General features: G+C 37.9%; 52 protein-coding genes and 1 CRISPR repeat array (2 of these 53 only partly in view). Of the genes, 45 read left to right on the plus strand and 7 right to left on the minus strand.

Going from position 1 to position 57,671, the window contains the following annotated elements; genetic code table 11:
• From cas9 to csn2-St, 4 genes are all read left to right on the plus strand, one after another.
• Positions 1-2,772, plus strand: the 3' portion of a protein-coding gene (cas9, locus tag LKF16_RS12190) for a type II CRISPR RNA-guided endonuclease Cas9 (protein WP_291471090.1). The gene continues 642 nt to the left of window position 1, outside the view; only the last 2,772 of its 3,414 coding nucleotides appear in the window; its start codon lies off the left edge, out of view; the stop codon is at positions 2,770-2,772.
• A 177-nt stretch (positions 2,773-2,949) separates the two neighbouring features.
• Positions 2,950-3,858 (plus strand): type II CRISPR-associated endonuclease Cas1, encoded by a 909-nt coding sequence (gene cas1 / locus LKF16_RS12195; protein WP_291471088.1) that lies wholly within the window; start codon positions 2,950-2,952, stop codon positions 3,856-3,858.
• 11 nt (positions 3,859-3,869) lie between these two features.
• Positions 3,870-4,178, plus strand: coding sequence for a CRISPR-associated endonuclease Cas2 (gene cas2, locus LKF16_RS12200; protein ID WP_291471721.1), 309 nt, complete (start codon positions 3,870-3,872; stop codon positions 4,176-4,178).
• Positions 4,175-5,194 carry a CRISPR-associated protein Csn2-St gene (gene csn2-St / locus LKF16_RS12205; RefSeq protein ID WP_291471086.1) on the plus strand — a complete coding sequence of 340 codons (1,020 nt, stop codon included), beginning with the start codon at positions 4,175-4,177 and terminating at the stop codon, positions 5,192-5,194. Before cas2 ends, csn2-St begins: the two co-directional genes overlap by 4 nt.
• 22 nt (positions 5,195-5,216) lie before the next feature.
• A CRISPR array of direct repeats spans positions 5,217-8,359; the repeat unit is 36 nt; unit sequence GTTTTTGTACCCTTGAAGAATTAGTAATGATAAAAC.
• Between the two features lie 100 nt (positions 8,360-8,459).
• Here csn2-St and LKF16_RS12210 read toward each other — a convergent pair.
• Positions 8,460-10,382 carry an ABC-F family ATP-binding cassette domain-containing protein gene (locus LKF16_RS12210; protein ID WP_291472383.1) on the minus strand — a complete coding sequence of 641 codons (1,923 nt, stop codon included), beginning with the start codon at positions 10,380-10,382 and terminating at the stop codon, positions 8,460-8,462.
• A gap of 137 nt (positions 10,383-10,519) precedes the next feature.
• On the opposite strand from LKF16_RS12210, the gene LKF16_RS12215 reads away from it, so the two are divergent.
• The 7 genes from LKF16_RS12215 to LKF16_RS12245 all read left to right on the plus strand — a co-directional run bounded on the left by LKF16_RS12215 (position 10,520) and on the right by LKF16_RS12245 (position 16,451).
• A complete protein-coding gene (locus tag LKF16_RS12215; RefSeq protein WP_291472381.1) occupies positions 10,520-11,167 on the plus strand; it encodes a redox-sensing transcriptional repressor Rex in 648 nt (215 codons plus the stop codon).
• Positions 11,168-11,200: 33 nt separating this feature from the next.
• The gene (gene manA / locus LKF16_RS12220; RefSeq protein WP_291472379.1) at positions 11,201-12,169 is read left to right on the plus strand and encodes a mannose-6-phosphate isomerase, class I; all 969 of its coding nucleotides are present in this window, start codon (positions 11,201-11,203) and stop codon (positions 12,167-12,169) included.
• 695 nt (positions 12,170-12,864) lie between these two features.
• The gene (locus LKF16_RS12225) at positions 12,865-13,848 is read left to right on the plus strand and encodes a PTS sugar transporter subunit IIB (protein WP_291472377.1); all 984 of its coding nucleotides are present in this window, start codon (positions 12,865-12,867) and stop codon (positions 13,846-13,848) included.
• 99 nt (positions 13,849-13,947) lie between these two features.
• Positions 13,948-14,772 (plus strand): PTS mannose/fructose/sorbose transporter subunit IIC, encoded by an 825-nt coding sequence (locus LKF16_RS12230; RefSeq protein WP_291472376.1) that lies wholly within the window; start codon positions 13,948-13,950, stop codon positions 14,770-14,772.
• Positions 14,773-14,789: 17 nt separating this feature from the next.
• Entirely contained in the window at positions 14,790-15,701 is a 912-nt protein-coding gene (locus LKF16_RS12235; protein ID WP_291472375.1) for a PTS system mannose/fructose/sorbose family transporter subunit IID, read from the plus strand.
• Positions 15,702-15,794: 93 nt separating this feature from the next.
• Positions 15,795-15,980 (plus strand): hypothetical protein, encoded by a 186-nt coding sequence (locus tag LKF16_RS12240; protein WP_291472373.1) that lies wholly within the window; start codon positions 15,795-15,797, stop codon positions 15,978-15,980.
• Positions 15,981-16,064: 84 nt separating this feature from the next.
• On the plus strand, positions 16,065-16,451 hold the full coding sequence (locus LKF16_RS12245; RefSeq protein WP_291472371.1) for a DUF956 family protein: 387 nt from the start codon (positions 16,065-16,067) through the stop codon (positions 16,449-16,451).
• Positions 16,452-16,501: 50 nt separating this feature from the next.
• Here the strand turns inward: LKF16_RS12245 and LKF16_RS12250 are convergent, their stop codons facing one another.
• The gene (locus LKF16_RS12250) at positions 16,502-16,804 is read right to left on the minus strand and encodes a hypothetical protein (RefSeq protein WP_291472369.1); all 303 of its coding nucleotides are present in this window, start codon (positions 16,802-16,804) and stop codon (positions 16,502-16,504) included.
• A gap of 21 nt (positions 16,805-16,825) precedes the next feature.
• A complete protein-coding gene (locus tag LKF16_RS12255; protein ID WP_291472367.1) occupies positions 16,826-17,452 on the minus strand; it encodes a CPBP family intramembrane glutamic endopeptidase in 627 nt (208 codons plus the stop codon).
• Positions 17,453-17,584: 132 nt separating this feature from the next.
• Between LKF16_RS12255 and groES the strand changes: the two genes are divergently transcribed.
• The 28 genes from groES to LKF16_RS12395 all read left to right on the plus strand — a co-directional run bounded on the left by groES (position 17,585) and on the right by LKF16_RS12395 (position 48,710).
• On the plus strand, positions 17,585-17,869 hold the full coding sequence (gene groES, locus LKF16_RS12260) for a co-chaperone GroES (RefSeq protein ID WP_291472365.1): 285 nt from the start codon (positions 17,585-17,587) through the stop codon (positions 17,867-17,869).
• A gap of 52 nt (positions 17,870-17,921) precedes the next feature.
• Entirely contained in the window at positions 17,922-19,550 is a 1,629-nt protein-coding gene (gene groL / locus LKF16_RS12265; RefSeq protein ID WP_291472364.1) for a chaperonin GroEL, read from the plus strand.
• Between the two features lie 146 nt (positions 19,551-19,696).
• Positions 19,697-20,515, plus strand: a complete 819-nt coding sequence (locus LKF16_RS12270) for a MerR family transcriptional regulator (RefSeq protein WP_291472363.1) — start codon at positions 19,697-19,699, stop codon at positions 20,513-20,515.
• A gap of 56 nt (positions 20,516-20,571) precedes the next feature.
• Positions 20,572-21,249, plus strand: coding sequence for a DUF554 domain-containing protein (locus LKF16_RS12275; RefSeq protein ID WP_291472361.1), 678 nt, complete (start codon positions 20,572-20,574; stop codon positions 21,247-21,249).
• Positions 21,250-21,509: 260 nt separating this feature from the next.
• On the plus strand, positions 21,510-22,484 hold the full coding sequence (locus tag LKF16_RS12280) for a ketopantoate reductase family protein (protein WP_291472360.1): 975 nt from the start codon (positions 21,510-21,512) through the stop codon (positions 22,482-22,484).
• A 114-nt stretch (positions 22,485-22,598) separates the two neighbouring features.
• The gene (locus LKF16_RS12285; RefSeq protein WP_291472358.1) at positions 22,599-23,546 is read left to right on the plus strand and encodes a restriction endonuclease; all 948 of its coding nucleotides are present in this window, start codon (positions 22,599-22,601) and stop codon (positions 23,544-23,546) included.
• A gap of 156 nt (positions 23,547-23,702) precedes the next feature.
• Positions 23,703-24,506 (plus strand): TIGR00282 family metallophosphoesterase, encoded by an 804-nt coding sequence (locus tag LKF16_RS12290; RefSeq protein WP_291472357.1) that lies wholly within the window; start codon positions 23,703-23,705, stop codon positions 24,504-24,506.
• 19 nt (positions 24,507-24,525) lie between these two features.
• Complete coding sequence (gene mutS, locus LKF16_RS12295) at positions 24,526-27,150, plus strand: DNA mismatch repair protein MutS (RefSeq protein ID WP_291472356.1); 2,625 nt, start codon at positions 24,526-24,528, stop codon at positions 27,148-27,150.
• Between the two features lie 14 nt (positions 27,151-27,164).
• Positions 27,165-29,096, plus strand: coding sequence for a DNA mismatch repair endonuclease MutL (mutL, locus tag LKF16_RS12300; protein ID WP_291472354.1), 1,932 nt, complete (start codon positions 27,165-27,167; stop codon positions 29,094-29,096).
• A gap of 2 nt (positions 29,097-29,098) precedes the next feature.
• A complete protein-coding gene (gene ruvA / locus LKF16_RS12305; protein ID WP_291472351.1) occupies positions 29,099-29,695 on the plus strand; it encodes a Holliday junction branch migration protein RuvA in 597 nt (198 codons plus the stop codon).
• Between the two features lie 27 nt (positions 29,696-29,722).
• Positions 29,723-30,742: a Holliday junction branch migration DNA helicase RuvB gene (gene ruvB / locus LKF16_RS12310; protein ID WP_291472349.1), complete on the plus strand. Its 1,020-nt coding sequence runs from the start codon at positions 29,723-29,725 to the stop codon at positions 30,740-30,742.
• A complete protein-coding gene (gene queA / locus LKF16_RS12315) occupies positions 30,739-31,773 on the plus strand; it encodes a tRNA preQ1(34) S-adenosylmethionine ribosyltransferase-isomerase QueA (protein WP_291472347.1) in 1,035 nt (344 codons plus the stop codon). The genes ruvB and queA overlap by 4 nt, the downstream gene beginning before the upstream one ends.
• Before the next feature lie 286 nt (positions 31,774-32,059).
• Entirely contained in the window at positions 32,060-33,205 is a 1,146-nt protein-coding gene (gene tgt, locus LKF16_RS12320; protein WP_291472345.1) for a tRNA guanosine(34) transglycosylase Tgt, read from the plus strand.
• A gap of 82 nt (positions 33,206-33,287) precedes the next feature.
• Positions 33,288-33,776, plus strand: a complete 489-nt coding sequence (gene yajC / locus LKF16_RS12325; protein ID WP_291472749.1) for a preprotein translocase subunit YajC — start codon at positions 33,288-33,290, stop codon at positions 33,774-33,776.
• Positions 33,777-33,975: 199 nt separating this feature from the next.
• Positions 33,976-34,476 carry a hypothetical protein gene (locus tag LKF16_RS12330; protein ID WP_291472342.1) on the plus strand — a complete coding sequence of 167 codons (501 nt, stop codon included), beginning with the start codon at positions 33,976-33,978 and terminating at the stop codon, positions 34,474-34,476.
• A gap of 165 nt (positions 34,477-34,641) precedes the next feature.
• A complete protein-coding gene (gene zwf / locus LKF16_RS12335) occupies positions 34,642-36,081 on the plus strand; it encodes a glucose-6-phosphate dehydrogenase (protein ID WP_291472340.1) in 1,440 nt (479 codons plus the stop codon).
• 14 nt (positions 36,082-36,095) lie between these two features.
• Entirely contained in the window at positions 36,096-37,232 is a 1,137-nt protein-coding gene (dinB, locus tag LKF16_RS12340; protein ID WP_291472388.1) for a DNA polymerase IV, read from the plus strand.
• Complete coding sequence (locus LKF16_RS12345) at positions 37,225-38,181, plus strand: DHH family phosphoesterase (RefSeq protein ID WP_291472338.1); 957 nt, start codon at positions 37,225-37,227, stop codon at positions 38,179-38,181. The genes dinB and LKF16_RS12345 overlap by 8 nt, the downstream gene beginning before the upstream one ends.
• Positions 38,182-39,528 (plus strand): DEAD/DEAH box helicase, encoded by a 1,347-nt coding sequence (locus LKF16_RS12350; RefSeq protein WP_291472337.1) that lies wholly within the window; start codon positions 38,182-38,184, stop codon positions 39,526-39,528.
• Positions 39,529-39,777: 249 nt separating this feature from the next.
• The gene (alaS, locus tag LKF16_RS12355; protein WP_291472336.1) at positions 39,778-42,426 is read left to right on the plus strand and encodes an alanine--tRNA ligase; all 2,649 of its coding nucleotides are present in this window, start codon (positions 39,778-39,780) and stop codon (positions 42,424-42,426) included.
• Between the two features lie 63 nt (positions 42,427-42,489).
• Positions 42,490-42,747: an IreB family regulatory phosphoprotein gene (locus LKF16_RS12360; protein ID WP_048703872.1), complete on the plus strand. Its 258-nt coding sequence runs from the start codon at positions 42,490-42,492 to the stop codon at positions 42,745-42,747.
• Positions 42,747-43,181, plus strand: coding sequence for a Holliday junction resolvase RuvX (gene ruvX, locus LKF16_RS12365; RefSeq protein WP_291472333.1), 435 nt, complete (start codon positions 42,747-42,749; stop codon positions 43,179-43,181). The genes LKF16_RS12360 and ruvX overlap by 1 nt, the downstream gene beginning before the upstream one ends.
• Before the next feature lie 9 nt (positions 43,182-43,190).
• Entirely contained in the window at positions 43,191-43,499 is a 309-nt protein-coding gene (locus LKF16_RS12370) for a DUF1292 domain-containing protein (protein WP_291472332.1), read from the plus strand.
• 142 nt (positions 43,500-43,641) lie between these two features.
• Positions 43,642-44,184 (plus strand): CvpA family protein, encoded by a 543-nt coding sequence (locus LKF16_RS12375; protein WP_291472330.1) that lies wholly within the window; start codon positions 43,642-43,644, stop codon positions 44,182-44,184.
• A 109-nt stretch (positions 44,185-44,293) separates the two neighbouring features.
• Entirely contained in the window at positions 44,294-46,648 is a 2,355-nt protein-coding gene (locus LKF16_RS12380; RefSeq protein ID WP_291472328.1) for an endonuclease MutS2, read from the plus strand.
• A 75-nt stretch (positions 46,649-46,723) separates the two neighbouring features.
• Positions 46,724-47,035 carry a thioredoxin gene (gene trxA, locus LKF16_RS12385; protein ID WP_291472326.1) on the plus strand — a complete coding sequence of 104 codons (312 nt, stop codon included), beginning with the start codon at positions 46,724-46,726 and terminating at the stop codon, positions 47,033-47,035.
• A 117-nt stretch (positions 47,036-47,152) separates the two neighbouring features.
• On the plus strand, positions 47,153-47,887 hold the full coding sequence (locus LKF16_RS12390) for a DeoR/GlpR family DNA-binding transcription regulator (RefSeq protein WP_291472386.1): 735 nt from the start codon (positions 47,153-47,155) through the stop codon (positions 47,885-47,887).
• A 13-nt stretch (positions 47,888-47,900) separates the two neighbouring features.
• Complete coding sequence (locus tag LKF16_RS12395; protein WP_291472325.1) at positions 47,901-48,710, plus strand: Cof-type HAD-IIB family hydrolase; 810 nt, start codon at positions 47,901-47,903, stop codon at positions 48,708-48,710.
• A gap of 139 nt (positions 48,711-48,849) precedes the next feature.
• Here the strand turns inward: LKF16_RS12395 and LKF16_RS12400 are convergent, their stop codons facing one another.
• On the minus strand, positions 48,850-49,332 hold the full coding sequence (locus LKF16_RS12400; protein WP_291472324.1) for a DUF2507 domain-containing protein: 483 nt from the start codon (positions 49,330-49,332) through the stop codon (positions 48,850-48,852).
• Positions 49,333-49,449: 117 nt separating this feature from the next.
• Between LKF16_RS12400 and murI the strand changes: the two genes are divergently transcribed.
• From murI to LKF16_RS12420, 4 genes are all read left to right on the plus strand, one after another.
• Positions 49,450-50,256 carry a glutamate racemase gene (gene murI / locus LKF16_RS12405; RefSeq protein ID WP_291472323.1) on the plus strand — a complete coding sequence of 269 codons (807 nt, stop codon included), beginning with the start codon at positions 49,450-49,452 and terminating at the stop codon, positions 50,254-50,256.
• Positions 50,257-50,258: 2 nt separating this feature from the next.
• Entirely contained in the window at positions 50,259-50,858 is a 600-nt protein-coding gene (locus tag LKF16_RS12410) for an XTP/dITP diphosphatase (RefSeq protein ID WP_291472322.1), read from the plus strand.
• Between the two features lie 65 nt (positions 50,859-50,923).
• Positions 50,924-51,331, plus strand: a complete 408-nt coding sequence (locus LKF16_RS12415; RefSeq protein ID WP_291472320.1) for a DUF948 domain-containing protein — start codon at positions 50,924-50,926, stop codon at positions 51,329-51,331.
• A 2-nt stretch (positions 51,332-51,333) separates the two neighbouring features.
• On the plus strand, positions 51,334-51,648 hold the full coding sequence (locus LKF16_RS12420) for a hypothetical protein (RefSeq protein WP_291472318.1): 315 nt from the start codon (positions 51,334-51,336) through the stop codon (positions 51,646-51,648).
• Positions 51,649-52,292: 644 nt separating this feature from the next.
• Here LKF16_RS12420 and LKF16_RS12425 read toward each other — a convergent pair.
• The gene (locus LKF16_RS12425) at positions 52,293-53,393 is read right to left on the minus strand and encodes a M24 family metallopeptidase (RefSeq protein ID WP_291472317.1); all 1,101 of its coding nucleotides are present in this window, start codon (positions 53,391-53,393) and stop codon (positions 52,293-52,295) included.
• A 165-nt stretch (positions 53,394-53,558) separates the two neighbouring features.
• Here LKF16_RS12425 and ccpA point away from each other — a divergent pair, with 165 nt between their 5' ends.
• Both ccpA and LKF16_RS12435 read left to right on the plus strand, forming a co-directional pair.
• Entirely contained in the window at positions 53,559-54,560 is a 1,002-nt protein-coding gene (gene ccpA, locus LKF16_RS12430) for a catabolite control protein A (protein WP_291472316.1), read from the plus strand.
• A 42-nt stretch (positions 54,561-54,602) separates the two neighbouring features.
• A complete protein-coding gene (locus LKF16_RS12435) occupies positions 54,603-55,061 on the plus strand; it encodes a GNAT family N-acetyltransferase (protein ID WP_291472315.1) in 459 nt (152 codons plus the stop codon).
• A gap of 13 nt (positions 55,062-55,074) precedes the next feature.
• Here LKF16_RS12435 and LKF16_RS12440 read toward each other — a convergent pair whose 3' ends face one another.
• Both LKF16_RS12440 and LKF16_RS12445 read right to left on the minus strand, forming a co-directional pair.
• Positions 55,075-55,374: a hypothetical protein gene (locus LKF16_RS12440; RefSeq protein WP_291472314.1), complete on the minus strand. Its 300-nt coding sequence runs from the start codon at positions 55,372-55,374 to the stop codon at positions 55,075-55,077.
• A gap of 83 nt (positions 55,375-55,457) precedes the next feature.
• Positions 55,458-57,671, minus strand: partial view of a transglycosylase domain-containing protein gene (locus tag LKF16_RS12445; protein ID WP_291472312.1) — the 3' portion only. The gene runs 528 nt beyond the window's last position; the window shows 2,214 of its 2,742 coding nt (coding positions 529-2,742); its start codon lies off the right edge, out of view; the stop codon is at positions 55,458-55,460.

The raw sequence follows: 57,671 nt of genomic DNA on the forward strand, positions 1-57,671 counted from the left end.
ACAGATGATTTTGAAGAAAAGTATTTAACGATACTTCAGCGTAAACGTGATTATTTCGTAGGACCAGGTAGTGAGAAATCACGTTCCGATTACGGAATTTACAAGACTAGTGGTAAAACTTTGACTAATTTGTTTGAAGAATTAGTCGGTAAAGACAATTTTTACCCTGACGAATATCGTGCTTCAGGTGCTTCGTACACAGCACAGTTATTTAATGTATTAAATGATCTCAATAACTTACGGATTCTTAGTCATGAAGACCAAAAGTTGACCTCTGAGGACAAGAAAAAAATTATTGATGAATTGAACTCGACTACCGGTAATCCAAGCATGATCAAGTTAATTAAGAAGGTTACAGGATGTTCTGATAGTGACATCAAGGGTTATCGTTTGGATAGTAAAGATAAACCGGATATTCACTCAATGGCTATTTATCGTAAGATCCATCGTGATTTTAAGAAATTGGGAATCGACATTCATGAATGGAAAACAGCAGACAAAACATATCAAGACTTTTTAGACGACATTAGTTTTGGGATGACACTTAATACCGAAAATGGCGAGATCAGAAGAATGCTGAAAGAAGATTGGCAACCGGTTTATCCATTTTTAGACGATGAACTGATCCAAACAATCATCGATAATAAAGCCAGTTTTGATATTAAAACAAACAATAAATGGCATCGTTTTTCAATTAAGTTGATGAAAGAATTAATTCCTGAAATGAAAATCAGACCAATCGAACAGATGACTTTGATTCATGAATTGGGACTGGTTGATAAAAATAAAACAGATTATTCAAGGAATACATATGTTCCTTACAAACAAATTGCAAAAGAAATATATAATCCAGTAGCGTCTAAATCAGTCCGAGAAGCTTTAAAAATAGTAAATGCAGTGCTCAAGAAATATTCAAGAATTGACTATGTCGTTATCGAGATGCCTCGTGAGAAAAATGAGGAAGACGAAAAGAAAAATATCGCCAAGTTCCAAAAAGAAAATAAGCAACGAAAAGATGCTGCCATGAAGGCATTTGTTGAAGCAGTTGGAAGTCAATCAGCAGTTGATGACGCATTAAGAACTAGCAGTAGCTGGAAAGTAAGGCTGGCAATTCAATTATGGTATCAACAAGATCGAGTTGACCTATATAGCGGTCGACGAATCAATGCTACAGATTTGATTTCTAATTTTTCATTGTTTGAGATAGATCACATTATTCCTCAATCGATTTCATTTGATGACAGTATCAATAACAAAACCTTGTGTTATAAAGATATGAATCAAATTAAAGGTCAGAAAACGCCATTTGAATTTATGAACGAGGGCCATGGACAACAATACGATGTCATGAAAGCAATAGTATTAAAGAATTCTAAATTCAGTAAGGCAAAGAAGAGCAACTATCTTTTTGAGGAGAATGTCAGTGATATTGAAACTCGTAAACGATTTATTTCTCGAAACTTAGTGGATACAAGATATTCATCAAGAGTCGTTTTAAACAGTCTTCAAGATTTCTTTAAGGGCAAAGAATTTGGCACCAAGGTCAGTGTTATTCGTGGTAAGTTCACAAATAATATGCGCAAGCATTGGCGTTTGAACAAGACTCGTGATACTTTCCATCATCATGCCATTGATGCTTCAATCATCGCTTCTACACCATTTTTAAGAATGTGGAAAAAGGGTGGGTCTATTTTCCCTCGTCAAGTGAATGAAGCAACCATCGATATTGAAACTGGAGAAATTCTTGACGATAAGAGCTTTAACGAAGAAATGTATCAACTACCATATAGTGGATTTGTTGAACAATTGGACAATGCTGAAAGCAGAGTGAAGTTCTCACATCAGGTTGATAAAAAAGTAAACCGTAAGGTAAGTAACTCAACAATTTATTCAACTAGAATGGCTGCGTTGGCCAAGGATAAAAATGAATCAGAATACGTTTTAGCTAAAATCAAGAATATTTATGACGCAGACGAATATGCTCGTATGAAGAAATTACTTGAAAAGGACAAAACCAAGTTTTTACTTTATCGCATTGATCCAAAAACTTTTGCAATGTTGGAAGAGATACTGGAAATGTATCCAGATACCACGGAGATTGTTGGTAAGGACGGAAAAGTTAAAAAAATCAAGGTTTCTCCATTTGAATTGTATCGAAGAGATCATGGCATGGTTAGAAAGTATTCTAAAAAGGGTAATGGTCCAGTTATTAAGCAGTTGAAGTATTTGGATTCAAAATTGGGTTCACATATCGATATCACTCCAGGATCAGCTTCACCAGAAAAGCACGTAGTTTTACAATCGTTAAAACCTTGGAGAACGGATGTTTACTACAATAATTCAACGAATAGTTACGAAATTATGGGTATAAATTATTCAGATTTAAAGTTTAATCGTGGTGAAGGTTATGGGATTAAGAAAGATCGATATTTCCAATTGATGAAGGATGAAGGTGTATCCAATGAATCAGATTTCTGCTTTACTCTTTATAGAAAGGACAGAATAAAAGTTCTGAACCCAGTTACTGGTGAAGTGGTTGAGATGCTATTCTGGTCTAGAAACAAGGTTTCAAAGGGGTATGCTGAAATTAAACCAATTGATAAAGCTATGAATGAGAATGGAAATTATCCTATATACGGAGATGCAAAAAAACAAGTGATCAAAAGATTAGTCCCAAATGAATGTGTCATTCATAAAATTAATGTCGATATTCTAGGTAATACCTATGAAATTGAAAAAGAATCAGATAATCCTAAAAATGTTCTTGATTAATTAATCGTATATGCTATGATATATAGTTGTAAGGGACGCCTTATATGTTTGAACGTTCATTCGACTGAAGTTTTATCATTACTAATTCTTCAAGGATCTACAAAAATAAGGATTTATTCCGAATTTACCGCCTATTTATAGGCGGTTTTTTTTTACAATCAATTAGGAGGACCAGTCATGGCGTGGAGAATAGTCCATGTTAAAGAAGGAGATTATTTAAGACTTAGATTAGACAACCTTGAGATAACGAAACTTGATAAGAAAGTGTACGTTCCACTATCAGATGTCTCAATGGTAGTTTTAGAAGGAAATCGTACATCGATTACAACAAAATTACTTTCGAGTATGAGTCAACATAACGTTGGTTTAGTTATTTGTGATGATAAGTATTTGCCAGTTGGAATGTATTTACCATATGGTCAATATCATCACAATTCTAAGCGAGTAATTATTCAATCTAATTGGGATAGAGAATTAAAGCAAAGAGCATGGAAAAATATTATTTCTCAAAAAATGGCTAATCAAATTAGTTACGCACGATTTGTCGGAGTGGAGCAGGATCGAATTGAATTGATGGTAGATTTGCTGAACGGTTTGCAAAATGGGGATGTTACAAATCGAGAAGGCCATCTAGCAAAGGTATACTTTGATTCTTTGTATGGAAAAACTTTTACCAGGGATGATGAAAACTTTGAAAATTCAGCGATGAATTTTGGATATGCAATTTTGAGATCATGTGTTGCCAGACTAATTGTTGGAAATGGATTGATAACTATGCTCGGGATCTTTCATCGTAATGAGTTTAATAGTTTTAATCTTGCTGATGACTTAATGGAACCATATCGTCCGTTGATGGATTATTGGATCAACACGAAAGTTAAAAATGAGAAAGACTATCTTAGTTACGAGTCGAGAATTAAAATTATTGAGTTTATGAATCAGAAAATACTGATCAATAATAAGAAAATGACAATCGACAATTCCATGCAAGAACTCATTTCAAGTTTTATATCAGGTATGGAATTAGACGATGTTAATCAGATAACACAAATAACTTTAGATTCGCTAATAGGGGCAGAAAGTTGAAATATCAAAATATGAGAATGATGTGTATGTTTGATCTTCCGGTAGATACTCCTTCGGAAAGAAGACAGTATAGAATTCTGCGCAAGGCTTTGATCAAAAATGGATTCACTATGCTTCAGTATTCCGTCTATTATCGAGCGGTTCAAAACCGCTCTGCAGGTAAACGTTACGAAAATGATATTAAGAGATACTTACCTGAACATGGAGAAGTAAGACTTTTTTCAGTCAGTGAAAAGCAGTTCTCAGACATGAAAGTATTGGTCGGTAGTCGGACAGATCAAGAAATTATAGTCGGTGACAAAGAGGTAGTGGTTATATGATTTTGAAAATTGAATTGGTCGACAATCAATACATAGAGATTGAAGCTGACAAAATGGTGTATTTTACTGGAACTAATCGAAAAATGTTATGGCAAATTTATCGCAGCATATTTTATTATTTCAATAAAACACCGGCATTATCGGCAAATATTTATGGCGAGAACAATATAGAACTATCGGTTGATGAGCTGCCGGTTTCAAAAAAGAATATTTCCTTCTTCTCCATCAATAACCGAGAATCTTTGTACACGCAAATGACTTATAAGAAGGACACTTTATTATTCAAGGCACTGAATCAGGTTAGTGACGATTTTGAGATTAACCGACTTATAGATAATATAAATGATGAACAAATGAGAATCTCTTTATTGATCCAAAAACATCTGCAAAGTTATTCAGATAGTTTAACGATTGATTTAAGAGATGTTAATTATTTAGAGTTGATGAAAAGCCAAATGTTTTTAGGGTATGAAGAGAATTCTAATGAATATCCATTGGAATTTATGGATACTGATGACTTAGTAGATGAATTTTTAAACTTATTGAAGAATCATTTAATGAACGCAACTGTTCCAACTTGGTTAGTTCTATCAAATTTGGATAGTTTTATTCCACGAAAAGCTAAGAGAGAGATCATGCGTGCTGTTAAACAATTTTCACATGATTATGATCTCTTGGTTATCTATTTAGGAGACACATTAAATTCTATTGATTTGGCAGCGGATGATATGGAAAAGGTGGTGATATGTGCTAAGGAATATCATCAATTATTACCATATGATCAGTTGATTAAATCTGTCTCAATGAGATATCCAAATGAATTCAAATATTCACCAGACGATTTTATTAAATCAATGATGAGAGTGGTTCCAAATGCGGGAAGTGATCAAGAACTGTTTTTAAACTCAAAAGATTTGGTATTATTAAAGATAGTAAATGAGCTTTTAAATTATGAGACGTCATATCATTTTCAAGATCAATTACTAACAGATGCAGAAGCCAATTTTTTGAAATAGTGACGATTATTTTTAATTTGAGGTTTTTGTACCCTTGAAGAATTAGTAATGATAAAACAAATGCTGAACAAGTGACTTTTGATAATTTGTTTTTGTACCCTTGAAGAATTAGTAATGATAAAACTACATATTTTTCAACCTGGGGAGTAAGCAAGTTTTTGTACCCTTGAAGAATTAGTAATGATAAAACAAAAATCATTTTAGGTAGAATGCGATCATCGTTTTTGTACCCTTGAAGAATTAGTAATGATAAAACTTGCTGTGGCGATACGATTTTTAACGTTTTGTTTTTGTACCCTTGAAGAATTAGTAATGATAAAACAAATAAAAAGGACATCCATCATTTTTATTTAGTTTTTGTACCCTTGAAGAATTAGTAATGATAAAACTATTGAGATTGATGGTAAGACAACTGGGCTGTTTTTGTACCCTTGAAGAATTAGTAATGATAAAACTTAGCTTCTATGCTGGACGTGGGGGGATCAGTTTTTGTACCCTTGAAGAATTAGTAATGATAAAACGGAAAAGAGACGTGCTGCAATTGCCAAATAGTTTTTGTACCCTTGAAGAATTAGTAATGATAAAACGGAAAAGAGACGTGCTGCAATTGCCAAATAGTTTTTGTACCCTTGAAGAATTAGTAATGATAAAACAAGCACAAAAGAGAGCATCGAAAAAATATAGTTTTTGTACCCTTGAAGAATTAGTAATGATAAAACAAAGGAGTTGGCACACAAGGAAATGCCACCGTTTTTGTACCCTTGAAGAATTAGTAATGATAAAACGCGGAGAAAGTCGACCACGACAACGACCAAGTTTTTGTACCCTTGAAGAATTAGTAATGATAAAACAGAAACTACCCGAGTCGATTCAAACCCGTCGTTTTTGTACCCTTGAAGAATTAGTAATGATAAAACAAGCACCTGCACGCGATATTTTAAATGCGTGTTTTTGTACCCTTGAAGAATTAGTAATGATAAAACCGTTTTTGTCTTTCAATGTGTCGATGTCATGTTTTTGTACCCTTGAAGAATTAGTAATGATAAAACAAGTCGATTCGAAAAAGATTTGCCAAACATGTTTTTGTACCCTTGAAGAATTAGTAATGATAAAACATCTTGTCGCTTGTTGTTCGGAGTGCCACAGTTTTTGTACCCTTGAAGAATTAGTAATGATAAAACTACATATTTTTCAACCTGGGGAGTAAGCAAGTTTTTGTACCCTTGAAGAATTAGTAATGATAAAACAAAAATCATTTTAGGTAGAATGCGATCATCGTTTTTGTACCCTTGAAGAATTAGTAATGATAAAACTTGCTGTGGCGATACGATTTTTAACGTTTTGTTTTTGTACCCTTGAAGAATTAGTAATGATAAAACAAATAAAAAGGACATCCATCATTTTTATTTAGTTTTTGTACCCTTGAAGAATTAGTAATGATAAAACTATTGAGATTGATGGTAAGACAACTGGGCTGTTTTTGTACCCTTGAAGAATTAGTAATGATAAAACTTAGCTTCTATGCTGGACGTGGGGGGATCAGTTTTTGTACCCTTGAAGAATTAGTAATGATAAAACGGAAAAGAGACGTGCTGCAATTGCCAAATAGTTTTTGTACCCTTGAAGAATTAGTAATGATAAAACGGAAAAGAGACGTGCTGCAATTGCCAAATAGTTTTTGTACCCTTGAAGAATTAGTAATGATAAAACTAATCGCCAACGAAGATTAATAAAACGGAAGTTTTTGTACCCTTGAAGAATTAGTAATGATAAAACTGCTACTAAAAATTCTAGTTTTGAATCGTTGTTTTTGTACCCTTGAAGAATTAGTAATGATAAAACGTGATTACAGAATCGCATTTTCAATCGCTTGTTTTTGTACCCTTGAAGAATTAGTAATGATAAAACCCAGGGTTCTTAGTATCTGTTTTTGTAATAGTTTTTGTACCCTTGAAGAATTAGTAATGATAAAACGCAACAAGCCAACGGTTTTAGTTACTGACGGTTTTTGTACCCTTGAAGAATTAGTAATGATAAAACGTTATAGTACCGCAAGTATTGGGGGGGGTACGTTTTTGTACCCTTGAAGAATTAGTAATGATAAAACATCTTGTCGCTTGTTGTTCGGAGTGCCACAGTTTTTGTACCCTTGAAGAATTAGTAATGATAAAACTACATATTTTTCAACCTGGGGAGTAAGCAAGTTTTTGTACCCTTGAAGAATTAGTAATGATAAAACAAAAATCATTTTAGGTAGAATGCGATCATCGTTTTTGTACCCTTGAAGAATTAGTAATGATAAAACTTGCTGTGGCGATACGATTTTTAACGTTTTGTTTTTGTACCCTTGAAGAATTAGTAATGATAAAACAAATAAAAAGGACATCCATCATTTTTATTTAGTTTTTGTACCCTTGAAGAATTAGTAATGATAAAACTATTGAGATTGATGGTAAGACAACTGGGCTGTTTTTGTACCCTTGAAGAATTAGTAATGATAAAACTTAGCTTCTATGCTGGACGTGGGGGGATCAGTTTTTGTACCCTTGAAGAATTAGTAATGATAAAACGGAAAAGAGACGTGCTGCAATTGCCAAATAGTTTTTGTACCCTTGAAGAATTAGTAATGATAAAACGGAAAAGAGACGTGCTGCAATTGCCAAATAGTTTTTGTACCCTTGAAGAATTAGTAATGATAAAACTAATCGCCAACGAAGATTAATAAAACGGAAGTTTTTGTACCCTTGAAGAATTAGTAATGATAAAACTGCTACTAAAAATTCTAGTTTTGAATCGTTGTTTTTGTACCCTTGAAGAATTAGTAATGATAAAACGTGATTACAGAATCGCATTTTCAATCGCTTGTTTTTGTACCCTTGAAGAATTAGTAATGATAAAACCCAGGGTTCTTAGTATCTGTTTTTGTAATAGTTTTTGTACCCTTGAAGAATTAGTAATGATAAAACGCAACAAGCCAACGGTTTTAGTTACTGACGGTTTTTGTACCCTTGAAGAATTAGTAATGATAAAACGTTATAGTACCGCAAGTATTGGGGGGGGTACGTTTTTGTACCCTTGAAGAATTAGTAATGATAAAACTTGTAGTTGTGTGTGTGAATGATTCGTTCTGTTTTTGTACCCTTGAAGAATTAGTAATGATAAAACAGGCGAGGTTTCTCTTATCAATGTCGTTCGTAACTTAATTCCAAAAATTCTCAGATTCTATACAAAAATAACCACGCACACTAAAATGTACGTGGTTATTTTATTGTCCAAACTCTTCCAGTTCCATCGACTTTTCAGTCCATTGATCTTCGAGGTCGCTTTGTCTGGCTTTATTTTCATCTAATTCTTTTTGAAAGTCAGCTAACTTAGTATAAGCTGATAAATTTTCTGGTTTAGCCATTTCTGCTTGGATCTCAGTATTTCTTTGATCTAATTCAGATATCTGGTTTTCCAGATCTTCAACCTGACGGCGTAGTTTACGCTCCGCACGTTGTTGCTCTTTGGATTGCTGATATTGGACTTTCTTCTCACTGGTATTGCTGTGGGAAGATTCAGTCTCAACTTGTTCTTCCTTAGTTTCAGTAGTCTTTTCCAGGTAATAGTCGTAGTCACCTAGGTAAAGCTTGCTACCTTGTGGAGTAATCTCCACGATTTTATCAGCTAAGGTGTTCAATAGGTAACGGTCATGAGAAACAAACAAGACAGTTCCTGCAAATCGTGTGAGGGCATCTTCTAAGACTTCCTTACTATCGATATCCAAATGGTTGGTAGGTTCGTCCATCATTAAAAAGTTATCATGTTCCATTGATAGTTTTGTCAGTGTCAGACGAGCTTTTTCACCACCGGACAATCCCGCAACTGGTTTTAAGACATCGTCGCCACTGAATAGAAAAGAACCTAGGATATTTCTGATCACTTGTTCATCGAGTAGGGGATGACGGTCCCAAATTTCATGCAAGACATCTTTTTTCGGATCGAGGTCCTTTAGATCCTGGTCGTAATAACCAGTTTGAACGTTGGCACCGAATTGATAAGTACCAGCAAGCAGTGGCGTTTTATTCAATAAAGATTTCAAAAGGGTAGATTTACCGATACCGTTAGGGCCGATAATCCCGACACGTTCGCCTTTTTTAACATCGAGGTTAATTGGCGAAGACATCACTTGATCTTTCTCGTAGCCAATGGCAACGTCTTTGACTAGCAGGACGTCGTTGCCGCTTTCCTTATCGATCTCAAATGAGAAGTGAGCTGAACCTTGGTCGCTGCCAGGCTTGTCCATGACGTCCATCTTTTCCAACTTCTTACGGCGACTCTGAGCCATCTTAGTAGTCGAAGCACGGACGATATTTTTTTGAATATACTCTTCGGTCTTCTTGATCTCAGCTTGCTGTTCTTCATAATGTTTCCACTCAACAGCTTGATTACGTTTCTTTTCTTGAAGGTAAAAAGTATAGTTTCCGGAATAATGCGTGGCTGAATGTTGGTTTATCTCAACGATTTCGGTCGCAACTTTGTCGAGGAAATACTGATCATGGGATACGATCACGAGTGCGCCACGATAATTCTTGAGATATCCTTCTAGCCACTCGACAGTTTCGATGTCCAAATGGTTCGTTGGCTCATCAAGTAGAAGAATCTCGTGATGTTCCAAAAGCATTTTGGCCATTGCCAGACGTGAACGCTCGCCACCTGATAATGTTGAGACTTTATCGTGCCATACAGACTCATCAAAGCCAAATCCAGCTAGGACACTCCGAATTTCTGATTGATAGCCGTAGCCGTTTTCCTGACGGAACTTATTTTGTAGCTGATCGTACTGCTTTAAAATTTGGTCGTAATCGTCAACGGATGGGTCGGCTAATTTTTCTTCGAGCGAATGCATCTGCTTTTCGTCCTTTTTGAGGTAGTTAAAAACGGCCTCCATCTCGGAAAAAATTTCATTTTCGGTATTTAATCCTGAATCCTGGGCTAAATAGCCAATATTTGTGTCTTTTTTTAAAGCAATATTTCCAGAATTGTAACTCTCTTGATCAGAGATAATTTTAAGTAAAGTTGATTTACCAACGCCGTTTCTTCCAACTAGACCAATTCGACTATTGTCTTGGACTTCAAAACTGACATTGGAAAAAAGTTTTTTTGTTCCAAAATTTTTTGTAATATTTTGAGCTTGTAATAATATCAATATAAAACTCCTTTGCATATTCACAAATTATACTATGAATTTTGTTATTTTCATGGCTTTTTGAGCGAAAGTATTGTTTTTTTCACAAGTTTTGTATATTATTTTAAATAGTGAAAACACGCACATGGTGGTGGATTATGACAAAAACAACAGTTCCAAACGCAACAATCAAAAGGTTGCCAATATATTATAGATATTTTCAATTCTTAAAAGATGAAGGTACTCAAAAGATTTCTTCTGGCGAATTGTCAGATGGTATCAAAATTGATAGTGCAACGATTCGTCGTGACTTCTCATATCTCGGCGCTTTAGGTAAGCGTGGTTATGGATATGACGTTAATGAATTAGTCGCATTTTTCAAGAAGTTACTTAACCAAGACAAGCGTACTAACGTAGCGCTAGTCGGTGTTGGTAACTTGGGTAATGCTTTGTTAAATTATAACTTCTCAAGAACTAATAACGTTCGTATCGCAGCTGCTTTTGATATCGACAAGTCAATCGTCGGTACAGTTAAGAGTGGCGTTCCAGTATATGACATTAGTGAGATCAAAGAACAATTGAGTCTTCAACAGATCGATGTAGTTATTTTAACAGTTTCATCTAATGCAGCACAAACTACTGCAGACGAATTAGCTAAAGCAGGCGTTAGAGGTATCTTGAACTTTACACCGGTCATTATTAATGTACCTAGCTCAATCCGTGTACATTACGTTGACTTGGCTAACGAATTGCAAACATTGATCTTCTTCTTGGATCGCGATCGTGACGCTAAAGAAGCAGAATAGTTCTATTTTTTGAATAGTGAGGGATTATATATAATGAGTGAACCATTATTTTTAAAACCTGTATTTCATGAGAAAATCTGGGGAGGCCGTAAACTCCAAACAGCTTTTGGCTATGATATTCCTGATGGTGATATTGGCGAATGTTGGGCAATTTCTGGACATCCACATGGACGTTCTCAAGTTGAAAATGGAGAATTTGCGGGTCAATACTTAGATGACCTCTGGAATGATCACAAGGAATTATTCGGTGATCCCAAGGGTAAAGTGTTCCCATTGTTAACTAAGATCTTAGATGCTGAAGCTAGTTTGTCAGTTCAAGTGCATCCTGATAACGAATATGCGGAAAAGCATGAGCACGAATTAGGTAAGACAGAATGCTGGTACATTATTGATGCCGAACCAGGATCATATTTGATTTATGGCCACAACGCAAAGACTAAAGCTGAATTGGACAAGATGATCGAATCAGGCGATTGGGATGATTTGTTACGCAAGGTCCCAGTGAAGACTGGCGATTTCTTCTACGTCCCAAGTGGTACTGTTCATGCGTTGAACAAAGGTATCATGGCGCTTGAAACGCAACAAAGTAGCGATACGACTTATCGTTTGTATGACTATGACCGTATTCAAGCAAGTACTGGTAAGAAACGTGAGCTACATATTAAACAATCTGAAGATACGATCATGGTTCCTCATAAGGATCCTGAATTAAATATTATTAAGCGCGATGAAGGTAAGAACCAATTTACAACTTACGTTCAACCTCCAATGTCACCTTACTTTGCAGTCTATCGCTGGCAAATTCAAGAACCAGCTGTATTCAATCACGAGATCGGTAAATATACCTTGATTTCAGTGATCGACGGCAACGGTTTATTGACTGTTGATGGCAACGATTATAAGTTAGCCAAGGGTCAACATTTGATCATTCCAGCCACAGTAAGTAAGTGGACGATTGATGGTCAACTTGATATTATTGCGTCTGAATCAGGCGAGGAATAAACTATAGGAGTTAAGACTAAATCTTAACTCCTTTTTTTATGGCTTATCCTGTCTATACCAATTTTTGTTTTCAGAATAAAAATACATAATTTTCATTTTATAACGACAGAAATAACGACTTATTTATTCAATTTATTTTTTACAAAAATGTTTCAAAATTGTTAAAAATGATTTTAAATGACGAATAAAGTGCTGTCATTTCTCTCAAAAAATGATATTATGAAAAGGTTCACAAGAAGGGTGAGCTGGGATAGGAAAATTGATCAATGTTGATTGTGATTTAATCAGCGGATATATTTTTTTAATATTAAAGAAAACGCTTTAATTGAAAAATGTATCTTGAAAATATCTTCGTTAAGTGCTGTGTTAACTGAGTATTTTCATTAATTTCAATTGATGTTGTTCAATCGACTTGTCATTTTAGCGTATCAGTCTTTTTCAAATAAAGATCAATATGTCGCAGTATTGTGATTTTAATGGTCGTCAACAGTTATTTTTGTAGACGAACATAGGGGGAAGGCAAATATGTGGGATTACCGTTTTTTTTAGTGGTAGCGTTTTAAACATTTTCTTTATACGTTTCAAACCATGAGATAAATCATATGAAAATGTGAAAAAGTTATCACTGATTGGTGTGGTATTTTCAGTTACAGTTGGTTTTTCCGGCTATAGCAAAACAAATAGGAGGTAAAAGAATGGTAAGTATTGTCATTGCTAGTCACGGTAAATTCGCTGACGGTATTAAGCAATCTGGATCAATGATCTTTGGTGAACAAGAAGACGTTCAATCAGTCACATTGATGCCAGACATGGGTCCAGATGACTTGAAGAAGAAATTGCAAGACGCAATCGCAACTTTTTCAAATCAAGACGAAGTATTGTTCCTTGTCGACCTTTGGGGTGGAACTCCATTCAACCAAGTTAACGGGTTGTTTGAAGCACACAAGGACAAATGGGCCATTGTTGCAGGTTTGAACTTGCCAATGCTCATTGAAGCTTATGCTTCTAGATTATCAATGGATAGTGCACACGAAATTGCTGCACATATCATTGAAACTGCTAAGGACGGGGTTAAGGTTCGTCCTGAAGAGTTACAACCGGAGGAAGATAAGGCAGATGCTCCAAAAGAGGCTGCTCCTGCTGCTCCAGCCGGTGGTCAACCTGGATCTTTCGACTACGTATTAGCTCGAATCGATTCACGTTTACTTCACGGTCAAGTTGCTACAGCTTGGACAAAGACAACAAACCCAACACGTATCATTGTTGTATCTGATGCCGTTGCCAAAGATGATCTTCGTAAGCAATTGATTCAACAAGCTGCACCAGTTGGTGTTCATGCTCACGTTGTTCCAATTGACCAAATGATCAAGTTGGCAAAAGACGACAAGCATTTCGGTGGTCAAAGAGCACTCTTGCTTTTTGAAAACCCAGAAGATGCCTTGCGTGCCATCGAAGGTGGCGTTCCATTGAAAGAACTTAATGTTGGTTCAATGGCCCATTCAGAAGGTAAAGTTCAACCAAATAAAGTGTTGGCATTTGATCAAAAAGACATTGACACATTCAAGAAATTGAAAGACGACGGCGTTGAATTCGACGTTCGTAAAGTGCCAACGGATAATCGAGACAACATGCAAGCAATTCTTGATAAGGCTCAAGCTGAGCTCAACAAGAAGAAATAGTTAGGGGACTTCGTCAGAAGTTCTCAGAAGTTTGTTTCATAGGGTGAAACAAACAGTTGTGGGTATTTGTATTTTTTGAAAAATGGAGGATTAATACTAATGCAATTAAATGCAATTCAAATGATATTAGTCGTTCTTGTGTCATTCCTAGCTGGTATGGAAGGTATCTTGGATATGTTCCACTTCCATCAACCAGTTATCGCTTGTACATTGATCGGCTTAGTTACAGGTCAACTAGTTCCATGTTTGATCTTAGGTGGTACTTTACAAATGATTGCTCTAGGTTGGGCAAACATTGGTGCCGCTGTTGCTCCTGATGCAGCTCTTGCTGCTGTTGCTTCAGCTATTATCTTGGTCTTAGGTGGCCAAGGTCAAAAGGGTGTCGGTTCAGCTATTGCTATCGCCGTTCCTTTGGCTGTTGCCGGACTATTACTTACTATCTTAGTTCGTACTATTAGTACTGGTATTGTTCATATTATGGATAGAGCTGCCGAAGAAGGTAGTTTTAGAAAAATTGAAATATGGCAATATATTGCTATCGCACTTCAAGGTTTACGTATTGCTATCCCAGCAGCTATGATTCTTGCAATCGGTGCTGGTCCTGTTAGAACCATGCTAACTGCTATGCCTAAATGGTTAACAGATGGTTTAGCTCTAGGTGGTGGTATGGTTGTTGCCGTTGGTTATGCAATGGTTATCAACATGATGGCTTCACGTGAAGTTTGGCCATTCTTTGCAATCGGATTCGTTTTAGCTACTATCGAAAAATTAACACTTATCGGTCTTGGTGCTATTGGTCTATCACTTGCTCTTATTTACTTAACACTATCTAAATCTGGTGGTTCAGGTTCAAGTAATGGTGGCAGTGGTGCAGGAGATTCCAACACGGGAGATCCGGTCGGTGACATCATAGATAATTACTAAAATGGAGGAAGATTAAAATGGCAGATCAAGTTAAAATTTCTAGAAGAGATCGTATAGCCGTTTGGTGGCGTTCAACTTTCCTTCAAGGTTCATGGAATTACGAACGTATGCAAAATGGTGGCTGGGCTTACTCATTGATCCCAGTTTTGAAAAAATTATATAAGACAAAAGAAGATCGTGCTGCCGCATTGAAGCGTCACTTGGAATTCTTCAATTGTCACCCATACTTAGCTTCACCTATTTTAGGTGTTACTATGGCTTTGGAAGAGGAACGTGCTAACGGTGCTCCCGTTGATGACGTTGCCATCCAAGGTGTTAAAGTTGGTATGATGGGTCCATTGGCTGGTATTGGTGATCCTGTGTTCTGGTTCACAATTAAGCCTATTATTGGTGCTATTGCAGCTTCACTTGCTATGACTGGTAATATCATGGGACCAATCCTTTACTTCATTGCATGGAATGCTATTCGTATGGCCTTCATGTGGTACTCACAAGAACTTGGCTACAAAGCCGGTTCAAAGATCACCGAAGATATGTCAGGTGGTTTGCTACAAGATGTTACAAAAGGTGCTTCTATTCTAGGTATGTTTATCTTAGGGGCATTGATCAACCGTTGGGTTGTTGTTAAATTCACACCGGTTGTTGCTACAAATAAGCTTTCAAAGGGTGCTTATATCGATTGGAACCATCTTCCATCCGGTGCACAAGGAATTAAGGAAGCTTTGATCCAACAACATGCTGGACTATCTCTTACAGCAACTAAAGTTACTACTTTGCAAGATAACTTGGATCTATTGATTCCAGGACTTGCAGCTCTATTACTAACATTCTTATGTATGTGGCTTCTGAAGAAGAAAGTATCACCAATTATCTTGATCCTTGGATTATTCGTAGTTGGTGTTGTATTCCACGTAATCGGATTGATGTAATAATTATTCGACAAAAACTGATGGACTCGCTTGAGTTCATCTTTTTTTATACTATAGGTCTTGAAACGACTAGAAGTGTGATATGTTAAGAACATGAAATTCAATACGAAGTTTTATAAAAAAGCAGATTTTTACTTTGGACTATTTTTCATGTTGATCATTTTCTGGCTGGTCAGAGAGCAGCCGTTCACCAAGTCCTGGTGGATCGATTTAGTTGTATTCTTGGTCGGATTGTTTGATTTGATTCGGGCACTGACATTCAGAGATAATGAGCAGTGATCAGCGTTACGAACAGCCAACCATTTTGTGTTGATTGATGATTGGTTATAATATAGTTATCTAGTTTTGGAACGGAGCTTTTAAATGGTTGAATCTTTAAATAAAAAATCCGAGTTAGTCATGGATGCGACCTCGCATCTAGGGTTGACTGATTATGGCAAAATAATGGTCGGCGATAAAGCATTTGAGTTTTACGATGACCGTGACAAGAAGAACTACATTCAAATTCCTTGGACTGAAGTTGACTATGTAGTCGTCTCAGTTATGTTTGGTGGAAAGTGGATTCCACGCTTTGCCTTAAAGACAAAGAAGAACGGCATGTTCAGTTTCTCATCCAAAGACCCCAAGAAGGTCTTACGTGCTATCAGAGAGCATATCGATGCTGACCGGATAGTTAAGTCGTTGACATTCTTCCAAGTCCTCAAACGAGGAATCACGCGTCCATTTAATCGACGTAAGAAAAATAAATAATCGCGTAATTTAAAAGTGCCTCCCAATTTATAAAATTGAGAGGCACTTTTTTAATCCAAATTATGAAAGGCTGATAACCAGCCGTTTTTTGACCCCTTATTGATCAAAACGTCGTTTAAAACGTTGATCAGTTCATTGAGGTATTCAGGCATTTTAAAACCATGCTTGCGGGAGAATACGCCAGCTTCTTTTCTGAGGTTGAGCATATTTCTAAATCGTTTTTGATATTTTACTTTTTGATTAATCTCTCCAAGAATGTCGACTAGATATTTGTCGTCAGCAATCTCTGGATCACTGAGACATTGGTCGACCAACTCGGAAATCTTTTTAACATTTTCTGGCGAATATTTCATGATAGACTCCAAACTAATTTTTTAGGCGAAGGCGAGTGCTAGAACTACTCCGTTCATTATAATATGACTTGCTGCACTGACATAGATATTTTTTGAACGATAGTAAACAAAGCAGAACCAAGCTCCCATGATGGCATAAATAATAAATCGCGTATCTTGATGCATGAAGGCAAACAGTAGGGATGAAATGATTGCTGCCCAATAAATATTAGTTGGTTTGATCAAGCTTGCAAAGAAGACTCGTCTAAAAATAATTTCTTCCATAATTGGCGCACATATTAATACGTACACAAGATAGTATGGATACCCTTTAACTGAGGTCAGTAAGGTCAAAGTGTTTTGAGAAGAAGTTTGAACGTGCAGCAATCCTTCGATAGCTCCGAGTCCGTATTGGATGACAATGGCACCGATGGCTCCGATTAAAGTCCAAGTGATAGCTTTACGATAATCGAATTTTTCAGACTCAACGTCATTTGCACCATTTTCATGAACCAAATAGATCATGATCCCAGTTGCTAATACGGCAGCAATAGTTTCGATAGCAAAGTAGATATGCCCAGTAACTGAGGCCATTGATAATCCAGTCCCGAGCAGGATCAAAGCTAGATACATTAAGATAGTAATAAGTTGGTTAGTAGAATTTTTCATGTAAACTCCCTTTTTTGTGATGTAAATACTTGCATGTTCTAAATAAAATGTTAATATAAAAGTTGTGATTAGCACAAGAGATGTTCGAGTGCTAAATTAATATTAATTAAAAATTCATCGGAGGGATATAAATTGTTAAAACCACTTGGAGACAGAATTATTGTAACAGTCGATAAAGAAGAAGAGAAGACAGTTGGTGGCATTGTTCTTGCTAACAACGCCAAAGAAAAGCCACAAACAGCTGAGGTAGTTGCTGTCGGTGCTGGTTCAACAACACCAGAGGGTAAAGTATTACCTATGACAGTTAAGACCGGAGACAAGATTCTTTTTGATAAGTATGCTGGCTCAGAAGTTAAGTATGACGATAAAGATTACCTAATCCTTCACGAAAAAGATATCATGGCAATCGTTGAATAATTAATCAGGCATATATAAAACAACTTATTAAATTATGGAGTGTGGAATTTAAATGGCTAAAGAAATTAAATTTTCAGAAGATGCACGTTCTAAAATGTTAGATGGTGTTAACAAACTTGCTAACACAGTTAAGACAACTATCGGACCTAAGGGTCGTAACGTTGTTCTTGAAAAGAGCTATGGCTCACCAGAGATCACAAATGATGGTGTAACAATTGCAAAGAGTATCGAACTTGAAGACCACTTTGAAAACATGGGTGCAAAGCTTGTTTCTGAAGTTGCTTCAAAGACTAACGATATCGCTGGTGATGGTACTACTACTGCTACAGTATTAGCACAATCAATCATTTCAGAAGGTATGAAAAACGTTACAGCCGGTGCTAACCCTGTTGGTATCAGAACTGGTATCGAAAAGGCAACAAAGGCTGCAGTTGATGAATTACACAAGATCTCACACAAGGTTTCAGGTAAAAAGGATATTGCTCAAGTAGCTTCAGTTTCTTCAGCTAATGAAGAAGTTGGTGGACTTATCGCTGATGCCATGGAAAAAGTTGGTAACGATGGTGTTATCACAATTGAGGAATCAAAGGGTATTGATACAACACTTGATGTTGTTGAAGGTATGCAATTTGATCGTGGATACATTTCACAATACATGGTTACAGATAACGACAAGATGGAAGCAGATCTCGACAATCCTTACATCTTGATCACAGACAAGAAGATTTCAAACATCCAAGACATCTTGCCATTGCTACAACAAATCGTTCAACAAGGTAAAGCATTGTTGATCATTGCTGACGATATTGATGGTGAAGCATTGCCAACACTTGTTTTGAACAAGATCCGTGGAACATTCAACGTTGTTGCTGTTAAGGCTCCTGGTTTTGGTGACCGTCGTAAGGCTCAACTTGAAGATATCGCTACATTAACAGGTGCTCAAGTTATTACTTCAGACCTTGGTCTTGAACTTAAAGATACAACAATGGACCAATTAGGTACTGCTGGTAAGGTAACTGTTACAAAAGACAACACAACTATTGTTGAAGGTGCCGGAGATAAAGACGCCATCGCAGAACGTGTTGAAACAATCAAGAAACAAATCGCTGAAACAACTTCAGACTTTGACAAGGAAAAGCTTCAAGAACGTCTAGCTAAATTAGCTGGTGGTGTCGCTGTTGTTAAAGTTGGTGCTGCTACAGAAACAGAACTTAAAGAACGTAAATACAGAATCGAAGATGCATTGAACGCTACACGTGCCGCTGTTGAAGAAGGCTACGTTGCTGGTGGTGGTACAGCATTAGTTGACATTCTTGACGCTGTTAAGGCAGTTAAGGGTGAAGGCGATGTTCAAACAGGTATCAACATCGTTACACGTGCCCTTGAAGAACCAGTTCGTCAAATTGCTGAAAATGCTGGTCTTGAAGGTTCAGTTATCGTTGAACACTTGAAGGGTGAAAAGAAAGAAGTCGGCTACAACGCTGCTACTGACAAGTGGGAGAATATGATCGATGCCGGAATCATTGACCCTACTAAGGTTACACGTTCAGCATTGCAAAATGCTGCATCAGTTGCCGCATTGTTATTAACAACAGAAGCTGTTGTTGCTGACAAGGATGATCCAAACGCACCTGCTGCTCCAGCTGCTAACCCAGCTGCAGGCATGGGCGGAATGATGTAATCATTCCCCATCAAAACCCCAACAAACCGACATGGTGAGTTAGGTACGAATACACTTGAGAAACATTAGAAATAAATACCGTTAAGAAGGAATCGCATTGTTTTGCGGTTCCTTCTTTTTGTTATGATTGTGTTGAGGTAAACAATATGGACGAACTATTTTCGATTGGCCAACTATCAAAACTTTTTAACATCAAGATCCCGACTTTGAGATATTACGATGAGGTGGGCTTATTGAAGCCAGCTAAAGTTGACGATACATCGCATTATCGCTATTACTCGACTGAGCAGTTTGAACGATTGAATGTCATCACTTATTTGCGAGCATTGAATTTGTCCATCGATGCGATCAAAGATTTTTTTGAGGCCCGTGATATTTCACGTCTGCAGGAAATGTTGGGTGAACAGAAGCAGCAAGTTCAACAACAAATTCTGGCGCTGGAAAATGTTAATCGTCGGATCGATGCGAGACTTGATCAAGTTCGGGATGCGCAAAACAGCACTCTGGATAAATTGGAATTGATCGAGCTACCAGAAGTGTCCATCATTTCGTTAGATGAAAATTATCAACCAACGCAAGACATTGAGTTTCCTATCACGACACTACGTAAAAAATACGGTCTCGATAAGAATATTTTTTTAGGAAAAATTGCTTTGAGACTCAGTCGGACTAATTTATTGAAAGGCCAATTTGGTCAATACAGTGGTCTGTTGTTGATTTTGGAGCCTGGCGATACTGAAGATGCGACTGCCACTTTATCAGCAGGCCAGTATTTGCGAGTCAGATTTCACGGCACGCATGAGAACGCTAGTAAGTCATATTCACAATTAGTTGATTATTGCCAAAAGAATAGTCTGGAGATTGTCGGGGATGCGATTGAGACCTCGTTGATCGACTATGGTATCACCGATGATTACGAGAAATACGTGACTGAAATTCGCGTTCCGGTTATAAAAAACAATTGACCCTCTAGTCACTTGAGAGTTTATAATATTTCTAATGAACGATAAGGGGATCAGTTATGATAGGGACAATTTATAATGTTTGCATGATCATCGTGGGAAGCTTGATCGGCAAATTTTTACATAAAGGTTTAAAACAGGAGTACCAGACTATTTTGACTCAGGCATTAGGACTAGTGGCAATGGTCGTGGGAATCAACGCTGTGGTTCAAAATATGCCAAAGAGCCACTATCCAGTCTTGTTCATCGTCAGTCTCGCAATAGGTGGTGTTATTGGACAAATATTAAACATTCAAAAGCACTTCGATAATTTAGTCGGTCGATTCTCTGGTGGAAATTTGGCAGAAGGTCTAGCTACAGCAATCCTGTTGTACTGTATTGGTTCATTGTCGATCCTGGGACCAATTCAAGCAGCATTGAATCACGACTATACCTTCTTGTTCACCAATGGAACATTAGACGGGATAACGTCGATCGTCTTGGCCTCAACATTTGGATTTGGAATCGCAATCGCAGCTGGTGCGGTTTTCGTGTGGCAGGGCAGTATTTATGCAATCGCCATGCTACTCCAAAATTCGATCAATACTAGCATGGTGACAGAGCTGACAATTGTCGGGGGCATATTGATTCTAGCCTCAGGCTTAGGATTATTAGAGATCAAGAAGATTAGCGTCTTAAATCTTTTACCATCACTAGTAGTTCCAATTATTGCAGTTTTGGTGCTACAAGCTTTCTAGGTAAGTATTCAGTATACACATTTAGGATAAATATTGGAGTAGAGGACTTATTGAATAAGTTCTCTATTTTTGTATCCTATATATTGTATACAAAAAAGTTCGTGATTTATTGTATGTTTTACTCTGTTTAATTGGTTTTCTAATTTAAAAATCGTTATGCCAACCCTTTTGATACGTTTTATTCTTAAATAGATTTGACATTAATTAGAAATAAGTTAATAATCTTTAACAATTACATTATTAATTGGGAGGTTTTTATTATGAAATATGCAGTATTAGGCGCAGGCGCAATGGGGTTACGGTATGGATTGCTGTTGCAGGATGCGGGCTTCCCAGTCGATTTCGTTGAAATTTGGGACAAATCTGTTGAAACAATTAAAGAACAAGGCGGAGTTTACCAATCTCGTGACCGACAAAATAAACATTTAGTGCCAGTAAATATTTTTTCACCAGAAGATTACCAAGGTAACCCTGATGTTTGGATCGTCTTTGTTAAACAAATGCAATTGGCAGACGCTTTGAAGCGATGCAAACATTTATTCAATGACAAGCAATACGTTATTGCACCAATGAATGGTATTGGACATGTTGAAAAATTGAATCAATATTTCGACTCTGACAAGGTTCTTAGCGGAACAGCCATGATTGCTACAGTATTGAACGGACCTGGCGATGTCGATTTCATGGGACCAGCTGGCGCAGGTTCAATGAAAGTTGTTAACCAAAATGAAACCCCTGATGAGATGACTCATAAGATCGTTGAAGAATTTACCAAGGCTAATTTGAATCCGCAATTAACAACTAATTTCATGGGAACCTTGATGTCAAAGGTTATTTTGAACTCCGTATTGAATACACTATGCACAATGTTTGAAATTCGAATGGGTGAATTCATCCAAGCACCAACTGCGGAAAAGTTAGGACGTCAATTGATCAACGAAGCATTTGACGTTTGTGAACGTGCCAATATTCAACTACTGAATACACGTGAAGAAGAATGGCAAGCAATCAAGATGGCAAGTACAACCAACATGCCATTACATTACCCATCAATGTATCAAGACCTGCACAAGAACCGTCCAACTGAAGTAGATTACATCAACGGATACATCTACGATTTAGGACTTAAATATCATTACGAAGCCTCAACGCATGATTACTTACGTAACCTAGTACATTTGGCAGAGTTTACTAAGAACTTTGATGAGGAGAAGTTTTTAGCAGAACAAAAATAGATATACAAAAATCCAACTGAGAAGTTGGATTTTTTTTTTTAGTGAAAAATTTGTCTCATCCGTCTTTGATATAATTAAATGATTAAATCAAAAGTAGAAAAAGGGATATTTTTAATGAATTATAAAGAATTGAAGTTGGGTCGTCATGGAATTCCAACTTGGGATGCGATGATTCCGCTAATATTGGAATATTTAAGTGATGGGAGACCAGTTCATTCTAAAAAAATTGCGAAAGATGTTTCTGATTCTTTAGAGTTACCGGATGAGTTACGTCAAGCAACTTATATTAATAATCCAGACTCGATTATGATTGAGGATCGTGTTAAATGGGGTATAAGTGAGTTGTTTACCAGTGGTTGTATTGAGAGACCTTCAAGGGCAATTTATGAAATTACAACGCTGGGGAAAGAACTGCTCAAACTAGATAAATCGGAATTAACAGAGAAAAAAATACATTCACTTCCGGATTATGTCTCACACAAAAAAGAATTACTGGAACGTAATAAGCGCAAGAATATTGAGAATGAATCTGTTGATGACGAATCCGATGATAATGTGGTTGAAGAACTGGTAACTAAAACTGAACTATACAATAACGAAATTGCCACTAATTTGCTGAGAAGTATTCAAGAGGCAGAACCAACTTTTTTTGAAAAATTAGTTGTAAAATTACTGACAAAAATGGGATACAAGGGAAATAACGGGACTGCCAAAGTAACACAGCCAACAAATGATTTTGGCATTGATGGAATTATCAACCAAGATCCGCTTGGTACCAATACAGTTTATCTTCAAGCAAAAAGATACAAGGAATCAAATGTCGTTCAACGACCTGAGATTGATCGTTTTTTTGGTGCGCTATCACGAATACATGCCGATCGAGGTGTGTTTATTACTACTTCACACTTCTCTGAAAGCGCAATTGAGACAGCTAAATCATTTTCTATTGTCTTGATTGATGGAATCCAACTTACTAACTTGATGCTTCAGTATCAAGTTGGCGTACAAGTTAAACAAAGCTTGGAATTATTCGAGATAGATGATGATTTTTTTGATAATTAAATACTACATCCCTGAACATTTCTCAGGGATGTTTTTCTTTGCTATAATTGGTATCCGTTATTTAGTTCTATTAATAGGAAATTAAGGCCTTTTGAAATACCCGAACAGGTGTTTCTTTGGTACAATGGTTAGGTATAGATTGGGGACTTTTATAATATGAAAATACTTTTCGTCGGGGACGTCGTCGGCAATATTGGTATCAAAACTTTGGAGACTTATTTACCGCAGATCAAGCAAGTAGTTAAGCCTCAACTAACTATCGTTAATGGCGAGAATGCCGTTAATGGTAAGGGCATTAATGAGCAAGCTTATCAAAAAATTGCTGTTGCGGGTGCTGATGTGGTTTCTGGTGGAAATCATAGTTGGGACCGCAAGGAAGTTGTTGATTTGTACAACGACCCGAAGAAAAAGGTATTGCGTCCTTACAATTTTCCTGGTGACTCAGTTCCCGGAACTGGGATCATCAAGGTCAAGGTCAATCAAAAGACAGTTTATGTCATCAACATGCAGGGAACTGCTATGATGCAGCCGTTAGATAATCCATTTCATAACTTTGACAAATTGCTTCCAACTTTAGAAAAGGACGCCATCAAGTTCGTTGATTTTCACGCTGAGACTACTAGCGAAAAAATCGCCACAGGTATGTATCTAACTGGTAAAGTTGCTGCAGTGGTTGGGACCCATACTCACGTGCCAACTAATGATGCACGTGTCTTTGAAAAACAAACTGCTTACTTAACTGATGTTGGGATGACGGGTTCTTATGATGGGATTCTCGGCATAACCCGTGGTCCAGTCATCAATCGTTTCTTGACCCAACGTCCAACTAAACATGAAGTAGATGAAGACGGCCGGATGCAAATCGGCTTCTGTGTTGTCGACATCAATGATCAAACTAACTACGCAAGAAGTATCAAAAATTACGTAATTAATCCTGATAACAAAAAATTTTTACAATAGATAATGGTGGGGGAAATTCATGCCACAAAAAACTAAAGAGACACCAATGATGGAACAATATCTGGAATATAAGCAACAATTTCCAGATGCTTTTTTGTTTTATCGAGTCGGTGACTTCTACGAAATGTTTTATGACGATGCCGTCAAAGGTTCACAGATACTAGAACTGACGCTGACATCTCGTAACAAAAAAGCTGACGACAGCATTCCTATGTGCGGCGTTCCACACAAGGCTGTCGAAAGCTACATCGATACCTTAGTCGATAAGGGCTATAAGGTTGCTGTTTGCGACCAATTGGAAAATCCAGCCGATGCACAAGGAATGGTTAAACGTGGGATAACACGCGTGGTCACTCCTGGTACGATCATGGACAACGCCAATCAAGCAACTGAAAATAATTACATCACTGCTATCACAACCAGTAAGGGCAACTTTGGTTTAGCATATGCTGACCTGTCAACCGGTGAAGTCAAAGTTACCTCAGTCGACAATCAATTAGACTTGATCAATGAAATGCAAAATCTCAATACCAAAGAAACTGTAGTCCTAGAAACTTTTCCAAAAAAATATCTTGATCCAATTAGAAAATTGGGTATTTTGATTTCTAGAATTACTGACTTAGAAGATAACTACAGCTTTGATTTTTCACAGGTCACAGATGACAAACAGGTCGATACTTTGAAGTTATTGATCAGTTATTTGATCAAGACGCAAATGCGTTCGTTGGACCATTTAAAAGCCGCTCAGACTTATGAGATCTCGGCTTATTTATCTATGGACCACAATGCACAGAGTAATTTGGAATTGTTCAAAAATATCCGGACTGATAAGAAGTCAGGAACATTATTGTGGCTGTTAGACGAGACTAAAACAGCGATGGGAAGTCGTCTTTTGAAACAATGGCTAGCTCGTCCACTCATTAAATCCAAGCCACTTCGTGCCCGTCAGCATTTAGTCCAAGTCTTTTTGGACAACTATTTTCAACGTTCATCGTTTCAAGATTATTTAACTAAGGTCTATGACCTAGAACGTTTAGCAGGTCGAGTTGCTTACGGTACCGTCAATGGTCGCGACTTGATCCAATTGAAGACTTCTCTAGAACAAGTTCCCCAGATCAAATCGATCCTTCTAGATATTGGTGATGACCAACTCAGTGCCTTTGTTGAAAAAATTGACGATGTCTCTGACGTCCGCGACTTGATCGAAAAGTCAGTCGTCGACGAACCGCCTATTTCTGTAACTGGTGGTGGCGTCATCAAAGAAGGTTACAACGACCAACTCGATCAATACATCGATGCTTCCAAAAACGGTAAGCAGTGGATGGCTGAACTAAAAGTCCAAGAACAAGAAGCTACTGGGATCAGTAATTTGAAGATCGGCTACAACAAAGTCTTCGGTTACTACATCGAAGTTTCTCGCGGTAATGTTGACAAAGTTCCTGAAGGACGTTATCAAAGAAAACAAACTCTGACTAACGCTGAAAGATACATCACTCCTGAACTTAAGGAAAAAGAAAGTATCATCCTGGAAGCAGAAGATAAGTCGCAAGCTTTGGAATACCACTTATTTGACGAAATCAGAGCTAAGGTTAAAAAGCAGATCAGACGTTTGCAAGCTTTAGCAAGTATTCTGTCCGAATTAGATGTCTTACAAAGTTTTGCCGTAGTGTCGGAAACCTATCATTACGTTGCACCAGACTTTGTCGAAGGTCATCAACTTAAAATCGTAAATGGTCGCCATCCAGTTGTAGAAAAAGTATTAGGAAACAATAGCTACATTCCCAATGACGTGACGTTTGATTCAACGACTGATGTCTTGTTGATCACTGGACCTAATATGTCTGGTAAGAGTACTTATATGAGACAACTTGCTTTGACGGTCATCATGGCTCAGGTAGGATGTTTCGTGCCTGCTGAAGCAGCTTCATTACCAATTTTTGACCACATCTTCACTCGAATCGGTGCAGCCGATGACTTGATCTCCGGTGACAGTACTTTCATGGTCGAGATGCGTGAAGCTAATGACGCTTTGAAAAATGCTACAAAGAACTCACTGATCATTTTTGATGAACTAGGACGTGGAACGGCTACTTATGATGGTATGGCATTAGCCCAAGCTATCATTGAATATATTGATAAAAACGTTCATGCGATGACGATGTTTTCAACTCATTATCATGAATTGACAGTGCTAGAAAGTCAGCTAAAGGGTGTTAAAAATGTTCACGTTGATGCATCTGAAGAAGACGGAAACCTCGTCTTTTTACATAAGGTCCTACCTGGACCAGCTGATAAATCTTATGGTATCCACGTTGCAAAATTAGCTGGATTACCAGACGATGTGCTCACTCGTGCGGACAGTATTTTATCGAACTTGGAGTCCAATAGTGGTGCAGAAATCAAAGCATCTGAAGATGTCTTGGTTGCCGAAGCAAAGACTGAACTTCCTGAAGAACCAACTAAGCCTAAGAAAAAGGCTAAACCTGAAGTCGACGATGGACAGCTTTCATTATTCCCTGAAGATGATCCAGAAATGTTGAAAGCTAAAGACGTCGCTGAAGAATTATCAAAACAAGATTTAATGAATGTTACGCCAATTGAAGCAATCAACTTGCTTTACAAGTGGCAACAAAAACTCAAATAGAGAAGGTGAAATGTGTGGGTAAGATCCATGAATTACCAGTTGAATTAAGTAATCAGATTGCTGCTGGGGAAGTGATCGAACGTCCGGCTTCAGTTGTTAAGGAATTAATCGAAAATTCGATCGATGCCCACGCAACCCAGATCTTAATTAGGGTCGAACAATCTGGTTTAAAGTCGATCGAAGTTAACGATAACGGAGATGGTATCCCAGCTGATGAAGTTGAGATTGCTTTTCAACCACATTCAACTAGTAAGATCTCAACAGATCGAGATCTGTTTGCTATTAAGACGCTCGGATTTCGTGGTGAAGCTTTGGCCAGTATTGCTTCAGTTTCAAAATTAACTGTTTTAACTAGTACCGATGGCAAGTCAGCTGTCCAAGCAGACTTTGCCGGAAATACTTTATTAGATAAGAAAACTCATGCCCGTTCAAAGGGCACAACGATGACTGTGCAAGATATCTTTTTTAATACGCCAGCACGGTTGAAGTACGTTAAATCACTTCACACTGAGTTGAATCGGATCGTTGATATTGTCGATCGTTTGGCAATGGGACATCCTGATATCTCGTTTAGACTGATCCACGAAAAAAAGGATCTCGTCTGGACGTCAGGAAATGGCAACATGCAACAAACAATTGCTGGAATCTATGGTCGAACGATTGCTAGCCACATGTTGAGCTTTGAAAACTCTGACTCGGATTATGAGATCAAGGGGTATTTTTCAAAGCCGGATACGACTCGCTCAAATCGCTCGTATATGTCGATGATCTTGAATGGTCGCTACATCAAAAATTATCAATTATCTAGCGCGGTCGTTCGTGGCTATGGATCAAAATTGATGATTGGAAGATTTCCGGTTGCTGTGATCGATATCAAGCTAGATCCAAACTTAGTTGATATCAACGTCCATCCAACTAAACAAGAAGTGAGGTTGGCTAATGAGGGTCGAATCGCCGACTTAATCAGTCAAGGTATCAAGGAACGATTGTCTGATCAAAACTTGATACCTGATGCTGTAAAAAATCTCGGACGCAAGACTACAACGGACCAGGACAAACCAGTTTACAAGCCTGAGCAGATCACATTTGATGCCATTCCGACATTAGATAAGATCGACCAAACGATTCACGAACCAAAGCTAGAAAACAAAGCGATTGCCCATGACGGACAACCTGATCCACTGTTAGTTGGCACGCCAATTTTTAAAGATCAAAAACATCTTCAAGCTTGGGACCAACGATTAAAAGAAGAATCTGAAGAAAAAGTTCATGTTGTTGAAAACACTGCACCAGAAATGCCGAAGGATGAACTAGTGCCAGAGGATACAACGCATGAAGAATTTCCTGATTTGCGATATATCGGTCAGATCCATGGTACGTATTTAGTCGCTGAAAGTAAGGATGGCTTTTACTTGATTGACCAGCATGCTGCTCAAGAACGAGTCAATTATGAATACTATCGCGAAGAGATCGGTAAGGTCTCAAACGACCAGCAAAGACTGCTAGTGCCAATCGTTTTGGATTACTCAAATACAGAAGCTATCATGATCAAAGATAAAAAAGACATTTTGGAAGATATCGGACTACATGTCGAAGATTTTGGTCAAAACAGTTTTGTGATCAACACTCATCCTACTTGGTTCGTTCCTGGACAAGAGGAATCAACCATTAAAGAAATGATCGATTATGTTTTAAATGACTCCAAGATCAGCGTGGCAGCCTTTCGTGAGAAGAATGCCATTATGATGAGCTGTAAACGTGCTATCAAGGCTAACCATCATTTAGATGACCGAGAGGCGATGCATTTGCTGCATAATTTGACCAAGTGCGAAAATCCTTATAACTGTCCACACGGACGTCCAGTCTTAGTTCAATTCAGCAACAAAGATTTAGAAAAAATGTTCAAGCGGATCCAAGATTCGCATGACACTAGAGAAAGTGAATAATAATGTTTGAATACTTAAATGGAAATATTACTTACATCGACCCAGGCTATATCGTTGTTGACGTTAACGGCGTCGGCTACAAAGTCCAAGTCGCCAATCCTTATCGTTATGAAGAGAATCAACCAGCCAAGGTGTTCGTTGAACAAATCGTTCGTGACAATGAACAGTCGCTGTATGGTTTTTACGACTTGAATGAGAAAAAGATTTTTCTAAATCTGATCAGTGTTTCTGGAATTGGACCTAAGAGTGCCTTAGCAATCTTAGCTGGACAAGACCATTCAGGATTGATCCATGCCATCGAAAATAATGACGTGAAGTTTTTGACTAAATTTCCGAAAATTGGCAAGAAAACAGCCCAACAAATTATTTTGGACCTTAACGGTAAATTTACTGCCGAGGGTCAAATGACTTTAGGCGAAGCACCAATCCCGATGACTAACGGGACTGATTCGCCTGATTTACTTGATGGACTTGCTGCATTACAATCATTAGGGTATTCGCCAAGAGAAATTGGCAAGATCAAAGATCAATTAAAGACACAAGATTTAAAATCAGCCGACGATTATCTCAGAGCCGGTTTAAAATTATTAACGAAATAACTTACAAATCAAACAAGGAGGTAGTCTATGGACGACAAAGATAGAATAACTGACGCAGATGCGCTCAATGAACAAGAAGACCAAGCTGAAAAAACCTTACGTCCGCAAACTTTCAAAGACTATTTAGGCCAAGAAAAAGCTAAGCATGAATTAGATGTCTACATCCGTGCAGCTAAGCAACGTAAACAAACCCTTGACCATGTCTTGCTATACGGTCCTCCAGGGTTAGGTAAAACAACTCTGGCTATGATCATTGCCAACGAGATGGGTGTAAATATCCACACAACCACAGGTCCCTCGATTGAAAAATCTGGTGATCTAGTGGCTGTGTTAGATGAACTGTCACCGGGCGACGTTTTATTTATCGATGAAATTCATCGAATGCCTAAAGCTGTCGAAGAAGTACTTTATTCAGCTATGGAAGATTTTTACATCGACATTATCGTTGGCCAAGGTACTGAATCGCGTTCATTGCATCATGAATTAGTTCCATACACTTTGATCGGTGCAACGACTACTTCTGGTAAATTATCAGCTCCATTGCGTGACCGTTTTGGGATTGTCGAGCATATGGAATACTACAGCGAAGAAGAACTAGCCAAAATTATTTTCCGCTCAGCTGACGTATTAAACATTAAGATTGATGAAGATGGCGCACACGAATTGGCACGTCGTTCTCGTGGAACGCCAAGAATTGCTAACCGTTTATTAAAACGTGTGCGTGACTTTGCCCAAGTTGGTAATAAAGATAAAATCGATTACGACATCGCAAAATCAGCCTTGAATCAACTCCAAGTTGATGATGCTGGATTAGATAGTTTGGATCGGCGGATTTTGTCGATGATGATCGAACTATACGGCGGTGGACCATTAGGAATCAAAGTTATTGCAGCCAATATCGGTGAAGACCAAGAGACTATTGAGTCAGTCTACGAACCATATTTGATGCAAATGGGCTTTTTAAAGAGAACTGCTCGTGGACGGATCGTAACGAGAAAGGGATATGAACATTTAGGCTATCCATATCCTGAGGAGGAAAAGAAATGACATTAACTACTGAAGATTTTGATTATGATTTACCTGAGGAACTAATTGCACAAACTCCAATTAAAGACCGTGATCATTCACGACTTTTGGTATTGGATCATGAAACGGGTGCTTATGAAGACAAGCATTTTTATGACATCTTGGATTATTTGAATCCCGGGGATGCCTTAGTTATGAACAATTCACGTGTTTTGCCAGCTAGACTTTATGGTACTAAGGAAGATTCCGATGGACATGAAGAAGTATTGTTGTTGAACAATACTGAAGGTGACAAGTGGGAAGTATTGATGAAACCTGCACGTCGTGCACATCCTGGCACAGTCGTGACATTTGGCGATGGTCAATTAAAAGCTACAGTTCTTGAAGACCTTGAACATGGTGGCAAGATTATTGAATTCCATTATGATGGGATTTTTCTGGAGATCTTGGAAAAATTAGGCGAGATGCCACTTCCTCCATATATCAAAGAAAAATTGGACGACCCCGACCGTTACCAAACAGTTTATGCAAAGGAAAATGGTTCAGCCGCAGCACCAACAGCCGGCTTGCATTGGACGAAAGATTTATTGCAAAAAGTTCAAGATAAGGGTGTTAAGTTAGTTTATTTAACACTTCACGTTGGTTTAGGAACATTTAGACCCGTGACGGAATCAGATATCAGTAAGCATGTCATGCACTCTGAATTTTATCGTTTAGATGAAGACTCAGCTAAGACCTTAAATGAGGTTCGAAAGAATGGTGGCAAAATTGTCGCAACTGGAACAACCTCGATCAGAACTTTGGAGACAATCGGAACTAAGTTCAATGGTGAGATCAAAGCAGACAGCGGTTGGACCGACATCTTTATCAAACCAGGTTACGAGTGGAAAGTAGTGGATGCCTTCATCACTAACTTCCATTTGCCAAAATCAACACTAGTAATGTTAGTAGCAGCCTTCACAGGCAGAGAAAATATCTTAAACGCCTACCAACACGCAATAGAAGAAAAATATCGCTTCTTTAGTTTTGGGGATGCAATGTATATACATTAGAGAGTGGAGACAAACGGTCAGACTTCGAGCATTGCCTAGGATCTGAGTTAATGCGGTTTGTGCATTCACTCAAATCCGTAGCAAGCGGAAAAGTCTGTTTGTCGGAGCTCGTTTAAATGCAGAGAGTGGAAATGACCGGGTGATTCCGAGCATTGCTAGCATCTTTCAAAATAACTTTGACTTTACTCCAACTGTGTTTAATATATAAGTGACGTAATAATAAGACAAAAATAAAAGATGGGGAAAAACTTTACGTTTTCCCCATCTTTTATCAGAAAGGATTTTTATGACTGAACCAGCAGTAAAATACACGCTATTAAAAAAAGAAAAGCATACTGGTGCCAGATTAGGTTTATTGGAAACTCCACATGGGACGTTTGAAACACCAATCTTCATGCCAGTTGGTACCGAAGCTACTGTTAAAAACATGGCTCCAGAAGATTTGGAGAAAATCGGTGCAACGATCATTCTTTCAAATACATATCATCTTTGGTTAAGACCTGGAGAAGATATTGTGAAAGAAGCTGGTGGTCTCCATAAATTCATGAACTGGAATAAGGGTATTTTGACTGATTCCGGTGGCTTCCAAGTTTTCTCACTTGCTAAAACTCGTGATATCACTGAAGCAGGAGTTCACTTCCGTAACCACTTAAACGGTCGTCGTGAATTCTTATCACCTGAAAAAGCAATTCAAATTGAAAATGACTTAGGTCCAGATATCATGATGAGTTTGGATGAATGTCCGCCATTCTTTGAAAGCTATGACTACATCAAAGATTCAGTTGCCAGAACTAGTCGTTGGGCTGAACGTGGTCTTCAAGCTCACAGAAATCCTGACTGGCAAGCACTATTTGGAATCGTTCAAGGTGCCGGTTTTGAAGACTTGCGTAAGCAAAGTGCTCAAGATTTGGTCAGTATGGACTTCCCAGGATATTCAATTGGTGGATTGTCAGTTGGTGAATCCAAAGATGAAATGAATCACGTCTTGGACTTCACGACGCCATTATTACCAGAAAACAAACCACGTTATTTGATGGGGGTTGGTTCGACTGACGCCTTGATCGATGGTGTGATTCGTGGAATTGATATGTTCGATTGCGTCTTGCCAACTCGAATCGCCCGTAATGGTACTTGTATGACTACTCACGGACGTCTGGTAGTGAAAAACGCCAAATATGCTCGTGACTTCCGTCCACTAGATGAAGATTGCGATTGTTATGTTTGCCGAAACTACACTCGTGCTTACATTCGTCATTTGATCAATGCTAACGAGTTGTTCGGTACTCATTTGACTACTTATCATAATTTGTACTACCTATTGAAGTTAATGGCTAATGTTCGTCAAGCAATTAAGGATGATAACTTACTAGAATTTAGAGAACATGTCTTTGAACAATATGGTTTGAACAAAGAAAACGCTAAGAATTTCTAATATTATTAGATAAATGTTTTCGTTTTCTGGATACAGCATGTAATATTTGGTATCCTAGAATTATATTGAAAAAATACACGAGGTGGAAAATTTGAATATATTAACACTAGGCGCAGCTGCTAGCGGTGGCGTTGGACAATATGGAATGCTTATTTTCATCATTATTTTGTTTGTAGGTATGTATTTCATTTCTATTCGTCCACAAAGAAAGCAACAACAAAAACGTCAAGAGATGCTTAAAGAAATGTCAAAAGGCGACAAGGTTGTTACACTTGGTGGTATCAAAGGAACAATCGAATCAATCGACCGTGACAGTAAAGAAGTCGTTGTTGATTGTGATGGTATCTACTTAACATTTGACTTGAACTTTATTCGTCAAGCTAGTGCTGGAGATCATGTTAAAGACAGCACAGACAGAAATGCTAAAAAGGATGACAAGCCAGCTGAAGAAACTAAAGAAGCTGACAAGTCAGAAGACAAAGCATCAGACGATAAAGCTGAAGAATCAAAGGAAGAAGCACCCAAAGCAGAAGCAAAATCTGAAGACAAATCAGACGATACTGATAAATAATTATTAAACTATAAATCATGTTAATTGATTTATAGTTTTTTTTATTTTTTTTTGCAGAAAAATGACGTTAGATTTATTTTATATGATATTCTATTTATGGAGTATTTTTACATTTCAAATTGAATAGGGCATTCCCTTTGCAATCCAGCTATTGTGAGGTCATATTCAAAATGTGGGAAGGAAGAATGAAGGCAGTTTCTTGAAAAAAATACGATTTAACAAGCAATTTTACCGAAGTGCGGATTTCATTTTCGCGGTTTTCCTATTAGTTTTGGAAATTGCGATATATTCAAACAAGAATATTAATGTAGGGGATGTTCAATCAAGTATCTCAGATCCGATAACTTGGATCATCGTGGCATTTTTATTCTTATTGAAATCTATGTTTGGACACAATTATGTTCAAGAAGGCAAAGGGAAAGTCATCAGTCGCAGAAATTATTTTTTAACTTTAATTGCAATGTTGGCTTCGGAGCTGGTATTAGCAATTTTAGCGATCAGTAATGTCATCGATGCTAATTCAACTTTTCGACTATTTCTTGTCGTAGCTTTCTTTGGACTATTTTTCGGTAGTACCTATGCTCAGGAGTACATTGCATCGGCTAATTTAAAAAACAACAGTTTTTCCAAGTGGCTGATCCTGCTGATAATACTACTGTTGGGCATTCCTGTAGCTTTGTTTGCACTGTTTTTGAAATAAATTCAATTTTTTTCAAAGAAAACTTGCCTTACAGTATACTCGAAGGCTTAGTATTACCATTGATAGTTTGTTACAAAACGTCTAGTAAAGCTTTATTAAAGAAGTTTTATCAGTGATGTTGTAAAATTAACACGTATGATTCTCGGAAGAAGGAGTAATTAAAATATGGCAACTGAAAAATCAGCGGTATTTATTATTTTTGGAGGTTCAGGTGATTTAGCACACCGGAAACTTTATCCAGCCCTTTACAATCTATACAAAACTGGCGACTTGAAGGAACACTTTGCAGTTATCGGTACTGCCAGAAGACCATGGAGCGACGATTATTATCGTGGTACCGTAGTGGATTCATTAAAAGATATCGACGATGATGAAAAAGCAATGGAAGAATTTTCGAAACATTTCTTCTATCAATCACATGATGTAACTGACTCAGATCATTACATTGCCCTTAAAAAATTAGCCAGCAAATTGGATGATCAATTTCAAACTGGTCACAACCGTGTTTATTACATGGCTATTGCACCTAGATTTTTTGGAACAGTTGCCGAACATATCAATTCAGAAGGCTTAAAGACAGACGGCTTTAACCGACTAGTTATTGAAAAGCCATTCGGCCGTTCATTCGACAGTGCATGCGAATTAAATTCTTCCTTGACTAAGACTTTCTCTGAATCAGAAATTTATCGTATGGACCATTATTTGGGTAAATTCATGGTTCAACAACTTACGAGAATTAGATTAAAAAATCGTACTTTTGAAAAGTCTTTGAATAACAAGTACGTCTCAAATGTCCAAGTAACGCTTGCCGAATCATTAGGCGTTGAAGACCGTGGCGGCTACTATGAAACTGCTGGTGTACTTCGTGATATGGTTCAAAATCACATTATGCAGATCATTGGTGCTGTGGCAATGGATGAACCTGCCAAGTTAGATTCAGAATCGATCCATGAGGTAAAACGCGACGTCTTTGCTAGCTTAAAAGATCTCAAACCAGAAGAAGTTGATAAAAACTTTGTTCGCGGTCAATATGGTGAAGATGATACAGGGTCATTGAAAGCCTATCGTGATGAGGATAATGTTGATCCTAAATCTAATATTGAAACCTTTGTTGCCGGCAAAATGATGTTAGACAATGACCGTTGGAGTGGCGTGCCATTCTACGTTCGTTCAGGTAAGAGAATGCCTGCTAAGTCATCTCGAATCGACATTGTCTATAACGATGCTGTTAAAGAATTAGGCATCAATCCTAATACAACCGTTACTTTCTTGATCGAACCTGAAAATGGTAACTCAATTTTAGTAAATGGTGTTGATTATCAAGAGGGTAACCAAGACTTTTTGAAATTCCCAGAGGATCCTAAGTACTTCTCACAAGAAAGAGAAGCTTATGAGAATTTGATGATCGATATTCTTGACGGTAACAAGATTCACTTTACACTTTGGGATGAATTACAAAATGCTTGGAAATATGTTGATGTCATTCGTCAACAATGGGATAATGAAACTCCTGATTTTCCAAATTATATGAGTAATACAATGGGCCCAGACGCAGCTTCGGAATTGCTTGAAAAAGATGGCAACTCTTGGATCTGGGACGATTAAATTGGTGGTGTTAAATCATCGGATTTTTAAAAATTCCAATCATAGTTGAAGAAAACCGAAAAATCATCCATGTCGACATGGATGCTTTTTTTGCGTCTTGCGAAGAAAGGGAACATCCCCAATATAAGAAGAAATGTTTGATCGTAGCACCTGATCCGAGAAAAAATAATCACCACGGAGTAGTTACGACAGCCAATTACAATGCTAGAAAATACGGTGCACACTCAGCCATGCCGGCACAGCAGGCGATTGAGTTGATCCCGAAGGAAAAGCTAGTGATCGTGCCTCCTAACTTCGAGTTATATAAAAAGACTTCCAATTATATCCATAATATTTTTGGCGAAGTAACGGACACTTATCAATCAGTTGCTTTAGATGAGGCGTATCTGGACGTGACTGAAAATAAATTAGATGAACCTAATGTCATTAAGGTCGCTAATTATATTCAACAACGGATCGTCAAAGAAACTCGCCTAACTTGTTCAGTGGGGATATCTTATAATAAATTTTTGGCGAAAATGGCTTCGGATTATCGTAAACCTTTTGGCAGGACGATCATCTTAGGTGCATATGCTGAAGACTTTTTAAAACCAATTCCAATTGAAAAATTCAACGGTATTGGGAAAACTACTCAGCAAAAGTTACACGATATGAATATTTTTACCGGCGAAGATCTACAAAATTTGGACCAGGATACTTTTATCGACACCTTTGGTAAAATGGGGTATGTAATGTATCGTAGAGTTCATGGTATTGACGACTCGCCAGTCGAGAGCAAAAGAGTGCGTAAGTCAGTTGGTCGAGAACGAACTTACAATCGTAATATCGTTTATAGTGCCGACGTTCATCAAGAATTACAGAAACTGGCAAAGATGGTCAGTAGCGATTTGCGTAAGCAACGCCAACATGGAAAGACGGTTGTGTTAAAATTACGTGATTCGGATTTTGAAACTGTCACGAAACGGATGACTTTTCAAGATTACGTGCAAAGTGAAGAGCAGCTTTATCAAATTGCCAGTGAGATCTACGATAAACTAGGTATCAAGAACAAGAAGATCCGCCTGCTCGGGATCACCGTTACTAATCTAGACCCACTTTCATATGAAGAAGTCAGATTAAATCTATTTTCAAGTGAGGACACTAATGAATAATTTTTCAGAAATTATCGACAGTATTAAGAAATATAATAAGATCATCGTTTTACGTCATACTAATCCGGATCCAGATGCTTTGGGTTCTCAAAAGGGCTTGGCTAATGCAATCACTGAAGCTTTTCCTGATAAAGAAGTATTGATCGGTGGAAATGACGCCCAAGGCTTGAAGTGGCTTTCGACTATGGATGAAGTGAAGGATTCAGATTTTGAAGGTTCCCTAGTGATCGTGACTGACACTGCTAATACTGAACGAATCGACGACGACAGATACAACTCAGGAGACTTCTTGATCAAGATCGACCATCATCCTAATGACGATGCTTACGGCGATCAACTATTTGTTAATACTGATGCAAGTTCCTCATCAGAAATTATTGCTGATTTGATTGAAAGCAGCAACGAACTCAAGCTTTCAAAAACTGTTGCTTATTATTTGTATGCTGGTATAGTTGGTGACACTGGTCGTTTTCTTTATCCAGCTACAACTCAACATACAATGAATATTGCTGGTGAATTCATCGCATTGGGTATCGATTCAGCTGGCATCAACCAACATATGAATGAGATCACATTGCCACAGGCTAAATTGCAAGGTGCACTTTTTGACAGATTAAAGATCGATGAATCTGGTGCAGCTGTGGCTGTGATCGATACAGACTTGATTAACAAATTAGGTTTGACTAGAGAACAAGCTAATTCAGTGGTTTCAACTCCCGGACGTCTTAAAGAGGTTCATTCATGGCTTGAAGCTGTTGAAAAAGAAGACGGAACATTTAGAATGCACTTGAGATCTCAAGGTCCTACTATCAATGGACTAGCAAAAGAGCATAATGGTGGTGGACATCCACTAGCCAGTGGGGCTGATGCTAAAGATCTAGCTGAAGTTGAACAAATGTTTCAAGAACTGATCGAGATCGTAAATAACTATTATAAGAAAGGTGAATAGATGACTAAATTTTCACAATACAACTTCAATGACGCCATCAATAAGTCATTGAAAGAAATTAATTTTGACGAACCAACCGAAGTACAAGAGGCTGTCATTCCATTGGTCAACAAGAAAAAGGATGTCATCGTTCAGTCAATGACTGGATCAGGTAAGACCCATGCTTTCTTATTGCCAATTTTGAACTCAATTACAAAAGAGCCTACCGTTCAGGCTTTGATTGCAACTCCAAGTCGTGAGCTAGCTTATCAGATCTATGAAGATACCCAGGCAATCTTGAAAAATTTTGGTGAGGACTACAATGCTTTTATCTTTGTTGGAGGAACTGACAAGCAACGTCAGCAAAGAAAGCTGCAAGCACATCAACCGCAAATTGCCATCGGAACTCCTGGTAGATTATGGGACTTGATCAAAGAAAATGACCTTCATGTTGAAAACGTGGAACGCTTTATCGTCGATGAAGCCGATATGACACTCGATATGGGATTTTTAGACGACGTTACTAATATTGCTGCCAAGATGCCTGAACAACACGAAACAGCGGTATTTTCAGCTACGATCCCACAAAAGCTAGAACCATTCTTGCAAAAATATTTGACTGGTCCTAAGAAGGTTGAGATCAAGAACAGTCACGTCATTTCTAAGAATGTTGATAATTGGCTAATGTTCACGCATGGTCGTGATAAAAAGCAAATGATCTACAACTTGATGACTATTGGTGAACCTTACATGGTCTTGGTATTTGCTAACACTAAAAAGACTGTTGATGAAATTTATGACTATCTCAAGCATCAAGGTTTGAAGGTCGCTAGACTTCATGGTGGATTGACTCCACGTGAACGTAAACGTGTCATGAAGCAAATTGAGAATCTCGAATATCAATATGTTGTAGCAACTGATCTGGCCGCTCGTGGTATCGATATCAAGGGTGTGTCACATGTGATCAATGCTGAGATCCCAGAAGACCTCGAATTTTTCATTCATCGTGTTGGACGGACTGGACGTAATGGGATGTCAGGTATTGCCATTACGCTTTATGATCCAGGCGAGGAAAACAAGATCAGCGAGATCGAAAAACTTGGAATCAAATTCCATCCTAAAGAAATCAAGAATGGCGATATCGTTGATGGTTACGAACGTGATCGTCGGATCAAACGTCATGCTACCAATGAGAAACTTGATACAAAGCTAGTTGGTTTTGTTAAGAAGCAAAAGGTCAAGAGAAAGCCAGGCTACAAGAAGAAAATCAAATCTGCAATTTCGACTGAAAAGCGTCAACAAAGAAAGATCAAGAACCGTCAAGAACAACGTGATCTTAGAAAAGCACGTCGAAATAAATCCAAATAAGGCCTAAGTATAAATATTGACAAATAGGCGTTTTATCTTTAAAATTTCTACTGGATATAATAAATAGATATAGTCTCAAAGAGAAGGCCACCTGGTGAGAAAGCCTAGATTTTGACTATTTATTGCTGCCAGTTAATAACTGAAAATATATAATTTGTTGAGAGGCTAACGATAATCGTTGCAAACAAGGTGGTACCGCGCATGGGCGTCCTTGATTTTTGCAGCGATTTTTCGTTTTAAAGGAGAACAATGAAAAATTTATCAAGTTCCGAAATCAGACAGATGTTTTTAGACTTTTTCCAAACAAAAGGCCACATGATCGAGCCTAGTGCTTCATTAGTCCCAGTCGACGACCCAACGCTTTTGTGGATCAATTCTGGTGTTGCCACATTGAAGAAGTACTTTGATGGTTCTGTCGTGCCGAAGAATCCTCGAATCACAAATGCTCAAAAGTGTATCAGAACCAACGATATTGAAAATGTTGGTAAAACTGCTCGTCACCAAACATTCTTTGAAATGTTAGGTAACTTCTCAGTTGGTGATTATTTCAAGAAAGAAGTTATTCCTTGGGCATTCGAATTTTTAACAAGTCCTGACTGGCTTGATATGGATCCAGAAAAGTTGTACATCACAACCTATCCAAAGGATACTGAAACTCAAAAATTGTGGGCAGAAGTAGGCATTGACCCTTCACATATTGAGAAAGTGGAAGATAACTTCTGGGATATCGGTGAAGGCCCTTGTGGTCCTGATTCAGAGATTTTCTATGACCGTGGACAATCATTCAATAACTTGGCAGAAGATGACCCCGAGAACTATCCAGGCGGCGAAAATGAACGCTATTTGGAAGTTTGGAACATCGTGTTCTCTGAGTTGAACCATTTGCCTTCCGGTAAATATGTCGAACAACCTCATAAAAACATTGATACGGGTATGGGACTAGAAAGATTAGTTTCGATCATGCAAGGAACGAAAACTAATTTTGAAACTGACTTGTTCATGCCGATCATCAAACAAGTTGAAACTTTAAGCGATGGCAAGAAATACGACGATAACGATGCTGACGATATTTCATTTAAGATCATTGCTGACCATGCAAGAACAGTTTCATTCGCTGTTGGCGATGGTGCATTGCCATCAAATGAAGGCCGTGGATACGTTATCCGTCGTTTGATCAGACGTGCGGTCTTAAATGGTAAAAAGTTAGGCATTGATGGACCATTCTTGTACAAACTAGTTCCAACAGTTGGTAAGATCATGGAAAGTTACTATCCAGAAGTTAGCCAACAACAAGAGTTCATTTCCAAAACTATCGAAGTCGAAGAAAAACGTTTTTCAGAAACTTTGAATGATGGATTGAAATTGCTTAATGGTGTAATCGATAGTCTCAAGGCTAAGAATGAAAAAGTCATTGATGGCGAGAATGCCTTCAAGCTTTTCGATACTTATGGATTCCCATTAGAAATGACTGTTGAATATGCTCATGACGAGGGTATGTCAGTTGATGAAGATGGTTTCAAAGAAAACATGGAACTTCAAAGAGAACGTGCACGTCAAGCCCGTGGAGATCTTCAATCAATGGGTATGCAAGATGAGACTTTGATGGAGATCAAAACTCCTAGTGAGTTCGTTGGATATGACAACAATGAAATCAAAGCCACATTGAAGGACATCATTGTTAATGATGAAATCGTTGATTCAGTTAACATGACAACTGGTAAGGCACAATTGATTTTTGACAAGACGCCTTTTTATGCAGAAATGGGTGGCCAGGTCGCTGATATTGGTAATATTTATGACGAAAACAACAACCAAGTTGCTGAAGTCTTAGATGTTCAACATGCACCAAATGGCCAAAACATCCACTTAGTAAATGTCATTTCAGAATTAGACGTTAACAAAGAATATACCTTGAAGATCAACGTTGATTTCCGTGAAAAAGTTCGCCACAATCACACAGCAACTCACTTGTTGGATCAAGCTTTACGTGAAGTCGTTGGACCAAGAACTCATCAAGCAGGTTCATTAGTTGAACCAGGATATCTTCGTTTTGATTTCAACAGTAATGAAGGATTAAACGACCAACAAATCAGCCAATTGGAAAAAATCGTTAACGAAAAGATCTGGGCAGCTATTCCTGTTAAGACAGAAGTCTTGCCAATTGAAGAAGCTAAGAAGAAAAAAGGCGCCGTTGCCATGTTTAGCGAAAAATACGGCGACATTGTCCGTGTTGTTGAAGTAGATGATTACTCGATTGAATTCTGTGGTGGTACTCACGTTAGAAACACTTCAGAAATTGGTTTGTTTAAGATCACTTCTGAATCAGCAGTTGGTTCAGGTATCAGAAGAATCGATGCCGTAACTGGCGAAGAAGCCTTTGAGTACTTGAACGACCAACTAAACGTCCTGAAAGAAACTGCAACAAATATGAAAGTTAACCAACTAAAAGATGTTCCTGCACGTGCAGAACAATTAGTTGATGAAGCTAAGAAATTAAAACGCGACAATCAAAACTTGAAGGTTCAACTTACTAGTCAAAAATCTGCCGAAGTGTTTGACCAAGTCGAAGATATCAATGGCGTAAAGGTCATTGCCAACGTTATTTCTGCTGACGATATGTCGACTCTTAGACAATTGGCTGATAAGTGGAAGAGCGAAAACAAGTCTGATGTCTTGATTTTAGGCGCTGGTTCCGGAGATAAAGCTAATTTAGTAGTTTCCGTTAACAAAGCCGCACAAGACAAGGGCCTCAAAGCTGGAGATTTGATCAAACAAATTGCTAAAGAGATCCAAGGTGGCGGCGGTGGCCGTCCAGATATGGCTCAAGCAGGTGGTAAGGACCCTAAAGGTTTAACAAAAGCGTTACAATTAGCTAAAGATATTATTAAAAATAATTAAAGTGTTCTATAATAGAACTTAATAACTAACAGTCACTTAATTATATTAAATGGAGGTTTTGCCATGAGTTCACTTGATAAAACAATGAGTTTTGATTTTAATGAAAATAAAGGCAAAGACGTCAAAGAAACCTTACAAAGTGTCTATCAATCTTTGGAAGAAAAAGGCTACAATCCAATTAACCAAATTGTTGGATATTTGCTTTCTGGTGACCCCGCATACATTCCTCGTCACAATGACGCCAGAAACTTGATCTTAAAACATGAACGAGATGAGATAATCGAAGAATTAGTTAAGAGTTATCTCAACCAGAATAAGTAATGCGCCTATTAGGTTTAGATGTAGGCTCTAGAACTGTTGGAGTGGCTGCTAGCGATCTTTTAGGTTGGACTGCTCAAGGAGTTGAAATAATCCGCATCAATGAAGATGAGGGTGATTTTGGCTTGGATAGATTGGGCGAGATAATCAAGGAAAAGCAAGTCACAGGCGTTGTGATCGGTTTACCCAAGAACATGAATAATAGTGAGGGTCCTAGAGCCGAGAAGTCTCGTGAATATGGCAAGATGGTCACTGAAAGATTTTCGCTTCCAGTTGATATGATTGACGAACGGTTGACGACCGTTCAAGCAGAACGAATGTTAGTAGATGAGGCAAACGTCTCAAGACATAAACGTAAAAAGGTTATCGACAAAATAGCTGCTGAGATGATTCTCCAAAATTATCTCGATGCTAAAGGTAAACTTACGCAGAAATAGGTGAAATTTATGAGTGAAAAATCTGGATCAAATAAAGATTTAGACGAAGTTATCTTAAGCGACGACAAAGGCAACCAAGAGACATATAAGATTTTATTCACGTTTGAATCTGATGACTATGGTAAATCTTACGTGTTCTTATATCCTAAGAACGATGAGGACTCCGATGAGATCGAAGTTCAAGCATTCTCATTTACTCCTGACGAAAACGGAGACGTTGACGCTGGTGAGCTTAATCCAATTGAAGATGCTGAAGAATGGGACATGGTTCAAGAAGTGCTTAATACATTCACAAATGACGATGAACAAGATATCTAATTAAATTACGAACTGTGAATCAGCTTTTGAATTCATGGTTCGTAATTTGTTGTTTAAATACGTTTTTAAATATCAAATATTTTGTTTTTTCAATGTTGTGCTAAAATTAAGCAATACAATGAACTAATTTTAAGGGGATAAAATGCTGAGTCTGTTAATTGTTTTATTGTTAATTTACGGTTTTTATATGGGCGCACGACGTGGCCTAGCAATGCAAGCCTTTTATACGATTGGCTATGCTGTTTTCTTTGCTTTGGCATTGTTGACCTTTCGTTTTCTCGGTCCCAAATTTGAAATGATTGTTCCATATCCATCTGCTAATTTAGGAAGCGAATTTGCTTTCTTCTCAACCAAGGTGGGCATGGAATTAGATAATGCTTTTTATCGTGCCTTTGCATTCATTTTTGTTTGCTTCATCGGTTGGATCATTATGAGATTTGCCGGTCTATATTTTAAACGATTGACCTATGTTCCAATGTCAAATGACGTTAACTTATTAAGCGGTGGAATTTTAGGATTTATCGTTACTTATATGACAATATTTATGATTCTCATGATCATGGCAATGATTCCAGTTTCTGGAATTCAACATGCATTATCGCATTCATTCGTAGCATCTGCGATGATCGAAGCATCGCCAATTGTTTCTAAGTGGCTTCCTTCACTGTGGATCGCAAGCGCATAATTAAATAGATACAAGACAGGTTAATTCTGAGTTAAAACGTTAAACACCGATTTATCGTTTGAAACGGGGAATTAGCCTTTTTTAAACAAGAATTAAACGGAGAAATTATATGAATAATAAAGCATTGAATGTTTTAGAATTCGGTAAGATCAAAGATGAGATCGCCAAATATTTGATCACATCGCGTGGTAAAACATTACTGAAAAAATTGATGCCGATGTCAGTCGAATCTATTGTTCATCGACTCATCGACCAAACTAAAGATGGGATGGATATTGTTCGTCTGCGTGGCGAAATACCTGTCCGTAAATTAGACGATTTGCATGATCAAGCTAATCGTCTGAAAAAAGATGGAAATTTAAATGGAACTGAATTAGCCGCAATTGGCCAAGTTTTAAAAAATACTGCTGAGTTAAAGGCTTTTTTTGCTGACCTGCATGATGACGAGATTCCTTTACGCGAATTATTTAACTTGAGTGGAGACTTGATCGATAATCCAACTTTGACTCATCGGATCGACAAATCGATCGATGATTCTGGTCGCTTGCTCGATACTGCTTCTGACGACTTGCAATACATCCGTAACCAGATCAATCGTTATAATGAGCAGATCCGTCATTCCATGGAGCAATATACTCGTGGAAAGAATACCAAGTATTTGACCGAAGCTATCGTCACATTGCGTGATGATCGATTCGTTGTACCGGTTAAAACTGAATATCGTGCCAAATTTGGTGGAGTAGTCCATGACCAAAGTGCCAGTGGCCAAACTTTGTATATTGAGCCTCAAGCAGTTGTCGGCCTAAACAATCAATTGCACGATGCACAGACATCTGAAAAGTTAGAAGAAATTCGAATTTTAGGAGAACTATCTGATTTAGTTCGCCCAGAAATTGATGACATCGTGGCCAATAATGAAGTTTTAGCTCAATTTGATTTGATCAACGCTAAAGCTAAGTATGCCAATCAGATCAAGGCGACTGAACCCTTGATTTCGCGTGACAACATCGTTGATTTAAAGGAAGCTAAGCATCCCTTGATCAATCCTGATAAAGTGGTTGCCAATGATATTAAAATTGGCGATGACTATCGGACGATGCTGATCACAGGTCCTAATACTGGTGGTAAAACTATCACTATGAAAACTTTAGGATTGATTCAGATCATGGCTCAGTCAGGGTTGTTCATTCCGGCTCATGAAGAAAGTCAGGTTGCTGTTTTTGACGAAGTGTTTGTTGATATCGGTGATGAACAATCAATCGAGCAAAACTTGAGTACCTTCTCGTCTCACATGGATAACATCATCAACATCATGAAACATGTAACTGAGCGTAGTTTAGTCTTGATCGATGAATTGGGTGCCGGAACTGATCCTCAAGAAGGTGCCGCTATTGCGATTGCAATTCTTGAGAAGTTATCGGAATCTAATCCTGAGATCATGGCAACAACTCACTACCCAGAATTAAAGATTTATGCCTACAACACCGATAATACTATCAACGCCAGTATGGAATTTGACGACAAGTCGTTAAAACCAACTTATCGTCTTTTAATTGGAATTCCCGGTGCAAGTAATGCGATGAATATTGCCGCTCGTTTGGGGATGGATCGTTCAGTGATTGAACGTGGTAATTCGTTGATGAGTGGCGAAAGCCAAGATCTGAATAACATGATCAATGACTTGGAGAAACGTCGTAAAGAATTTGAGCAAAACAATGAGAAATTGGAAGCTCAACTTGCTAAGAATAAAAAATTAGAAGAGCAGTATGAAACTGAACGAACAACTTTAGAGAATTCTAAAGATAGCGAGATCCAGGCAGCTAAGGTTCGTGCTAATCAAATAGTTTCAAGTACCAAGAAGAAATCCGAAAAGATCATTGATCGACTCAAAGATCTTGAACGAAAAGGCTATGCAGTTAAACCTGATCAAATTATCTCAGCAAGAACAGATTTGAAGAACTTGCATCAAGAAGACATGAAGAAAAAGAATCGTGTCCTCAGACGCAATCAGCGTCGTCAAGAATTAAAAGTTGGCGATAATGTTAAAGCCATCCCTTATGGACAATTTGGTACCATCATTCGTAAAGATCAAAATAACAAGTATGAAGTTCAACTTGGTATTTTGAAAATGAAATTTGATGCCGCTGATTTAGAGAAGACGCAACAACAACCTGAAGAGACCGATACCAAGAAAACTATGGTCAGACGTACGAAGAGTTCATCTCTTTCTAGCAAGCTAGATTTGCGTGGAGAGAGATACGAAGAAGCAATGGCAGATTTGGATACGTATATCGATGAAGCCTTGCTGGCTGGCTATAATCAAGTAACAATTGTGCATGGATTCGGTACTGGGGTAATTAGAAATGGTGTTACAAAGTACTTGCAAAGCAATCCGAGAGTCAAATCCTTTGGATATGCGCCAGCAAGCTCAGGTGGCTCAGGTGCTACAATAGTTGACTTATAATCTCGATACAAAATAGTGTTTTAAAAATAACAAAAGTGATAATATCTTTATTGAAAGTTAAAAGGAGTGAACACAATGGTCGATGAAGTTACAGATACAACTTATGCTGATGAAACTAAAGACGGTGTTGTGCTTACTGATTTTTGGGCTACATGGTGTGGTCCTTGTCGTATGCAATCACCTGTTATTGAGGAATTATCAGAGGAAAATGATGCTGTTAAATTTATGAAGATGGATGTCGATGCTAATCCAAAGACACCTCAATCATATGGAATTATGGCAATCCCAACACTCGTTATCACAAAAGATGGCAAGGTTGTCGACAAGCTTACAGGATTCCACAGCAAAGCCCAATTGGCAAAGATCCTTGATGGATATACAGATTAATATTAAATACGCTGACTGTTAGCTGTCAGCGTATTTTTTTAGCAATATTACTTATAAATGCTTATATACACTTATAAAAACGCAAAAATATGTTACACTTACTCTGAGGTAAAGATGATGTATCAACAACAACGATTAGAACAAATTATGGATTTACTACAGACCAATGAAGTAATTACCACCGATAAGTTGGTTCAAGAGTTTAACGTATCTCGTGATACAGTACGTAGAGACTTTTCAATTTTATCTGAACAGGGAAAAGTTCAGCGAATTCATGGTGGAATCATGCGGTTAGAAGAGAATGAACAAATGTATTCCTTCAACAGCCGATTGAATCAATTTGACAAGGCAAAAACACATATTGCCGAAATCGCGGAGAAAATGCTAGTACCAGGAAAAACTTATTTTTTTGATGTATCGACCACGGTTTTAAAACTGTCGCAGATTACGGACCAACAACTGACGGTTTATACACACTCATTGGATAATTCGATAATGCTTAGCGATAATCCTAAAGTAGATTTACACACATTGGGTGGTCATTTTTCTAGTAAAAATCGTTATTTCTACTCACTTCAAGAATCATCGTTATTAAATGATATTAGTTTTGATATAGCATTTTTTGGTGCCGCTGGATTAAAAAATGGAACTGTTAGTTTCGAAGATGAAGAAGACACTTATGTAAAAAAACAAGCTATCAAGCATGCCAAGAAAAAGGTTTTGTTAGCTGAAACCGAAAAATTTTCAAAGCAAGCAACTTATAATTTGGCAGATCTATCAGAGTTTGATTTGTTGATTACTGATAAAAAGCCCAAAGAAGAAAATTTAGAAAACATCGAAATTACATACTGAGAGGACAATAATTATGGACATCAAATTAGTGTTAAGCGATATTGACGGAACGATTTTGGATGACAATAATTTTGTTGATAGCAATCTGCAAACCGAACTAAGAGTCTTGAAACAAAAGAATATCCCATTTGTTTTAAGTTCTGCACGTTCACCAGAGGGAATGCTGCCAATTGCGAAAAAACTGGATATCGTGGATAATCCGATTGCTAGCTACAATGGAGCGTACATAATTAAAGACATTGATCTGGAATACCCCACGATTATTAGTAGCCACGCCTTGCCGCAAAATGAGATTCAAAATATTTTTGAAATCATCAATCAGGATTTCCCAACAGTTTCAATTAACTTGTATTCTAAATCCCAGTGGTACGTTAATCAGACAGATCATTGGACGGATGAGGAAGCTGATATTACCAATATTGAGCCAATGGTTACTGATTTGAATAGGTTCATTTTAGATAAGCCAGTTCACAAATTGTTGTTGATTGATGAACCAGATGTTATTAGTGATTTGATGAAGCAACTTCAAAATGCAAAATTTTTGCGTAGCACGTTTATATTATCCAAACCTAACTATCTTGAAATCACTGATAAGGGTGCTTCTAAAAGCGAAGCATTGAAAGAACTAGCGGAGTATTATCATTTGCCGATCGAGGATACAATGGCTTTAGGGGACAATTTTAACGATGTGCCCATGTTTGAAACAGCTGGATTAGGTGTAGCTATGGAAAATGCTCCAGACGAAGTGAAGGGCATGGCTGATGAAGTAACATCCAGCAATAATGACAATGGAGTATCAGAAGCTTTGAAAAAATATCTTTAGACAAAAAAAGACGAAAACCGAAGTTTTCGTCTTTTATCATGCAAAAATGTTCTGATCAATTAGAAATAATACATTAAAATCCCACTAAGATCTCTCGTCATTTTTGTCAGAAAGCGTTTTTTGTTGTATATTATAGTTTCTAGTTTCGTTCAATTTGAATCAAAATATTGACGAATTTATTCTTCAAATCAAGCGTAAAACTACCCATACATGCAGCACCTAGGGTATTTTGGACAGTTTCGCTAATGAATCCTGATTCCAATGAAAATTCGGGATCGTCATTATTTAAATTAAAACGTTGGATTACTTCTGGTCCAGATAAAACGTATTTGTAGCTTGCTTTAGTTTGACTAGCAATTTCAAGTTCGCCAAATCCGGCATTTTTGAAGACATTTGGTAAATCATTCATGTCTTGAATTGCCAAGCGACGGCTCAAATCTTTTCCTGCCCAGTAAAGAAGTTCAGGAGTATCCTTATCTAACAAATCAGGCAATACGAAATCTCGTAGTACCGATACGGCAAAGTATTTTTCCATTAAGTCGTTTTGAGTCGCACTGGTTTCTTCAGTTTCGACACTCTCGTCAAGATTTTCGTTATCATTGTTCTTGTTTTGTTTGGCCATTATTTCTACTCCTTTTGCTTAAAAATATTATATCATTAGGTAAATACCTTTTTAAGTGAATAACCAACTATCGAAAAATAAAATCGTTTAATAATCAAAATTTAGTGGGGTGTTGTTATGAGTGACAAAAGACCTATTGGGTTATTAGATTCTGGGGTTGGCGGATTGACCGTCGTTGAAGAGGTTATTAAGAAGCTTCCTAGTGAAGACATTGTGTTTATTGGTGATGAGGCTCATATGCCTTACGGCGTCAGACCAGCATCAGAGATCATCAAATATACTCGTGAAATGGTCGAGTTTCTGATTTCCCAGAATGTTAAAGCAATCATTTATGCCTGTAACACTGCAACTGCTCGTGCGTTGCCAACGTTACAAAAAGAATTTGATATCCCCATGTTTGGCGTTATCAAATCTGGTGCTCAAAGCGCTGTTAAAGACACTAAGACCAAAGAAATTGGCGTCATTGCGACTGAATCTACGGTTAACTCAAATAGTTATCCAGAGACGATTCAAGCTACTGACAACAAAGTTCAGGTTAGATCGATTGCAGCTCAGCATTTTGTGAAGATCGTCGAAGCAAATGCCGGCGATACGCAAAAAGCAAAAGATGATATTGCTCAAACACTGAAACCCTTTAAAAATACTAATATCGATACGTTGATACTAGGATGCACACATTTTCCAATGCTTGAAAAACAAATTCAAGCATTTGTTGGCGACAAAGTTAAGTTAGTCGATCCCGGAATCGAAACGACAAACGTTGCCAAGCAATTTTTACATGACCACAATTTAGAAAACGCAGATTCAAAAAAAGGCGAGGTTGAACTTAATACCACCGCTAATTTGGATAGTTTTAAATTACTAGCTAAGGATTGGCTCGGTTCAGATATTACCGACATAAATTTAGTTAATATAGGAGACTGATCATGCAAGAGATAATTATTGCTACAAAGAACCCAAATAAAGCTAAAGAGTTCCAAAGAATTTTTGATCCAGAAAATTTTGTGATCAAGACTTTATTAGATTTTCCCGACTTTCCAGAGATCAAGGAAACGGGATCAACGTTTGAAGAAAACGCCACTATCAAGGCACATGCAGTCATGAATCAATTCCATCTGCCAACAATTGCTGACGATTCTGGATTATCTGTCGATGCCTTATTCGGGCAACCAGGGGTCAGATCAGCCAGATATGCCGGTGACCACAATGATGCTGCTAACAATGCTAAGTTGTTATCTGAGATTGGTGGGACCCCTGAAGAAAAACGGACTGCCAAATTTGTAACAGTTCTAGTTTTTGCCAATCCTAAGAATCCTAAAGATTTGGTGGTTGAGGGTGAAGTTAATGGCCTCATTGCCAGTTTCCCTAAGGGCGACGATGGATTTGGATACGATCCATTGTTCTATGTACCTTCAGAAGGTAAGACGATGTCAGAAATGACTTTGGATGAAAAAAATAAAATCAGTCATCGCGGAAACGCAATCAGAAAATTAGAATCAAAATGGCAAGATTGGATTGTATTGTAAACGTTGCCGTAAATTTACAATAATGCTAATATTGACTTGCTAGTAAATTTTGAGGAGGAGTTATTATGACTGGTGGACAAATTGCAGGACTTATTGCTGCTATAGCTTTTGTTATCTTGGTGATCTTCTTAGCAGTAGCTTTAGTTCAAACTGCTAAACTATTGAAAAAGTTACAAGATACAATTAAGGAAACAACAACAATGTTGAATGTTATCACTAAGAACACCGACAGAATCCTTGACCAAAGTGGCCAATTAGTTGATAAGACTAATACATTAATGGACGACGTTAATAGTAAATCAAGTAAGTTAAACCCATTGTTCGATACTGTTGAAAACCTTGGTAATAAAGCTGCTGATGCTACTTCAGACAAGCCAAAAGACGGATTTGGATTTTCAAGTCTTTTGAATCTTGCTAATGCAGCAACAATTGTTAAGGGTGCTTCAAAGATTTTTCCTAGAAAGAAGAATTAGCCATGAAAAAAAGACGATTTGCAGTAGGCTTAATATTAGGTAGTGTTGCTGGCTACTTAGCATCACGTTATCTAGTAAGTGAAAATGGCCAAAAGGCACTTGAGAATATCAAAACTATCCGAGGAGATTTTAACAACGGTGGTTTTGGTCTAGCTGATAAGGATCAACTTAAGAATGATTTTAACGATAAGACAGAATCACTTAAGAATTCATTATTAGACAAGGCAGACGACCTTAAAGACGATGAAGAAACAACCAACATCGTGTTCGACGAAAGCGATATTAATAAGACAGGCAAAAAGGCTCATATCAAATAGATATGAACCTTTTTTATTTGGATTCAAATAGGCGCGGAGTTGAAACGCGCAAAAACAAAAAGAGGCAGGACGTATAAGCCTGCCAGACACTCTGGGGCCAAACGGCATCCCATGAGAACCTTTTACTGGTAGTCTGCGAACGCAGTGCAAGGAGGACCGACTCCGTATTGGCTTATCTTATGCTTGTCTTCATACTAGTCATTTTTTACGCTTTGATTTGAAACGCGCAAAAACAAAAAGAGGCAGGACATATAAGCCTGCCAGACACTCTGGGGCCAAACGGGCCCCGCCGTATCTTGCATTCTTATACTCTTGCCTCTAACCTTTTGTTTTTACGCTCTAATCTGAAACGCGATAAAAATGCCATGAAGACGGGCACATAAGACAATCCAACACTCCATCGGTCTTACGGCATCCAATGAGTACCTTTTATCGGTGGTCTGCGAACGCAGTGCAAGGTGGACCCCGTATTGGCTTATCTTATGCTTGTCTTTAAACCAGTCATTTTTTACGATTTGAGTTGAAACGCGCAAAAACAAAAAGAGGCAGGACGTATAAGTCTGCCCAACACTCCATCGGTCTTACGGACCGACTCCGTATTGGTCAAACTTATACTCTTGCCGCTAACCTTTTGTTTTTACGCTCTAATCAATATATTTCAGTTCCTTTGATGTATGCGTGAATGGTTCGTTTCCGTCTTCTGTTAAGTAGACGCAGTCTTCGATTCTTACTCCGGCTTCGTTTGGAATATAGATTCCTGGTTCAATTGAGAAGCACATTCCTGGTTTTAATACCATGTCGTTTCCTTCCATGATTGAAGGGAATTCGTGTTCTGAGGTTCCCATACCATGGCCAAGTCTGTGGATGAAGTATTCTCCGTAACCAGCTTTATCAATGATGTCTCTAGCCACTTTGTCTAATTCTGCAGCGGTGATACCTGGTTTTGCAGCATCCATGGCAGCGTATTGAGCTTCAAGATCAACTTTGTAAATATCCAATGCTTTGTCATTTGGCTTTCCAAAGGCTACAGTTCTTGATGCATCGCTGATATAGCCATTATGGACTGTTCCAAGATCAAAGAGAATTAGTTCGTTTTTCTTCAAAAGATTTTTTTCAGGACCACCATGAGGATTTGCGGCATTTGCACCGGCTTGCACGATGGTGTCAAAACTCATATGCATAACACCTTTTTTCATCATGGCGTATTCGATTTCAGCAACTACGTCTTGTTCTGTTCTGCCTTCCTTAATGGCATCAAATGCTACTGAAAATGCGTAGTCGGCTTCTTTACCAGCTGCTTTAAGGTTCTCAATTTCTTCAGGAGTTTTGATCAGACGAGCATTTTCCATGTAACGAGAAAGATTTCCAGGAAATTCAGCGTTAGGGAAGTGTTTTTTGACGATTTCAAACTTTTGAACTGTCAAATTATCTTTTTCAGTTGCCCATTTAATTGGGTTGTTTTCCACTTGTTTAATGTGATCGGCTAGCATTCCCCAGCCATCTTCATTGTCCAAGTATCCAAAGACATCTAGATCCCATCCAGCTTTTTTCACAGAATTAACTTCCAAAGCAGGTGCGAAAATAAATGGGTCTTTGTCAGGAAATACGATCAAAGCCAAAATTCTCTCTACCGGATCACTGTAAAATCCTGTAAAATAGTTAATATCCGTCGGGTCGGAAATATAAGCGATATCATAATTGTTGTCGCTCAAATATTTTTGTAAATCTAATAATTGTGTCTTCATGACAATCTCCTTAGGTATATTTATCAAAAGTATAACACTGAAAATTGTTTCCTTTTTGAAAAAATATGAAAACAAGTCAGATTAGCCTGGTAAACGCTTGCAAATTACGTTATAGTTTGATAAATTAAATATGACTAAATGGAAAAATGAAAGAGTGTAATATTTATGGAAAAAAAAGCGGTAACTATATACGACGTGGCTGAAGCGGCCAATGTATCTATGGCCACCATTTCTCGTGTCGTAAATGGAAATGCTAACGTCAAAGAGGAAACTAGAAAGAGAGTTCTAGAAGTTATAGACCGCCTCAATTATCGACCTAACGCAGTTGCTCGTGGCTTAGCCAGCAAAAAGAGCACGACAATCGGGGTTATCTTGCCAGATATTACTGACTTGTATTTTGCATCATTGGCCAAGGGGATCGATGATGTTGCTTCAATGTACAAATACAATATTATCTTGACTAGTTTACAAGAATCAATTCGAGACGAGGAACAAATTTTAAATAATTTGCTCTCCAAACAAGTTGATGGTCTGATTTACATGGGCAAGCAACTATCAAAGAAAGTTAAACGTACTTTGAGCAGTTCAAAGACACCAATCGTGCTTGCTGGTTCAGTTGATCGTAACAATGAAACAGCTAGTGTTAACATTGATTTCACTGACGCTGTTTACAACGTTGTTAGTCAACTCATCCAAAACGGCCACAAGAAAGTTGCCTTTGTTGGCGGAAGTTTGGAAGACCCAATCGATGGTAAGTATCGTTTGGATGGCTATAAGAAAGCTTTGAAGAAAGCTCATATCAACTTTTCATCAAACCTTGTGTTTGAAGCTGAATACTCAGTCCGTGCTGGAGAAGCAATCTGGGATGCGGTTAAGAACAGCGGTGCTACAGCAGCGTATGTAACCGAGGACTTGTTAGCCGCTGGAATATTGAATTCAGCAATGAAATCTGGTTGCAAAGTTCCAGAGGACTTTGAGATTTTCACAAGTAACAACACAGTATTGTGTGAAGTTACTCGTCCAAAACTTAGTTCAGTTGAGGAACCATTGTATGATATCGGCGCTGTTGCTATGCGTCTGTTAACCAAGATGATGAACCAAGAACAAATCGATGAAAATACTATCAAGTTACCATACAGTATTGTTAAACGTGAATCTACTAAGTAAAACCTCCATTTTGGAGGTTTTTTTATTTGTGAGGAATTGACTATGAGAATCATGCAAGTACCTGTTGCGCAACGAAACAACTATCGACAATTACTAATTTTAGGAGACGAAGATCCGAGGATGTTGGATAAGTATATCGACAAGGGGAAAATGTTTGTCGCCAAAGACCAGACAGTCACCATTGGAGTTTTAATAATTGTTCCGGTATCGGTTGAAATCCTTGAGATCAAAAACATTGCAGTTAAAGAAAAATTTCAATCTAGGGGCGTCGGCAGTTTTTTAATATCATATGTCGAAAAGAAATTTGCCAATAAGTATAAATCGATTCAGGTTGGAACGGGGGATGCTGATTTATCAAATATTAGGTTTTATTTGAAAAATGGCTATCGATTCAGTGCTATTAGGGAAAAATTTTTTGAACAGTATGATCAACCGATTTTTGCAAATGGGATTCAGTTACAGGATATGGTAGTTTTATCCAAAAATTTACAAAAAAAATGACCGATCAGTTTGATCAGTCATTAGTTTGATGTTTACGTTTAATTAATTCCCATAAGATAACCACGACATAACCAAATGCGACTAATGTAAGGCCACCAGTTACAACGGCGTTTAATTCATAGGGTAGGTTGAAAAAATACGTCAGCATGGAATATATCGTATTTAATAAGACAACTGAAGCCAGCGTCATTGATTTATCCCACATTTTAAGATGATGTTTGTATTTATACACTGAGATAGCCACGATAAAGGCAATCAAAATGAAGGCAACGATGTATAAAGATGTCTGTAAGAAAATAGGGCTAAAGTACATAAAATTTCTCCTTTGGTAAGTAACTTAGTCATTCTATCATAATGATGAATGTAAGCAAAAAGGCATCCGTTTGGATGCCTTTTTTATTCGCCGCCAATTCCGCCGACAGCACTGCCTGCACCAGCACCGGCGCCACCTGTGATGCCTCCGGTAGAACCACCGGTTTCACCAGTTGACCCACCAGAACCAGATGTCGAACCAGTTGAAGTCCCAAATGAAGAACCTGATCCAGAACCGCTACCTGATCCAGTACCAGTTTCACTAGTACCATTACTTGTTGTCGTATTGTTTGAAGTTCTCGAACCAGATGTAGTTGTAGTTCCAGTTGTAGTTGTTACTTCAGAAGAATCAGAATCATTGGCGCTGTTACTGAATCCTGAAGTTCTTCCGCTACCGTTTTCAGATGCAATCTCATCAGCTGACTTAGAACTATCTCCAAGTTGTTTTACTACTCCGTATCCATTGTCACGGCCGAAGTAATTACCCCAGAAGAGGCGATAATTCTTAGCTGAGGCTCCGATTGCAAAACCGTCATATGACATATTCTTAGGGCTGCCCTTGTAGTACAGCGATGAAGTAGTGTGTTGATTTACTCTAGTGCTTATTCCGTTATAGTCAATTGAACCGGTATTAGTACCAGTCTCTTTATCAACTTTATAAGATTGAACACCATCAGGTCGACTGAATTTCTTATGGACGTTCATGACTCCAGGATTGTCTTCATAAACGGCATTTGCCATCCGCGACCATAATTCTTGGTTGATATCAGTTGAATTACTTGCCAAGTTGTAATTATTCCCGTACAAGTTATCGTATCCGATCCAAGAAGCAAGGGTAACTCCATCTGTACTACCGATGAACCAATTATCACGGTAATCATTGGATGTACCAGTTTTACCAAAGAGGTTCTTAGTACTGAATTGAGATTCATATGATAGGGCAGAAGCAGTACCTTTAGTAACAACTCCGTGCATCATGTTTTGCATGATATAAGATGTTTGTTTTGAGAAGACACGTTTCTTGGTATGCTTGTGACCATAAATAACTTTGCCAGTTGGGTCAGTGATCTTATCAACCACATAAGGATTGACGTGAACACCCTTATTGGCAAAAGTTGAAAAAGCACTAGCTTGTTGTAGCACTGTCACACCTTTATCAGTACCACCAAGGGTAATACCAAGTTGTTTATATTCGTTGTCGGTTAGATTAATCCCCATCTTAGACATGTATTGTTTAGAACTAATACCTTGCTGTCTTAGATAGTTGTATAAGTTAACGGATGGAATATTATATGATTCTTCAAGTGTTTCACGAGCAGAAACAAATCGGTTTTGAATTGTCTCGCCATAATCAGTTGGTGCATAACTCTTAAACTTAGTCTTAAAATCGGCTAGCATGGATTGTGAACCAATCGCACCATTTTCAATAGCTGGAGCAAATGTGATCAGTGGCTTGATTGATGAACCAGGAGATCTATTAGTGTCAAATGCGTGATTTAATTGAGATTTCTTAAAGTTAACGCCCCCAACAAAGGCAAGCACTTGACCAGTCTTGTTATCAAGTAAGACTGAACCATTTTGGACTGGCTCAGATACCTTGATGCTCTTACCAGTATTTTGGTCGATGGCACTATCAGTATGAGTAGTACCTAGATTGTCTTGGAATTGTTGAGCTTGTTCATTAAGATCTTGGTAAAGTTTCTTATTGATCGTACTGTCAACACGATAATTCTTGTCGTGCAATTCAGTATCAGCTTGAGTCCAATACTTCTCGTATAAACTCTTATCCTTGACTAAGTCTTTGTATGCAATGCCATCAGATTTAGCCATTCGCTTGATCAAAATGGTTCTAGTTTGTTCTGTTAACAAGTTATAAACGTAACCGTATTTGATCTTATGATCAGTTGCCTTAGCAGGTTTTAAGAAATCGCTCTTTAAATCAAAATTCTTAGCTTCATTATATTCAGATTCAGTGATCTTCTTATCACGATACATTCTGAATAAAACAATGTTCTTACGTTTGAGGCCTAAACTAATATCGTCTTTGACCTTACCGTGATTATCAAACGGGGTATAGATCGAAGGACTTTGGGGAAGACCAGCAATAAAGGCTGATTCTGCCAAGTTAAGATCTGCAGCATTTTTACCAAAGATTCCCTTAGCTGCAGCTTGAACACCTTGGATATTCTGTCCCTTATTATTTCGACCCAGAGTAGCGGCGTTTAAGTAGTCTTCCAGGATCTCGTCTTTAGTAAAGTATTTATCGACCCGCATTGCTAAAAAGATTTCGACCGCTTT

Origin of the sequence: Companilactobacillus sp., assembly GCF_022484265.1 — a bacterium.
Lineage (GTDB): Bacteria > Bacillota > Bacilli > Lactobacillales > Lactobacillaceae > Companilactobacillus.

Bases quoted from the DNA above. Each gene is read 5' to 3' on its own strand.
- LKF16_RS12250 (WP_291472369.1), bottom strand. From the start codon at position 16,804: ATGAAATATTCGCCAGAAAATGTTAAAAAGATTTCCGAGTTGGTCGAC.
- mutS (WP_291472356.1), top strand. From the start codon at position 24,526: ATGCCACAAAAAACTAAAGAGACACCAATGATGGAACAATATCTGGAA.
- zwf (WP_291472340.1), top strand. From the start codon at position 34,642: ATGGCAACTGAAAAATCAGCGGTATTTATTATTTTTGGAGGTTCAGGT.
- ruvB (WP_291472349.1), top strand. From the start codon at position 29,723: ATGGACGACAAAGATAGAATAACTGACGCAGATGCGCTCAATGAACAA.
- ruvX (WP_291472333.1), top strand. From the start codon at position 42,747: ATGCGCCTATTAGGTTTAGATGTAGGCTCTAGAACTGTTGGAGTGGCT.
- trxA (WP_291472326.1), top strand. From the start codon at position 46,724: ATGGTCGATGAAGTTACAGATACAACTTATGCTGATGAAACTAAAGAC.
- LKF16_RS12255 (WP_291472367.1), bottom strand. From the start codon at position 17,452: ATGAAAAATTCTACTAACCAACTTATTACTATCTTAATGTATCTAGCT.
- LKF16_RS12435 (WP_291472315.1), top strand. From the start codon at position 54,603: ATGAGAATCATGCAAGTACCTGTTGCGCAACGAAACAACTATCGACAA.
- LKF16_RS12245 (WP_291472371.1), top strand. From the start codon at position 16,065: ATGGTTGAATCTTTAAATAAAAAATCCGAGTTAGTCATGGATGCGACC.
- LKF16_RS12410 (WP_291472322.1), top strand. From the start codon at position 50,259: ATGCAAGAGATAATTATTGCTACAAAGAACCCAAATAAAGCTAAAGAG.
- LKF16_RS12280 (WP_291472360.1), top strand. From the start codon at position 21,510: ATGAAATATGCAGTATTAGGCGCAGGCGCAATGGGGTTACGGTATGGA.
- LKF16_RS12235 (WP_291472375.1), top strand. From the start codon at position 14,790: ATGGCAGATCAAGTTAAAATTTCTAGAAGAGATCGTATAGCCGTTTGG.
- LKF16_RS12275 (WP_291472361.1), top strand. From the start codon at position 20,572: ATGATAGGGACAATTTATAATGTTTGCATGATCATCGTGGGAAGCTTG.
- LKF16_RS12370 (WP_291472332.1), top strand. From the start codon at position 43,191: ATGAGTGAAAAATCTGGATCAAATAAAGATTTAGACGAAGTTATCTTA.
- LKF16_RS12390 (WP_291472386.1), top strand. From the start codon at position 47,153: ATGTATCAACAACAACGATTAGAACAAATTATGGATTTACTACAGACC.
- murI (WP_291472323.1), top strand. From the start codon at position 49,450: ATGAGTGACAAAAGACCTATTGGGTTATTAGATTCTGGGGTTGGCGGA.
- LKF16_RS12345 (WP_291472338.1), top strand. From the start codon at position 37,225: ATGAATAATTTTTCAGAAATTATCGACAGTATTAAGAAATATAATAAG.
- LKF16_RS12240 (WP_291472373.1), top strand. From the start codon at position 15,795: ATGAAATTCAATACGAAGTTTTATAAAAAAGCAGATTTTTACTTTGGA.
- LKF16_RS12360 (WP_048703872.1), top strand. From the start codon at position 42,490: ATGAGTTCACTTGATAAAACAATGAGTTTTGATTTTAATGAAAATAAA.
- groL (WP_291472364.1), top strand. From the start codon at position 17,922: ATGGCTAAAGAAATTAAATTTTCAGAAGATGCACGTTCTAAAATGTTA.
- csn2-St (WP_291471086.1), top strand. From the start codon at position 4,175: ATGATTTTGAAAATTGAATTGGTCGACAATCAATACATAGAGATTGAA.
- LKF16_RS12225 (WP_291472377.1), top strand. From the start codon at position 12,865: ATGGTAAGTATTGTCATTGCTAGTCACGGTAAATTCGCTGACGGTATT.
- tgt (WP_291472345.1), top strand. From the start codon at position 32,060: ATGACTGAACCAGCAGTAAAATACACGCTATTAAAAAAAGAAAAGCAT.
- LKF16_RS12425 (WP_291472317.1), bottom strand. From the start codon at position 53,393: ATGAAGACACAATTATTAGATTTACAAAAATATTTGAGCGACAACAAT.
- queA (WP_291472347.1), top strand. From the start codon at position 30,739: ATGACATTAACTACTGAAGATTTTGATTATGATTTACCTGAGGAACTA.
- LKF16_RS12350 (WP_291472337.1), top strand. From the start codon at position 38,182: ATGACTAAATTTTCACAATACAACTTCAATGACGCCATCAATAAGTCA.
- LKF16_RS12375 (WP_291472330.1), top strand. From the start codon at position 43,642: ATGCTGAGTCTGTTAATTGTTTTATTGTTAATTTACGGTTTTTATATG.
- manA (WP_291472379.1), top strand. From the start codon at position 11,201: ATGAGTGAACCATTATTTTTAAAACCTGTATTTCATGAGAAAATCTGG.
- LKF16_RS12400 (WP_291472324.1), bottom strand. From the start codon at position 49,332: ATGGCCAAACAAAACAAGAACAATGATAACGAAAATCTTGACGAGAGT.
- LKF16_RS12290 (WP_291472357.1), top strand. From the start codon at position 23,703: ATGAAAATACTTTTCGTCGGGGACGTCGTCGGCAATATTGGTATCAAA.
- LKF16_RS12230 (WP_291472376.1), top strand. From the start codon at position 13,948: ATGCAATTAAATGCAATTCAAATGATATTAGTCGTTCTTGTGTCATTC.
- LKF16_RS12395 (WP_291472325.1), top strand. From the start codon at position 47,901: ATGGACATCAAATTAGTGTTAAGCGATATTGACGGAACGATTTTGGAT.
- ccpA (WP_291472316.1), top strand. From the start codon at position 53,559: ATGGAAAAAAAAGCGGTAACTATATACGACGTGGCTGAAGCGGCCAAT.
- cas1 (WP_291471088.1), top strand. From the start codon at position 2,950: ATGGCGTGGAGAATAGTCCATGTTAAAGAAGGAGATTATTTAAGACTT.
- LKF16_RS12440 (WP_291472314.1), bottom strand. From the start codon at position 55,374: ATGTACTTTAGCCCTATTTTCTTACAGACATCTTTATACATCGTTGCC.
- LKF16_RS12215 (WP_291472381.1), top strand. From the start codon at position 10,520: ATGACAAAAACAACAGTTCCAAACGCAACAATCAAAAGGTTGCCAATA.
- ruvA (WP_291472351.1), top strand. From the start codon at position 29,099: ATGTTTGAATACTTAAATGGAAATATTACTTACATCGACCCAGGCTAT.
- cas2 (WP_291471721.1), top strand. From the start codon at position 3,870: ATGAGAATGATGTGTATGTTTGATCTTCCGGTAGATACTCCTTCGGAA.
- LKF16_RS12415 (WP_291472320.1), top strand. From the start codon at position 50,924: ATGACTGGTGGACAAATTGCAGGACTTATTGCTGCTATAGCTTTTGTT.
- LKF16_RS12285 (WP_291472358.1), top strand. From the start codon at position 22,599: ATGAATTATAAAGAATTGAAGTTGGGTCGTCATGGAATTCCAACTTGG.
- alaS (WP_291472336.1), top strand. From the start codon at position 39,778: ATGAAAAATTTATCAAGTTCCGAAATCAGACAGATGTTTTTAGACTTT.
- LKF16_RS12420 (WP_291472318.1), top strand. From the start codon at position 51,334: ATGAAAAAAAGACGATTTGCAGTAGGCTTAATATTAGGTAGTGTTGCT.
- LKF16_RS12380 (WP_291472328.1), top strand. From the start codon at position 44,294: ATGAATAATAAAGCATTGAATGTTTTAGAATTCGGTAAGATCAAAGAT.
- LKF16_RS12270 (WP_291472363.1), top strand. From the start codon at position 19,697: ATGGACGAACTATTTTCGATTGGCCAACTATCAAAACTTTTTAACATC.